The sequence below is a fragment of the Micrococcus sp. 140720015-1 genome (assembly GCF_053627595.1).
The window spans coordinates 227,718-280,794 of record NZ_JBSEYC010000003.1; the positions used below are offsets into that span (position 1 = coordinate 227,718).

Genomic DNA, 53,077 nt, shown 5'->3' on the forward strand with positions numbered 1-53,077 from the left:
GGCCCAGCGCGTCCCAGGCCACCCAGCCACCCTCGGCGAGGGTGAACTCCACGACGTTCTCGCCTGCGGCCAGCGCCCCGGTCGGCAGGGTGAACTCGTGGTACGAGCGCAGCAGCGTGGACCCGGGCAGCGTCGCGTCGCCCTCGCGGGAGCCGCGCGTCGCCCCCTTCGCCAGCTCCACGGACTGCACGTCCCGCCCGTTCACCGCCACGTCGAGACGCCCGCCCAGGCGCGTGGTGTCCACGAACCACAGCGCCAGGTCCACGTCCCGCTGCGGGGCGGCGTCGAGGGTCACCGTCCAGCGGGCGCGGTAGGCCTTCCGACCGGCCCAGGCGTCGCCCGGACCCGGCAGCAGGTACGGCCAGGCCTCGGCGGGGGTGTCCACGCCCTGGACGTAGTCGATCACGGCCGTGGGGTGGGCCTTCGGGATCTGCCCGTACTGGGCGGGGGAGAAGCGCAGCTCGAGGGACTTCCCGTCGAACTCGCCGATCCGCGCCAGCTCACGGCCGGTCGCGGTCACGGACGCCTGGGATCCGCCCACCACCGCCGAGGACGGACGGCCGCGCCGGCCCGCGTCGGACACCGCGACGACGACGTACCGGAAGTCCTCCCCGGCGGGGTCGAGGCCGTGGTGCACGAAGCGCGGATACACGGTCTTGCCCACCAGGTGCGTCTCGTCGGGCGTCGCGCCCCCGCCGGACGTCGGCAGGGCGTACACGCGATAGTGGTCGATCAGCGGCTCCCACGGCAGGGGCGTCCAGGTCAGCTCGACGCGGGAGATGGCGCCGGTGGCGGCCACGCCGGTGACGGTCTGCGGGTTCTTGCTCATCGGTGCTCTCCTCAGGCCTCGATCAGGCGGCTGCTGCCGGCGGGGGTGGTGAAGCGGGCGCTGAGCTCCTTGGGCGCGGTGTCGTCCGACTCCACCCAGGGCACGACCCAGAACGAGGACGTCAGCTGCGCCGGAGTGAACCGCAGGTGCAGGTAGCCGCGCCGCCCGTCGTAGTGGCGCACGTAGTCGTGCCGCACCCAGTCCGGCGTGTACTTGTCCGTCTTCGCGCCGTCACCGTCGGAGGCCGCGGACGTCGTCACCAGTTCGACGCCGGCCGCCCCGGCCGGCAGGCCCGCCGACTCGCCGCGGAGCTCGGCGGCCACGTGCTTGTGGATGTCGCCGGTGAGCATCACGGCGTTGCCCGCGCGCTTCATCTCCGTCAGCAGGCGACGGCGGGCGGCCGGGTAGCCGTCCCACTGGTCGCTGCGGTCGTCGGAGATCGGCGCGAGCACGACGCCGCCGGCCAGCACGTTCCACTGACTCTGCGACGTGCGCAGCCGCTCGGTGACCCACCGCTCCTGCGCCGCGCCCAGCATGGTGCGGTCCTCGCGCTCGCGGTCGGCGGCGTCGGCCGGCGGGGCGTCTCGGAACTGGCGGGTGTCCAGCAGGGAGATGCGGGCCAGCGCGCCGACGTCGAGCCCCGCCACGATGTCCGACTCCGGCCCCTCCGGCAGGGCGTCGATGTCCACGGGCAGGTTCTCGTAGAAGGCCCGGTAGGCGACGGCGATGCGGTGCGCGAACAGCTCCTCGGGGATGCCGGTGGAGGAGGCGGCGCCCACGTAGTTGTTCTGCACTTCGTGGTCGTCCCAGATGGCGACGGCGGCCGCTCGGGCGTGCAGCGCCTGCAGATGCGGGTCCGACTTCGTCAGGGCGTACCGCAGCCGGTACTGCTCGAGGGTCTCGATCTCCACGGCGTGCGCGGGCGTGACCTCGGCCCCCTGACGCCACAGGTTCGCGGCGGTGATGCCGTATTCGTAGATGTAGTCGCCGAGGAAGACGGTGAGGTCCAGGTCCTCTTCCTGCGCCAGGTGACGGTGAGCGGCGAAATGGCCGTGGTACCAGGCCTGGCAGGAGATCAGCCCCACGGTGAAGTCGTCCGCGGTGGAGCCGGCGGCCGGCAGGGTGACGAAACGGCCGACGGGGCTCGTCTGCGGGCCCACCACGAAGCGGTAGAAGTGCTCCGTGCCGGGCGCCAGGCCCTCGACGCGCGGGTGGACGGAGTGCGCGAGCTCCGGCTGGGCCAGCGCGGTGCCGCGGGCCACGATGCGGCGGAAGTCGGCGGTGCGGGCCACCTCCCACTTCACGGGCACCGAGCGCAGAGGCATGCCGCCGTGCCCGTCCTCCGCCAACGGCTCCGGGGCGAGCCGGGTCCACAGGACCGCGCCGTCCGGCCGGGGGTAGCCGCTGGCCACCCCGAGTCCGAACAGGCCGTCCCGCTGGGGCAGCGGCTCGGCGTGCGCCGCGGCGGGGGCGTTCACCCCGAGGGCGAGGACGGCGGCGCTCGCTCCGCTGAGGCCGAGCAGGCGGCGGCGGCTGAGGGTCGGGGAGGGGGAGGACATCGTGGCCTTTCGTGCATGGGTCGGGTCCGGTCCAGGGGGACCGGCGTGTCGCACCGTAGGGGCGCGGTGTGAACGGCGAGCGAGCGTGCGGTGGCCGCCCGGGAAAGGGACGGGTGCGCTACCGTCCGCGGTGATGACCCCGCGTGCGCCCCTTCCGAGACCCCGACCTCACGCTGATCCGCCCGGTCCTGAGCAACGCCGGTTGAGTTATCACGGGTCTTCGCGCCCAGGACCCGCGATAAGTCAACCAGCGTTGCCTCGGGCGGCAGATCCGGGGCCGCCAGCTGCTCTGGTGAATCCGCGTCCGGCGCCCCGGCAGAATGACCCCATGGCATCCCCGCAGCCCCCCGCCTTCGGCCTCGTCCTCCACCACCGCGCCCACGGCATGGCCCCCGGCGACGCCATCTCCCCGCCGCTGGTGCATGCCTCCGCGTTCCACCTGCCCGGGTCCGGTCCCGACGGCGCCCCCGTCGCCCCCGGTGCGGACGTCGCCTTCCAGTACGCCCGCTGGGGCACGCCCACCTGGGCCGCGCTCGAGGCCGCCCTCGGCGTGCTCGAGGACGCGGACGTCGCCGTCGTCCCCTCCGGCATGGCGGCCATCGCCGCCGCCCTGCTGCCCGTGCTCCGCCCCGGCGACCGCGCCCTGCTGCCCTCGGACGGCTACGGCGCCACCCGCGCCCTCGCCGCCGAGCACCTCGTGCCCGCCGGCGTCCACGTGGACTTCGTGTCCACGCCGGGCCTCGCGGACGCCGACCTCTCCGCCTACGACCTCGTGTTCGTCGAGACCCCCTCCAACCCCGGGCTGCGCGTCGCGGACCTGGCCGACGTCACCGCCCGCGCCCACGCGAACGGGCGGCGGGACGGGAAGGGGGCGCTCGTCGTCGTGGACAACACTTCCCTGACCCCGCTGGGGCAGCGGCCGCTGGACCTGGGGGCGGACGTCGTCGTCGCTTCGGACACGAAGGCACTCAACGGGCACACCGACGCCCTCGGCGGGCACGTCGCGTCCCGCGCCCCCGAGCTGATGACGCGCGTGCGCGGCTGGCGCACCCTGGCCGGCGGGATCCTCGGCACCCACGAGGCCTGGCTGATCCACCGCGGTCTGGAGACCCTCGAGGTCCGCTTCGCCCGCATGTGCGCGTCGGCGCTCGCGGTCGCCGAGCTCGGGACCGGACACCCGGCCGTGCGCGCGGTGGCCTACCCGGGGCTGCCGGACCACCCGGACGCGGAGATCGTCGCGCGCCAGATGACGGCGGCAGGCGGCGTCGTGGGGCTGGAGTTCGCGGACGCGGCCGCGGCGGAGCGGTTCATCGGGGCGGCCGCGTACGTGGTGGCGCAGACGAGCTTCGGCGGCACCCACACCGCGGCGGAGCGCCGCGCCCGCTGGGGCGACGACGTCCCGGCCGGCTTCGTGCGCCTGTCCGTGGGCGTCGAGCCGACGGCGGAGCTGCTCGCCGACCTGGCCCGGGCCATGGACGCGGCGGCCGGGCCCGCCTGAGCCCGGCCCTGCCCGGTTGAGCCGGGCCCGGCTACGCTCGCGAACCAGTCCCCGCCGACCCGCCCCAGGAGACCCGCCCCATGCAGCTCGACCTGATCGTGGAGAACGCCCGCCTCATCACCGGCGACCCCGCCCGCCCGTCGGCCTCGCGGCTGGGGGTGTGGCGGGGCGTCGTCGTCGGGGTGGACGAGGAGCTGGACGGCCTCGCGACGCGCGAACGCCTCGATGCGCGGGGGCGCACCGTCCTCGCCGGGTTCAACGACGCCCACGCGCACAGCGTCTGGTTCGGCCAGTCCCGGCTGGACGTGGACCTCGAGGGCGCGCGCACCGCGGAGGAGGTCCACCACCGGGTCCGCACCCGCGCCGCCGAGCTCGACCCCGGCGCCTGGGTGACGTGCACCGGCTTCGACCCCGGCCACCTCACCGGCCCCCAGCCGGACCGCGACAGCCTCGACGCCGCCGCCTCCGGGCGCCCCGTGCTCATCCGCCACAACACGGGCCACGCCGTCACGGTGTCCGGGGCGGTGCTGGTCCTGGCCGGCGTGGGGGAACAGGTGCTGCAGCAGCCCGAGGGCGGGCGGATCCTCACGGACGCCGCCGGCCGCCCCACCGGCCTGTTGGAGGAGACCGCGATGAGCCTGGTGACCCGGCTGCTGCAGCCGGAGTCCCACGAGCACATCGGCGCGTGCCTGGCGCGGGCGTCGCAGGAGTACGCGGCCGAGGGCATCACCTCGGTGACGGATGCGGGGGTGGCCGGCGGGTGGATCGGGCACAGCCCGCTCGAGTTCGGCGCGTATCAGCGCGCCCGGGACGCGGGGCTGCTGCGCACCCGCTTCCAGACGATGGTCACCCTGGACGCGCTGCGCCCGGTGGACGGCCATCCCGACGACGGCACGCACCTCACCCTCGACGCCGGCGTGCGCACGGGGGTGGGCGACGAGTGGCTGCAGATCGGGCCGGCGAAGGTGTTCACGGACGGGTCGATGCTCGGGCAGACCGCCGCGATGACCGAGGACTACTGCGGGCACGGCCACGGCCGCGGCTACCTGCAGCAGGACGCGGGGGAGATGCGCCGGGCGTGCCTCGGTGCGGCGGCTGCCGGTTGGGCGCTGGCCCTGCACGCGATCGGCGACGCCGCCCTCGACTTCGCCCTCGACGTGATCGCCGAGGCGCGGGGCCGGTTCGGGCGCCCCGTGATGCCGCACCGCGTGGAGCACGGCGGGGTGGTCCGCGACGATCAGGTGGCCCGCATGGCCGAGCTGGAGGTCGTGATGGCCACCCAGCCGAACTTCATCAGCGCGTTCGGCGGGTCGGTGCGGGAGCGGATCGGGCCGGAGCGGGCCGCGCTCTCGTACCCGGCCGGGCGGCTGTTGCGCGCGGGCCTCGTGCTGCCCGGCAGCTCGGACCGTCCCGTGGCCGGCGGCCGACCGCTGGAGGTCATCCAGGACTTCGTGCTGCGCCGCACCGAGACCGGTGAGCAGTACGGCCCGGACGCGGAGCGGCTCACGGTGGCCGAGGCCCTGCACGCCTACACGGTCGGCTCCGCGGAGGCGACCGGCTGGGACGGCCGCAAGGGACGGCTCGTCGCAGGCCAGCTCGCGGACTTCACGGTGCTCAGCGAGGACCCGCGCGCGGTGCCGAGCGACCAGATCGCGGCGATCGACGTCGTCGCCACCGCCGTGGGCGGGGAGTTCGTGCACGGCGGGCTGTGACGCCCGGCACCGGCACCCCGCGACGAGCCCTGCGATATGGCCCCTAAACCACGCGTTTGGGGGCCATATCGCAGGGCTCGTCATCCAGGGGAGCGGCCGGGGCACGTCCGGTGACCCGGGGATCAGCCGTGGCGCCGCCGGGGGGCTGCTCCCTACGCTCGGAGGACGGCGCGCAGACCGCGCGTCGCCCCGAGACCGTGAGGAGCACCCCGTGGCGCACGACGACGCGAACACCACCACCACCGACCAGCTCACCCTGCAGGACCCCACGAAGCGCTACCCCGTGATCAGCCCGCCGGAGCAGTCGCTGCCCGGCACCGGCCTGGACGCGGAGATGACGCCGAAGGCCGACCTGGGTGAGAAGTCCTACCGCGGCACCGGCCGTCTCGAGGGCCGCAAGGCGCTCATCACCGGCGGCGACTCCGGCATCGGCGCGGCCACCGCAATCGCGTTCGCGCGCGAGGGCGCCGACGTCGTGATCAGCTACCTGCCCGAGGAGGAGAAGGACGCCCAGCACGTCCTCGAGGTCCTGCAGGCGGAGGGGCGCACCGCCGTCGGGATCCCCGGCGACCTGCGCGACAAGACGTTCTGCGCCGACCTCGTGGCCCAGGCGGCCGAGAAGCTCGGCGGGCTGGACGTGCTGGTGAACAACGGCGGCAAGCAGGTGGCGCAGGACTCGATCGAGGACATCGACGACGAGCAGCTCGAGGCTACCTTCGACATCAACATCCTGGCCCAGTTCCGCCTGGTCAAGGCCGCCCTGCCGCACCTGAAGCCGGGTTCCACGATCATCAACACCACCTCCGTGGTCGCCTACATGGCCCCGGAGCAGCTGGTGGACTACTCCTCCACCAAGGCCGCCATCAACACCTTCACGAAGGCCCTGGGCCAGCAGCTGGCCCCGAAGGGCATCCGCGTGAACGCCGTGGCACCCGGTCCGATCTGGACCCCGCTGCAGCCCTCCGGCGGCCAGAAGTCGGAGGACCTGCCGGAGTTCGGCCAGTCCACCCCGCTGGGCCGCGCCGGCCAGCCCACCGAGCTGGCCCCGGCGTACGTGTTCCTGGCCTCGCCGGAGTCCTCCTATGTGGTGGGCGCGACCATCCCGGTGACCGGCGGCATGCCCACCCCGTGACCGGAGCCGGGCGTTCCTGTCCCTGGGCGGTCACACCACCAGGGACAGGAACGCGCCGAGCGCGAAGCCGACCACGGTGAGCAGCCCGGCCTTCTCCCCGCCCTTCTCGCGGGCCTCGGGGATCATCGTGTCGATCAGCATGACCAGCAGGGCGCCGGCCGCGAAGCCCTGGATGCCGCCGGTCAGGGCGGGGGAGGCGACGTCGGCGATCAGCCCGCCGCCCCACGTCGCCAGGGCGCAGACCACCGCCACGAGCGACCACTGGATCAGCAGGTGGCGGCGCGTCTTGCCGCCGTCGAGGGAGTCGGCCGTGGCGGCGATGGACTCGGGCAGGTTGGACATGAAGATCGCCACGAGGAGCGCGAGGGACACGCCCTCGCCCGCGGCCAGCCCGATGCCCAGCACGAGCTGTTCCGGGATGCCGTCCAGCAGCGCGCCCACGGTCAGCGCCGCACCCGAGGACGAGCCGCCGGACCTCGCGGCGGAGCGCTCCACCGCACGGTCGCCGAGGAAGTAGGCGGCCGCGCCGAGCGTCAGCCCGATGCCGACGGCGGCGGGCCCGGCCGCCTGCACGCCCGCCTCCGCGAGCTCGAAGGACACGGACGCGATCAGGGCGCCGGCGCCGAAGGCGAGCACGAGTCCGATCGTGCCCATGTGCCAGCGGCGCAGGGTGGCCAGGACGGCGCCCACGAGCAGGGAGGACGCGGCGACGGCGCCCCACATCAGGGTCATCACGGCAGCCAGGCTACGCCCTGACCCTCGCGAAGTGAGGTCTGGAGCGAGGGGCATGGTGCTGGCAGGATCGCCCCCATGCCCGCACCCTCCTCCGATCATCCCCGCCCCGGCGGACTCGTCGAGCCCCGCGACGACGCCGACGTGCCCCGCTGGATCGCCGACCTCGGCGTCCCCGGCCTCGTGGACCTCCACGTGCACTTCATGCCCGAGTCGGTGCAGCGCAAGGTGTGGGGCTACTTCGACGCCCTGCCCGTGCACGGCCACCCCGCCTGGCCCGTCACCTACCGGCACGACGACGAGGAGCGCGTCCGCGTCCTGCGTTCCCTGGGGGTGAGGGCCTACACCACGCTCAACTACGCGCACCGGCCCGGCATGGCCGACTGGCTGAACGCCTACTCGGCGACCTTCGCCGCCGCCCACGACGACGCCGTCCCCTCCGCCACGTTCTTCCCCGAGCCGGGTGTGGAGGACACGGTGGCCCAGGCCCTGCGGTCGGGCGTGACGGTGTTCAAGGTGCACATCCAGGTCGGCGCGTTCACGGCGCTCGACCCGCTGCTGGACGGGGTGTGGCCGATGATCGCGCAGGTGGGGGCCGCCGTCGTGATCCACTGCGGGAACGGGCCGCACCCCGGCGAGTTCACGGGTGTCGAGCCGATCCGCGAGCTGGTGCGGCGCCACCCGGACCTGGTGCTCGTGATCGCGCACGCGGGCCTGCCCGACTACCGCGCGTTCGCGGACCTCGCCGCGGCCAATCCGAACGTTCACCTGGACACCACGATGGTCGGCACGGACTACATGGAGCGCATCGCCCCGCTGCCCGCCGACTGGCCGGCGATCCTCGCGGACCTGCCCGGGAAGGTCGTGCTCGGCACCGACTTCCCGACCATCCCGTACGCCTACAGCCACCAGCTCGCCGTCCTCCAGCGGTGGGGCATGGGCGAGGACTGGCTGCGCGACGTCGTCTGGAACACCCCGCGGCGGCTGCTCGGGCTATGAGCGGTGGCTAGGGTGGGAGGATGATCCTCCTGGGCCTCGTCCTCGCCGGACTCGCGGCGCTGGTGCACGTGTTCATCTTCTGGATGGAGTCCCTCGCGTGGACCTCCGAGCGCGCCCGCCGCACCTTCGGCACGGGCACCGTGCAGGAGGCCGAGGCGACCCGCGAGCTCGCCTTCAACCAGGGCTTCTACAACCTGTTCCTGGCCATCGCCGTGGTCCTGGGCATCGCGCTCTACGCCGCGGGCCACCACGCCGTCGGCGCGACCCTCGTGTTCACCGGCGCCGGCTCCATGGCCGCCGCCGCCCTCGTCCTGCTCCTCTCCAGCCCGGACAAGCGCGGCGCCGCCCTCAAGCAGGGCGTCGCCCCGACGCTCGGCGTGGCAGCGCTCGCGGTCGGGCTGCTGGTCTGAGGGTCGGGGCTCACCCCAGCCCCGGCTCCTCGACGCCGCCGGGGCCGCCGCCTCAGCTCACCGCACGACCTCGTCCGCCTCGCCCGTGAGACCGAGCTTCTCGGCCACGTAGTCCACGTCCTTGTCCCCGCGGCAGGACCCCCACGAGCGCTCGTGGGGGTCCTGCCGCGGGGTGCGTCGCTCAGATGTCGAGGATGCAGAACTCGTTGCCCTCGGGGTCGGCCATCACGGCCCAGCCGAGGTCGCCGCGGCGGTCGTCCACCATGACGGCGCCGATCCGCAGGGCGCGCTCGACCTCCTCGTCCCGCGTGCCGTCCTCGACGGCCAGGTCCATGTGGGCGCGGTTCTTGACGCGCTTGGCGTCCGGCACCTTGTAGAAGAGGACCGTGTACCCGTGCGGGGTGACGAGGCAGCACTCGTCCGAGCCGGGCTCGTAGGAGTCGGGCTCGCTGACGTCCCAGCCCATCAGCTCGCGCCAGAACTCGGCGACGGCGTACGGGTCCAGGGCGTCCCAGGTGGTGTGTGACAGGCGCAGGCTCATGAGCCCATCGAACCACCGGCGCGCCGGTGACGGGAGGCATACGATCCCGTCATGCCCCACGAGCTGCACCTGACCCACGACTCTGTCTGCCTGCGCCCCCTGACCCCCGACGACGCCCCGGCGCTGCGCGCGATCGTCGACGCGGCTGCCTGGGCGGGCTTGAGCACGCCCCTGCCCGAGACCGACGAGGCCATGGCCGAGCACCTGCGCACCCTCCTGGCGGTGCCGGGGATGCAGGCCTTCGCCGTGGAGCGGCACGGCGAGCTCGTGGGTCGCACCGCGTTCTACGAGCACGTGCCGCGGGTGCGGGTCGACGTCGGCCACACGATTTACGCGCGCCCGTACTGGGGGACCGAGGTGAACCCGGCGTGCAAGCTGCTCCTGCTGGGGCATGCGTTCGAGGACCTGGGGGTGGCCCGCGTGGGGCTGCGGTGCGACCACCGCAACACCCGCTCCCACCAGGCGATCCTGCGCCTGGGCGCCACCTTCGAGGGGACGCTGCGGGCGTTCCGGAAGGCGGCGGACGGGACCATCGCGGATGCGGACTACTTCAGCGTCACCGCCCCCGAGTGGCCGGCCGTCCGCGCCGGGCTCGAGGCGCGCCTGACGGGGGCCGACGCGGGCTGAGGGGCGCGGCGAGTGAACGGCGAGGAACCGGATCGTCTCACAGGGCGGACGTATACCTCACCATGTGGATGCGCGTCGTGACTCGGTGAACCCCGGTTCACTCTTGTGTGCATGACGATCACCGCCGCCGAGACCCAGTCCCTCACCGCCGAGGCCACCGCCGTGCTGGCCGCCATGCCCGGCGTCTCCTACGCGCAGTTCCTCGCCGAGGCTCCCGAGGTCCCCGGCATCGTCGCCGTCGTCGCGGCCGAGTCCGCCCGCGCCCGGCTCGGCGTCGAGGCCGAGGAGACCGGCCTGCTCGCCGTCGCCGTGGCCCCCCACGGCCTGCGCGCCCGTGACGTCCGCGCCGCCTTCCAGTCCGGCCGCACCGCCGTCTCCCCGCTGCGCCAGGCGCTCGCCGCGCTGCTCGAGGACGAGCTGGACCTCGAGGTCGAGCGCACCAGCCCCGGCGCCGCAGGCACCGGCTTCACCCTGACCCCGGAGTCCGAGGACGAGCTGACCGCCTGGATGCGCGCCCACCTCACCCTCCGTGCCTGGGCCACGCAGGACGCCACCGTCCTGGCCGACGTCGCCGCCCAGGTGAACGCGGACCTCGCCCCGGCCCTGGCCCTGGACGGCGTCGCCTCCCCCTCCGCGCACCTGCGCGCGCCTCGCGGCCATGGCCGCGGCCGCCCGCCGGTCCGCCACGATCTGAGGGGCGGCCGGGCGCTCGGGGCGTAGCGTCCCGCGCATGACTTCAGTGCTCTTCGTGGTCTCCGCGGCCGACGCGTGGACCCTCAAGGACGGAACCACCCACCCCACCGGCTTCTGGGCGGAGGAGCTGGCCACGCCGCACCGCCTGTTCCGGGAGGCCGGCTGGGACGTCGTGATCGCGACGCCGGGCGGTGTGCCGCCCACCGTGGACCAGGTCAGCCTCGGCGAGGCCGCCGGCCCCGAGGAGGACCGGCGGCGGCTGAAGGACTACCTCGAGTCCATCTGTGCCGAGTTGGACGCCCCGCTGCGCCTCGAGGACGTGGACGACCGCGAGTTCGACGCCGTCTTCTACCCCGGCGGCCACGGCCCCATGGAGGACCTCGCCCAGGACCCGGTCTCCGGGGCGCTGCTGGCCCGCCGCGTCACCGCCGAGGCGCCCGTGGCGCTGCTGTGCCACGCGCCCGCCGCGGTGCTCGCCGCGAAGGACGCCGACGGCGCCAACGTGTTCGCCGGGCGGCGGATGACCGCGTTCTCCGACGCCGAGGAGCGGGCCGGCGGCCTCGCGGACCAGGCGAAGTGGCTGCTGGAGACCGAGCTGAAGGAGGCCGGCGTCGTCTACGAGAAGGCGGACGAGCCGATGGCCCCGAAGGTCGTCGTCGACGGCGCCGTCTACACGGGCCAGAACCCGGCGTCCTCCGCGGAGCTGGCGCAGCGGCTCATCGCCGACCTCGGCTGAGCGGGCCTCGCCCGCCCGGCCGGGCTGACGAGGCCGGATGCGGGGTTGTCGGCGCGGACGCGGTAGAACTGTCGGGTGCCCTCCACCTCTCCGGCCCCGTTGCCCCCGCACGCCCGCCCCGGGCGGCGCGCGCCGGCGTCGGTCCCCTTCGGCCTCGCGCTGGCCGCCGTCCTGCTGCTCGCCACGAACCTGCGCCCGGGCGCCACCACGCTGGGCCCGGTGATGCAGGAGGTGTCCGCGGCGCTGGGGCTCAGCGGCGGGCTGGCGGGCCTGCTGGCGGCGCTGCCGGGGATCGTGTTCGGCGCGGTCGGCTTCGTGGCGGTGCGCGTCGGCGGTCGGCTGGGCATGTCCGCCACGCTGGCGCTGGGCGCTGGCCTGGCCGCGGCGGGCCTGGCGGGGCGCGCCGTCGTCGACGACGTCACCCCGTTCCTGCTGCTCACCGTGCTGGCGCTGTCCGGCATGGCGCTGGGCAACGTGCTGATCCCGGCGTGGGTGAAGCTGCACGCGGCCTCCCGCACCACCGTGCTCATGACGGTCTACAGCGCGTCCCTCACCCTCGGCGGGTCGACGGCGGCGCTCGTCACGGCGCCGATCGCGGCGGCCGCCGGGGCGGACGGGTGGCGCTGGGCGCTCGGCGCGTGGGGGCTGGCGGCGCTCGCGCCGCTGGCCGTGTGGGCGGCGGTGGCGTGGCGCACCGGCCACGACTTCCCGCGGATCCTCACCCCGGAGGGCGGCGGGGTGAGCCTGCTGCGCTCGCCGACCGCCCTCGCGCTCACCCTGCTGTTCGGCGTGCAGTCCACGAACGCGTACGTGCAGTTCGGGTGGGTGCCGCAGATGCTGCGCGACGCCGGCCTGTCCGCGGGCGCGGCCGGGACGTCGCTCGGGGTGACGGCGGGGCTCGGCGTGGTGGGCTCCCTGATGATGCCGACGGTGATCAGCCGCTCCCGGAACCTGAAGGCGTGGATGGTGCTGTTCGGCGCCATGACGACGCTCGGGTACGTGGGGATGCTGGCCGCCCCGGTGGCGGGGGTGTGGCTGTGGGCGGCGGTGCTCGGCCTGGGCGGGTTCGCGTTCCCCACGGTGATCACGCTGCTGGCGGCGCGCACCCGGGACCCGCACGTGACGGCCCGCCTGTCCGGGTTCGCCCAGCCGGTGGGCTACGTGCTCGCGGCGATCGGCCCGTTCGCGGTGGGCCTGCTGCACGACCCCACGGGCGGCTGGACCCTCGTGCTCGTGCTGCTCGCGGCGTCCGGTGTGGTGATGGCGGCGGCGGGCCTGCGCGCCTCCGAGCCGGTCTACGTCGACGACGAGCTGGCCGCACGCGCCTAGGCCCCCGACCCCCTCGGCGCCGCCGCCCCGGCCGTTCCCGCCCGCCGGCCCCCGGCGGGTCACCCCGTCGTCTCCGTCTCCCACGCCGGGGCCTCTGTCCTTGTCCAGCGGGGGAGTGGTCTCAGCGGAAAGTGCAATCGAAAACCGCGGAGAAAAGATTGCAGTCGTCCCGACGACGTTTTCCCCCGCCTCTCATCGTGCGCCCTCAGCAGGCCACCCTCATCGGGGTCCCATGCCGGCGCATCCCTCGGCGGCGGGGCTGCCACCGCCGTGCTCGCGGAGCCAGGCCCGGTCCCGGTGGGTCCGCACGGCGGCCGCGGCGCGACAGCGGTCCGAGCAGAACCGGCGACGTCGGCCGCGGTCCCTCTCGTCCACGAACGCCGCGCGGCACCCGGGCAGGCCGCACAGGCCGAGCCGGTCGCCCTCACCGTCCACGACGAGCCAGGCCAGCGCCCCCGCCGTCGTCGCCTGGACCTGTCCCAGGACGTCGTCCAGCGAGCCCGAGCCGTCCGCGCTCGCCGCGGTGAACCGCCAGACGGGCGAGGTCTCGGGGCCGGCCGACGCGCTCAGGAGGGCGCGGATCGGCACCCCCTCCAGGAGGGCGGCCGCGGCGTCGGCGCGGTCGCGGGGGCCGTCCGCCGCGAAGACCGGACGCAGGCGCCCCGCCCATCGGCTCAGCCGACCGGCGAGCGCGAGGCGCTCGCGCACGGGGAGCGCATCCGGTCCGCCGAGCCCGTGCTCCTCCAGCAGTGCGGTGTGGTCCTGGGCGTCGCCGTGGCGCCGCGCCACCCGGATCAGGCCGGCCGCGAGTCGGGCACCGGCCAGGGTCTCTCCACGCACGCTCACGGCACCGTTGCACACCCGGGGCCGGACGGGGCCCGCGGTCGTCCACAGCCCCTGCGACCACCGAGTCCGGCACTGCCCCGCCCGCCGGGAGGCCGCCCCCCTCAGCGCCGGGTGCGGGAGACGAGCAGGTCCGCCGTCGTCGCCGCGACCACGCCGAGGGCGTAGAGGGCCAGGTCGCTCGCCACGAAGGACGTCCCGAGCACCAGCCGTGCCGGCCCGAACGCCTCCGCCCACGCCAGGGGCAGGCCGGTGAGCTGGAACAGCTCGATCGCCGTGCACAGCGCCAGGGCGATCGCGCCCACCGCCCACGCCGACCGCCGCGGCAACAGGAACGCGACCCCCAGGTACACGAGCACCGCGTAGAGGGCGTCGCCCACGGGTCCGGTCCACGCCCCCGTCAGGAGCAGGCGCACCCCCAGCCCCGTCAGCAGCACTACGACGGCGGCCCCGGCCACCAGTGCCCGACGTCGGCGCGGGCGTGCGGCAGGGCGCGCAGCAGGGGCCGAGGACGCAGGGCCCGGGGACGCGGGGCGCGGGCCGGGGTCCGAGGTCGACGTGCTCACGAGGGTCCTTCCGCGGGATCGGGGCGCCGGCACGCGGCGGTGCGGGGCGGGGAGGGCGCCGCCCGCCCAGTCTGCCCCAGCCCCCGGCGCCGGTGACACAGTGGGCGCATGAGCGAGAACACCGCCGACACGCCCCGCCCCGACCCGTTCCACGTCCTGCGCACGAGCGAGGTGGCCGCCGCCGACCTGGCCGACTGGCGCCTGCTTGCCGGCCGGCTCAAGGCCCGGTTCGTGCCGGAGGACTACGCCGCCGGCCTCGAGTTCGTGGCCGCGGTGGGGGCGGCCGCCCAGGCCGCCGACCACCACCCGGACCTCACGCTGACCTACGGGGACGTGGTCGTCGCCCTCTCCAGCCACGACGTCCACGGCGTCACCGTCCGGGACGTGCGGATGGCCCGCCGGATCAGCGACCTCGCCCGGGAGCACGGGCTGCGCTCGGAGCCGACCGGGCTGTCCGTCGTCGAGATCGGCCTGGACACCGCCCGGGACGAGGAGCACGGCCGGTTCTACGCGGCCCTGCTGGGCGCCGAGACGGTGCCCGGCGGCAGCGTGGAGCACCCGGGCGGGCAGACCCCCGCGCTGTGGTGGCAGGGCCCCGAACCGGGCGGCTCCGCGGGGGACACGGCCCTGCCCGAGCCGGAGGTGGAGCAGCGCTGGCACCTGGACGTGTGGGTCGCCCCCGAGGAGGCGCAGCCCCGGCTGCAGGCCGTGCTCGACGCCGGCGGGCGGCTCCTCAGCGACGCCTCGGCGCCGGCGTTCTGGGTGGTCGAGGACGTGGAGGGCAACCGCTCCTGCATCTGCACGGCGCTGCGCCCCGACCATGAGGACCAGGAGTGAGCGCGGGCCCGCGCCGCTGAGGGGTCAGCGGCCCGGCTTCTCCGCCCACGCGGTGGCCAGCGCGCGCTGGAACACCTCGAGGGGCTGGGCGCCGGAGATGGCGTACTTGCCGTCCACCACGAAGAACGGGACGCCGTGGATGCCCAGGCGTCGGGCGGTCTCCACGTCCTCGTCCACGTCCTGCGCGTGGGCGTCCGAGGCGAGGGCGGCGAGCGCGGCGTCCCGGTCCAGGCCGGCCTCCGCGGCGAGGTCGGCGAGCACCTCGTGGTCGGCCACGTTGCGGCCCTCGGTGAAGTAGGCCTCGAAGAGGCGGCGGATCACCGCGTGCTGGAGGCCGTGCTCGGCCGCGAGGTGGGAGAGCCGGTGCGCGTCCCGCGTGTTCACGGCCTGCGCGATATCCTGGCGGAACGTCACGCCCACCTCACCGCCCCGGGCGGTGATCTGCGCGTCCATAGCCTCGGCCTGCTCGCGGGTGATGCCCTTGGTGGCCACGAGCATGTCCAGGACGGGCTGCGGGCGGTCCGCCGGCAGGTCCGGCTGGAGCTGGAACGAGTGGTACCGGATGTCCACGGGGTGCTCGGCGGCGTCCGCGGCCTGGTCCAGCAGCGTGTCCCCGATCAGGCAGAACGGGCACATCACGTCGCTCCACACGTCCACGGTGACGCGGTCCTCGGCGGTCTCGAAGGGGCTCATGCGCACACCCCGTCCACGCCGCACACCGGGGCGTCGTCCTCGCCGTCGGCGGCGAGGAGGGTGAAGGCGGGCAGGGCGGCGTCGGGCTGGTCGGCGTCGGCCGGGGCGGCGACGTCGGCCCGCGCGTCGTCCGCGGGGCGGGGCGGGGTGGGCTGGTCGGGGGTCTGCATGCCCTCACCCTAGGTGTAGGAGGGTGGGAGGATGATCCTCCTGGGCCTCGTCCTCGCCGGACTCGCGGCAACATGCCTGCATACGTCACCCTTGACTCCAGCATCCACGGCGAGCCCTGTCTCCTTCCCGCTCCCTGCCCACTGACGGAGATGACCGATGAACCTCAATGCAAGTCTCGGACGAGTGGTCAAGTGGGATCGCGATGGCGGCTGGGGCGTGATCGACAGCGAGGCGACGCCCGGGGGTGCTGGGTCCATTTCAGTCACCTACCCATGCTCGACTCCGTCCCGTCCAGCCTCATGGTCGGCGAGGAGGTGGAGTTCGTGTTCGAGGCACTGGAGGCCCACAACGGTCAGGACGGGTTTCTCTACCGAGCCATTGCCGTGCATCCCCCGCATGGGGGACTGGCGCGCTGACCGGGCACGCCGCCGGGGCCGCCGCCTCAGCTCACCGCACGACCTCGTCCGCCTCGCCCGTGAGACCGAGCTTCTCGGCCACGTAGTCCACGTCCTTGTCCCCGCGGCCGGAGAGGTTGACGAGGATCCGCGCGTCCCGGCCCATCTGCGGGGCGAGGCGGATCGCGTGCGCCACGGCGTGCGCGGACTCGAGCGCGGGGATGACGCCCTCGAGCCTCGTGAGCCGCTGGAACGCGTCGAGCACGGCCGCGTCGTCCTCGGCCACGTACCGGACACGGCCCAGGCGCGCGAAGTGGGCGTGCTGCGGGCCGACGCCCGGGTAGTCCAGGCCCGAGGCGATCGAGTGCACGGGGTCCGGGGTGCCGTCGTCGTCGGCGAGGACGAGGGTGGCCATGCCGTGGAGGACGCCCTCGCGGCCCTGGGTCATGGTCATCGCGTGCTCGCCCTTGGCCGAGGAGCGGCCGCCGGGCTCGACGCCCACGAGCGCGACGTCGGCGTCGTCGAGGAACGCGGTGAACGCGCCCATCGCGTTGGAGCCGCCGCCCACCGCGGCGACGACGGCGCTCGGCAGCGCCCCGAACCGCTCCTGGAACTGAGCGCGGGCCTCGCGGCCGACCACGGACTGGAAGTCGCGGATCATCGTGGGGAACGGGTGCGGGCCCACCACGGAGCCGATCGCGAACAGGTACCTCTCCGGGTCCGCCGCGTACACCTCGAACGCCGAGTCCACGGCCTCCTTCAGGGAGCGGCCCTCGCGCTCCACCGAGACCACCTTCGTGCCGAGCAGACGCATGCGCACCACGTTGGGGTGCTGCTTGGCCACGTCGATCGCGCCCATGTGGATCTCGCAGTCGAGGCCGACCATCGCGGCCGCCGTCGCCAGGGCCACGCCGTGCTGGCCGGCGCCGGTCTCCGCGATCAGGCTGCGCTTGCCCATGCGCTTGGCGAGCAGCGCCTCGCCGATCGTGTGGTTGATCTTGTGGGCGCCCGTGTGGTTCAGGTCCTCGCGCTTGAGCACGATCCGTGCGCCGCCGAGCTCGTCGGAGAGGCGGTCCAGCGGGGTCAGGGGGGAGGGGCGCCCGACGGCGTCGCGCAGCAGGCGTCGGTATTCGGCGTAGAACTCGGGGTCGGTGCGCGCCTCGGCGTACGCGCGGGCGACCTCGGCCATGGGGCCGGCCAGCTGCGGGGGCAGATGGGCGCCGCCGTACTTGCCGAACATGCCGTCCGCGGAGACGTCCAGGTCCGGGGTGGTGACGAGGTCGCAGGCCTCGGCGAGGGTGCGGGGCTCGGCGGCGCCTCTCAGGGCGTTGTCCTCGGGGTTGCGGTGGGTCATCGGGGTCCTCCTGGGATGGGGCCCGCCGAACCGCTCATGACCGAGCCGCCCGGCAGGCGAGCGGCTCGTCGTGTCAGATGCGCATGACCGGGGCCGCCCTCAGGCGGTCCACCACTGCTGCGCGTGCATCTGCATGGGGCCAGCGTACTGCACGTCGGGGCAGGCGTGAGTCTCACCATGTGGCTGTAAATCTCAGAATGTGGACAATGCTCCTCGTCTCGGTGAATCACGATTCACCCTGGATCCATGACCATCACCGCCGTCGACACCCAGTCCCCGACCGCCGAAGCCGCCGCTGTGCTCGCCGCCACTCCGGGCATGCGGTACGCCGAGTTCCTCACCGCCGCCCCCGCAGTGCCCGGCATCGTGGCCGTGGTGGCCGAGGAGTCGGCCCGTGCCGCCCTGGGCCTCACCCCCGCCGCCGGTGACGTCCTCGCCGTCGACGTGGCCGACGAGAGCCTGCAGTGCCGCGAGGTGCGCGCCGCCTTCCAGTCCGGTCGTACCGGCGTCTCACCGCTGCGCCAGGCGTTCGCCGCCCTGCTGGCGGGCGAGCTCGGCCTCGATGTGGAGCGCACCAGCCCGGGTGCTGCGGGGGAGGGCTTCGCCCTGACTCCGGAGTCCGAGGAGATGCTCACGGCGTGGATGCGGGAGCACCTGACGCTGCGCGCCTGGGTCGCCCAGGACGCCTCCACCCTCGAGGGGGTCGCCCGAGAGGTGGCCGCCGATTTCGCCCCGGCCCTGCAGCCGGGCGCTCTGGAGGCCCCCGTGGCGCAGCGGGTCGCGGCCATGCGGGCCTCCGCCCGACGTTCCGCCACGCTCTGAGCCGACCGGGCGCCGGAGGCGACGCCCTCGTCCGTGGCGCTCGGTCTCGTCGCGCCGGGAGATCACCCCGAGTCCGCTGACAGGATGGGCGCATGAAGCACGAGATCGTCCTCACCCGCGGGGACCTCACCCTGCGCCCCCTCGCCCCCGCCGACGGCCCCGCCCTGCGCGAGCTCGTCGACGCGGCCATGTGGGCGGGGAACAGCGCGCCCCTGCCGGTGGACGGTGCGGCCATGTCCGAGCACCTCGCCGAGCTGATCGAGCGGGAGGGCACCTTCGCCTTCGCCGTCGAGCAGGGCGGGGAACTGGTGGGGCGCACGAGCCTCTATGACCTGGTGCCCGGGCTGCGGGTGGAGGTGGGGCACACGGTCTATGCCCGTCGGGTGTGGGGCACCTCCGTGAACCCCGGCTGCAAGCTGCTGCTGTTCGGGCACGCGTTCGAGGAATGGGAGCTGGAGCGGGTGGCCCTGCGCTGCGACCACCGCAACGCCCGTTCACACGCCGCCATCGCCCGCCTGGGGGCGACGTTCGAGGGCACTCTGCGCCGCTTCCGTCCGGCGGCGGACGGCACGGTCGCCGACGTCGACTACTTCAGCGTGGTGCGCGAGGAGTGGCCCGCGGTGTGCGCCGGGCTCGAGGCGCGCCTGGCCGCCTAGGGGTGTAGAACGGGGGGATGCCACCCGAATCCCCTGCCCCGTCCGCCGAGCGCGGGCCCTCCCGCCCCCGCCCGGCCGCCGTCGCCGCCCGCCCGGAGGCGCCTTCCCCGCGGGCGACCGCCCTGCTATTCACGCTCGCGGTGGCCGCCGGCTCCGTGATGCCGCTGCAGGGCCGCATCAACTCCCGCCTCGCCCACCTGACCGGCGACCCCGTCCTCGCCGCCCTGTGCTCCTTCGCGGCGGGCCTGGTCGTCATGGTGCTCGTGAGCGTGCTGACGCCGCGGGGCCGCCGGGGCCTGGCCCGCATCCGCCCGGCCCTCGCCGCGGGGTCCGTGCGCCCGTGGTACGCGGTGGCGGGCGTGATCGGCGGGCTCCTGGTGCTCACCCAGTCCGCGACGATCGGTCCCCTCGGCGTGGCCGTGTTCACGGTCGCCGTGGTCACCGGGCAGGTGGTCGGCGGGATGGTCGTGGACCGGCTCGGGCTCAGCCCCGCCGGGGTGCAGCGCCTGACGCCGCGGCGCCTCACGGGGGCGGCGCTCGCCCTGGCCGCGGTCGCCCTCGTGGTGTGGCCCTCGCTCGGCGAGGCCGGCGGCGGGCCCGGCTGGGCGCTGCTGGCCCTGCTGCCCCTGCTGGCCGGCCTGGCCACCGCCGGACAGCAGGTGTTCAACGCCCGTCAGACCACGGCCTACGGCACCGCCATCCCGGCGACCCTGGTCAACTTCACCGCCGGCGTCCTCTTCCTCGGGATCGTGTGGGGCGGGATCGCCCTGGCCTCCGGCCACGGCCTGCCCGCGCTGCCGCACGACTGGCGGCTCTACCTCGGCGGCCCGCTGGGGTGCGTGTTCATCGGGGTGGGCGCCATGGTCGTCCCGCGCCTGGGCGTCTTCGCCGCCACCCTCGGCCTGGTCTCGGGCAACCTCCTGGGCTCCCTCGTGGTGGACCTGGTGGCCCCCACCGACGGATCCACGGTCACCACGACGACGGTGCTGGGCACCCTGGGCGCCCTCGCCGCCGTCACGCTCGCGTCGTGGCCGGCGCGGCGCCGGTAGCGTCGCCCGCGGCGGCAGGCCGCCGTCACCGCGCGGGACTCAGGCGCGGGCCACGGCCCCCCGCCGCCCGTGCCGGCGTCCGTGCATCACGAAGTAGTACCCGGCGGCGATCACGAGCACACCCGCCAGGGCCGCGTACATGACGCCGTAGCCGGCCGAGGCCACGAGCCCGCCGAGGAGCACGGGGCCCAGGCCCAGCCCCACGTCCGCGAACAGCATGAGGGTGGAGATGCCGGCGCCGAGCTGGTGGGAGGGCACCGCGTTCACGGCGATCGCCTGGGCCGCGGGCATGAGCGTGCCGTAGCCGAGGCCGCTCAGCGCCCCGGCCAGCACCACGTGCCAGTCGCGCGTGGCGAAGGCCAGCACCAGGAGCGCGGCCGTGAAGCAGAGGAGGGCGGGGTAGACGACGGCGTCGTCCCCCCGGCGGTCCTGCAGGGTGCCCAGGGTGAGGCGCATGAGGAGCATCGCCGCGGCGTAGGCCAGGAAGAAGAGGCCGGCGCCGGCTGTGAGCCCGCGCTCCACCGAGTAGGCGTTCAGGTAGGTGAGGATCCCGGCGTAGCTCAGGCCCACCAGCAGCATGAAGCCGCCGATCGGCAGCACCGCCGGGTGCAGCACGGAGCGCAGGCGGAAGCCCACCGCGGGGGCGGGGTGCTCCAGGGGGACCTCGCCGGCGGCGCGCTCGCCGTCGACGCCCGCCGCGGCGGGCGCCTCGCGCACCAGCAGGCCCAGCACGAGGCTGACCATCGTGATCCCCAGAGTCGCCCGGAACAGCCACGGGTAGCCGATGGAGCCGGCGAGGAACAGCCCCAGGGCGGGGCCGATCGCGGTGGCCAGGGTGGTGCCCAGCGCGAGGTGGCCGGTGGCCTCGGCGCGTCGCCCGTCGGGGATGGCCGCCTGGGCCAGGGCCATGACGGCGGTGCTGGCGAAGGCGTAGCTGGCGCCGTGGAGCATGCGCACCGCCACGAGGGCCGGCAGCGAGGAGGCGACGAGGTAGAGCGTGCAGGACAGCGCGACGGCGACCAGGGCCACCACCAGGACGCGGCGCTTGCCGAAGCGGTCCACCACGTGGCCGGTGACCACGCGGCTGAGGGTGGCGCCGATGACGAAGGCGCTCGAGGCCAGTCCCGCCCCGGCGTCCGAGGCGGCGAACTGCCGGACCGCGTACACGGCCATGGTGGTGACGAGGGCGTAGAACGCGAGGAACTGGAGGAAGGAGACCACCCAGGCGAGGACGAAGGTGGGGGAGGCGATGCGTTCCTGCTCGGCGATTTGCATGATGCAAAAGGTAGCATCGTTTGCATGATGCAATCACCTGAGGGGGCGTGGGCCGACCCGGTCCGCGGGATCATGTACGAGCACATGCTCCTGCTGCGGGTGGCCACGCAGGGGGTGGCCCCCTACGGCCGGTCGAGCGCGCTGGAGCGCAGCGCCACCGTGCTGCTCGCCCGCCTGGAGGCGGGCGGGGCCATGAGCGTCGCCGAGCTGGCCGAGGCCTTCGACCTCGACGTCTCCACCGTCCACCGGCAGGTGGCCGCCGCCATGAAGGCCGGCCTCGTCGAGCGGGTGGCGGACCCCGACGGCGGCTCCGCCCGGCTGCACCGTCCCACGGAGGAGGGACGTGCCCGCCTCGCCGCGGAGCTGAGCTCCCGCGCGGACAACGTGGCGCAGATCGTCTCCTCCTGGCCCGCCGAGGACGTCGTCGAGTTCAGCAGGCTCCTGCGGCGTTTCAACGAGGGGGCGGAGGAGCGCCGGGGCCACCCGTGGCCCCGGCCGCAGACGGGCCCCGGTGCGGAGGCCCCCCGGCCCTGAGCACCGCGCCCGCCCTCAGGCGCGACGGATGCGGGCGGCCAGCGCGGCCGACTCCGCCGGGTCCAGCACGGCCGCCGGATGCGGCCCCGCCGCGGCGAGGCGCTCCGTGCAGCCGGCCTCTCCCAGCGGCGCCCCCGCGGCCAGCACGACGTTGCCCCAGTCCAGGCGCTCCAGCATCCCCTGGTCCGCGAGCGTCCACGGGCCGGGCACCCCGGCCTCGGCAGCCGCCTCCTCGAGGGCGCCCAGCTCGGCGCCCAGGAACCGCAGGCCGGCGTCGTCGCCGATGTTCACCAGCAGTACCCCGCCCGCCGTCAGCAGCTCGAGCAGCTCCCCGTAGAACACGGCGCCGCGCAGGTGCTCAGCGCCCTCCTCGCCGGTGCCGATGTCCAGCACGACGGCGTCGAACCGCTCCCCGTCCATCGCGAGGTCGACGGCGGCCAGGCGCGCGTCCGCGACCACGGAGACGAGGTCCGTGCCGGCCGGCAGGGGCAGCTCGGCGAGCACGTAGGACACGAGCTCCCGGTCCAGGTCGACCACCGTCTGCTCCGAGCCGGGCCGGGTCGCCTGGAGGTAGCGCGGCAGGGTCAGCGCGCCCGCGCCGAGGTGCAGGACCCGCACCGGCGCGCCCGTCGGGGAGGCTGCGTCGAGCACATTGGCCATGCGGCGCAGGTACTCGTAGCGGATGAGAGCGGGGTCGGCCAGGTCCACGTGGGACTGGACGGCCCCGCCGATCTCCAGGACGAACCCGCCGAACTCGTCGGGGGCGATGCGGGCGTCCACGCCCGACGTGGACAGGTGGACAGTGTGGCCGGAGGGGGAGTGCTGGTCGGGCATGCCCCCAGCATCCCACCCCTCAGTACGCCGGCCGGATCAGTCAGGCCGCCCCCGCTCTCGGCGGGTGCGCACCGGGGTCTACGCTCTCCCCATGGAGCACATCGACGAGACCGCCCTGCCCGCCCCCGAGGACCGCGTCGTGTCCGCGACCCGCCACATCGACGCGCCGGCCGGCGTCGTCTTCGAGCTGATCGCGGACCCCTCCCGCCAGCCCGAGTGGGACGGCAACGCCAACTTGGGCGAGGCCGCCCCCGGGCAGCGGGTGACCGCCGTCGGGGACGTGTTCGTCATGACCCTGCAGAAGGGCGTGGACCGCGCGAACCACGTGGTCGAGTTCGAGGAGGGCCGCCGCATCGCCTGGAAGCCCTCCGAGGTCGGCGGGGAGCCGTTCGGCCAGCTGTGGCGGTGGGAGGTCGAGGGCGACGACGAGGGCGGCTGCCGCGTCACCCACACCTATGACTGGACGCGGCTCACCGACCCGAAGCGCATCCAGAAGGCGCGGCGGACCGGCGAAGAGCAGCTCCGCGCGTCGATCGACCGGCTCGCGGACCTCGCCGAGCGCCAGGGCTGAGGGCAGGCGACGCCCGCCGCCGTCGCGCGCCCGGCCGAGGGGAATCCGTTGCGGTTCTGACCCTTCTGGCGGTCGAACGAGCAGCCAGAAGGGTCAGATCCGCAGAAGATCCGGCCCGAACGCGGGGCGGTGCCGGCGTGGTCTGCCACGTCGCGCGCCGCTTCACGGCAGCGCCAGCCGGAACGCCGCCGTCAGCGGTTGAGTCGCTCGCCGGTCTCGGCGTGGAACAGGTGCACGCGCTCCGGCTCCGGGACCACGTGCACCACGGCCCCCTTCGCCGGCGCCGTGTAGCCCACCGTCCGCAGGGTGATGAGCCGCTCCTCGCCGCCGATCGTCGCGTGACCGTACACGTACGCGTCCGCGCCGAGCTCCTCCACCGTGTCCACCTCCACGGGCAGGCCGGCGGGGTCGTCGCTGACCACCAGGTTCTCGGGGCGCACGCCGAGGTCCACCGCCGTGCCGGCGTCGGCCAGATCCTCCCGGGGCACGGGGATGACCGTCTCGCCCCAGTGCACGCCCTCGTGCGTGGCGGGCATGCGGAAGATGTTCATGGCGGGGGAGCCGATGAACCCGGCGACGAACACGTTCGTCGGGCGCTCGTAGAGGTTGCGCGGCGTGTCCACCTGCTGCAGGCGGCCCTCCTTGAGAACCGCCACCCGGTCGCCCATGGTCATGGCCTCGGTCTGGTCATGGGTCACGTACACGGTGGTGGTGCCCAGGCGACGGGTCAGGTTGGCGATCTGGGCGCGGGTCTGCACGCGCAGCTTCGCGTCCAGGTTGGAGAGCGGCTCGTCCATGAGGAACACCTGCGGGTCGCGCACGATCGCCCGGCCCATGGCCACGCGCTGACGCTGGCCCCCGGAGAGGGCCTTCGGCTTGCGGTCCAGGTACTCGGTCAGGTCCAGCAGCTTCGCGGCGTCCTCGACGCGGCGGCGCCGCTCGTCTGCGGGGACGCCGGCGATCTTCAGGGCGAAGCCCATGTTGTCCGCCACGGTCATGTGCGGGTAGAGGGCGTAGTTCTGGAACACCATCGCGATGTCCCGGTCCTTGGGGTCCACGTCGGTGACGTCCCGGTCGCCGATCAGGATGCTGCCGTGGGAGAGCTCCTCGAGGCCGGCGAGCATGCGCAGGGAGGTGGACTTGCCGCAGCCGGAGGGGCCCACGAGCACGAGGAACTCGCCGTCGGCGATCTCCAGGTCGAGGGAGTCGACGGCGGGGCGGGGGGAGCCGGGGTACTGGCGGCTGGCGGAGCGGAAGGTCACGGAGGCCATGGTGGGGTTCCTTTCACGGGCAGGTACGTGCCCGACGATCCAAGGTGAAGGAGAGGGGTGGGTGAGGGTCGGGGCTGACGGTCTACGGCGGCGCGGTGCTCGCTCTCGGCCGCAGGGCCAGGTGGTGCATGATCCGGTGGGGATGGGCGGCGCCGTCGAGGGTGCCGAGCGCCAGGCGGACGGCGCGGCGGCCCTGCTCGAGCGGGTTCTGGTCCACGGTGCTGATGCCAAGGCGGGCAGCCTCGGGGTGGCCGTCCAGGCCCATCACGGACACGTCCTCGGGCACGCGCAGCCCCAGGGAGTGGGCTGCCATCCAGGTGCCCATGGCCATCTCGTCCGAGATGCACATGACCGCCGTCGGCCGACGCCGCGGGTCGGCGAGGAGGGCGCGCGCCTGGTGGTAGGTGCCGCCGACGGTGAAGTCCGCGGGCACCATCCAGTCGGCCGGCGTGCGCACCCCGGTGGCGGCGAGGGCGTGCAGGAACCCGCGGGTGCGTTCGGTGCTGACCTGGAACTCGATGTCCTCGTCCACGCGGCCCACGTAGGCGATGTCCCGGTGTCCGAGCTCCAGCAGGTGCTCGGTGGCCATGCGTGCGGCGCGGGCGTGGTCCACCTGGACGGCGGTGAACCAGTCCGGCAGGGTCTCGCCCGCCGGCAGGCGGCCACCGATGGCGATCACGGGCAGGCCGAGGCGTTCGAGTCCGGCGAGCTCGAACATGCTCAGCCGGAACGAGAGGGTGATCAGGGCGTCCAGCCGTCGTCGGGGCAGCAGGTCGGAGATGACCGTGGATCGACGCTCCGGGTCCTGGCCGACGTCGTAGAGCGTGAGGTCGTACCCGTGCCGCACGAGCTCGTCCGCGGCGCCCTCGAGCACGGCGGCGAAGAACCACCGGTGGACGGAGGGGGTCACCAGCCCGATGTTGCGGGTGCGGCCCGAGGCGAGCGAAGAAGCGGCGGAGTCCGCCACGTAGCCGAGCGTGGCGACGGCCTCCTGGACTCGGGTGCGCGTGGCGGCCGCCACGGGGCCGGAGCCGGTGAGGGCGCGGGAGGCGGTGGCAGTGGAGACCCCGGCCATGCGGGCGACGTCCTTGATGCCGGCCATCGGCGGTCCTCCTCCCGGTTCGTGGGGTTCTGCGGCGGGCGGGTGCACGACGGCGGCGGGCCGGGGGTCGATGCGTGGCACCAGAGTATGGCACGGCAGGCCCGGTGGTGGAAGCGCTTCCATTCCAGTTTCAGCCGGTCCTGACCTCCGCCCCCACTCCCGCATGCCCGTGTTCATGCGAGAGCTCACCTCTGTGTGGCACATCACAGTGGAAGCGTTTACACTCCTGGGGACTGACTCCTTCAGCCGCCGGGGGCAGGCGCCGTCTCACCGCGGGGCCCACGTCGGCGACGCAACGGCCGGCGCATGCCGCGGGCCGCTACCCTCGTGAAAGGCACATCATGCAGTCGACGACGACCGGCGGTCTCTTCCGCCACCCGCTCAGCCTGACCCTCACCGCGGCGTTCTCCGCCCTCGCGCTCACCGCGTGCGGCGGCGGCTCCTCCGCCCCGGCGTCCTCGTCCCCGGCCGGCGCCACCGAGCAGGGCACGGCCGCCGCGTCCCCGAGCCAGGACCTCTCCGAGGCCGGCGCCACCACCATCACCATGTGGGTGGACCAGAACCGCCAGGAGCCGCTGCAGGCCGTGGCGGAGGACTTCAAGGAGGACACCGGGATCACGGTGGAGCTCGTGGTCAAGGACAACTCCACGATGAAGGACGACTTCATCACCCAGAACCCCACGGGCGAGGGCCCGGACGTGATCGTCGGCGCCCACGACTGGATCGGCTCGCTCGTGCAGAACGGCACCATCGAGCCCCTTGAGCTGGGCGAGAGAGCAGGCGACTTCGTGGAGTCCTCCGTGCAGGCCGTCACCTATGAGGGTCAGACCTGGGGCGTGCCGTACTCCGTGGAGAACATCGCCATCCTGCGCAACACCGAGCTCGCCGAGTCCACCCCGGCCTCCTTCGACGAGATGATCGCGGAGGGCCGGAAGGCCGTCGACGCCGGCGAGGCCGAGTACCCGTTCGTGGTGGGCCTGGACGCCGTCAACGGCGACCCGTACCACTTGTACCCGTTCCAGACCTCCATGGGCGCCCCCGTGTTCACGCAGGCCGAGGACGGCTCGTACGACACCGGCTCGCTGGCCATGGGCGGGCCGGAGGGTGAGGCCTTCGCCGAGAAGCTGGCCGAGTACGGCGAGTCCGGGGTGCTGAACCCGAACATGACCGCGGACATCGCCAAGGAGCAGTTCAACTCCGGCAACGCGGCCTACTTCATCACCGGCCCGTGGAACGTCGAGGAGGCCGAGGCGGCCGGCGTCGACTTCGAGGTCGAGGCCATCCCGTCCATGGGCGACCAGCCGGCGCAGCCGTTCGTGGGCGTCAACGCTTTCTTCGTCTCCTCAGAGTCCGCGAACCAGCTGGCCGCGAATGAGTTCGTGGTCAACTACCTCTCCACCGAGGCGGCCCAGGACGCGCTCTACGCCGAGGGCAAGCGTCCCCCGGCGCTGACCGCCTCCTTCGACAAGGCGGCCTCGGACGAGACCGTCAAGGCGTTCGGCGAGATCGGCGAGAACGGCGTCCCCATGCCGGCGGCCCCCGAGATGGGCGCGGTGTTCGAGTTCTGGGGCGGCGCCGAGATGAGCATCATCAAGGGCGAGGGCGACCCGGTCCAGACCTGGCGGAAGATGATCTCCGACATCGAGGGCCGCATCGGCCAGTGATCCGGCGCGGTCCGCCTCCGGCGTCCCCGCGGGGACGCCGGAGGCGGGCCGTGGCCCTGCGCCCTCGGGGCGCGCACCCCCCCCCTTCCACGGCAGGCCCTCGGGCCGGATGAGGAACCATGAGCCCGTCTTCCACCGCGTCGGACCGGTCCGATGCCGCCACCGCCGCCCTCGACGACGCCGCGCGCCGCACCGGCCCGGACCGCCGTCGTCGTGCGGACGCCCGGGGTACCGACGGCCTCGGTGGCACGCTGGCCAAGATCGTCCTGCTGGGCCTCGTGGACGCCTTCGCCGCGTTCCTGCTGTTCCAGCTCGCGGCCGCGGGGGACTGGGTGGTGTTCGCGCTGACCCTGGCGGTCACGATCGGCATCAACTGGATCTACCTGCGCCGCGGCGGCCTGCCGGCCAAGTACCTTGCCCCCGGCCTGGTCTTCCTGATGCTGTTCCAGGTGTTCGTGGTGGTCTACTCCTCCTACGTCGCCTTCACGAACTACGGCGCCGGGCACAACTCGGACAAGGCCGCGGCGATCGAGATCATCCAGCGCTCCTCCTCCGTCCGCGTGCCGGACTCCCCGGTGTACGACATCACGGTGCTGGAGGAGGGCGGCGACCTCTACCTGCTGACCCTGCGGGACGGGGAGCCCGTCCTCGGCGGCGCGGACCAGGAGCTGGAGCCGGTCGAGGCCCAGATGCAGGACGGGGAGCCGGTGGGGGTGGAGGGGTACACCACCCTGCGGTTCGGCGACCTGCTGCAGCGTCAGGACCAGGTCACCCGCCTGAAGGTCCCGCTGAGCGACGACGCCGCCGACGGCACCCTGGAGACGCGCGACGGCTCCCGCGGGTACGTGTACGCGCCGCGTCTGGAGTACGACGAGGCCCGGGACACCTTCACGGACCTCGAGAGCGGCGTGGAGTACCGGGACAACAGTGAGGGCCAGTTCCAGGCGGACGACGGCAGCACGCTGCAGACCGGCTGGCGGGTGTTCGTAGGCCTGGACAACTTCACGCGCGCGTTCACCGATCCCGAGCTGCGCGACCCGCTCGTGCGGGTCACCGTGTGGACCTTCGCCTTCGCGTTCCTGAGCGTGGCGACGACGTTCGCCGTCGGGCTGCTGCTGGCGATCGCCTTCAACCGCTCGGACATGCGCGGCAAGAAGGTCTACCGGGTGATGATGATCCTGCCGTACGCGTTCCCGGCGTTCCTGTCCGGCCTCGTGTGGGCCGGCCTGCTCAACCCGGAGTTCGGCTTCGTCAACACCGTGTTCTTCGGCGGCGCGGACATCCCGTGGCTCACCGACCCGTGGCTGGCCCGGCTGTCGGTGCTCGTGGTGAACCTGTGGCTGGGCTTCCCCTACATGTTCCTGGTGACCACGGGCGCCCTGCAGTCCCTGCCCGAGGACGTGGACGAGGCCGCCCGCATGGACGGCGCCGGCCCGTGGCGCATCTTCCGCTCCATCAAGCTGCCCCTGCTGCTGGTGTCGGTGGCGCCGCTGCTGATCTCCTCGTTCGCGTTCAACTTCAACAACTTCAACATCATCTACATGCTGACCGGCGGCGGACCGCGGTTCCCCGACGCGGGCTCGAACATCGGCGCCACGGACCTGCTGATCACGGTCGTCTACAAGACGGCGTTCAGCGGGGTGGGGCGCGACTACGGTTTGGCCTCCGCCCTGTCCATCGTGATCTTCCTGATCGTGGCGACCATCTCGGCGATCAGCTTCCGGCAGACCAAGGCGCTCGAGGAGATCGACAAGTGAGCATCCCCCAGGATTCCGGACGGCCCCGGCCGGACGCCCCCGAGGCGGGCGTCCCGACCTCGCCCCTTGCCGCCGCCCTGGCGCAGCAGGAGACGGACCCGCTGCGCTGGGAGGAGGACCCGGCCCCGCCACGACGCCGCCGCTCGTTCGGCCGTTGGATGCGGGAGCTGGGCTGGCGCCACGCGGTGGGCGTGCTGGCCAGCGCGTTCGCACTGTTCCCGCTGCTGTACGTGCTGTCCGCGTCGCTCGACCCGACTGGCACGATGGCAAGCTCGAACCGGCTGTTCTCCTCGTTGAGCGGGCAGAACTACGTGGACCTGTTCAGCGATCCGAACCGGCCCTTCGGCCGCTGGTTCCTCAACACGATGGTGATCGGCGTCATCACGTCCGTGATGACGGTGTTCCTCGGCGCCCTGGCCGCCTACGCGTTCTCCCGGATGCGGTTCACGGGCCGCCGCGTGGGGCTGCTGACGCTGCTGCTGGTGCAGATGTTCCCGCAGCTGCTCGCGGTGGTGGCGATCTTCCTGCTGCTGACCTACATCGGCAACCTGGTACCCGTCCTGGGCATCGGCTCGCAGCTCGGCCTCATCCTCGTGTACCTGGGCGGCGCGCTCGGGGTGAACACGTACCTGATGTATGGGTTCTTCAACACCATCCCGCCGTCGCTGGACGAGGCCGCCAAGCTCGACGGCGCCTCGCACGCGCGGATCTTCTTCTCGATCATCCTGCGCCTGGTGACCCCCATCCTCGCGGTGGTGGCCCTGCTGTCCTTCATCACCACGGTCTCGGAGTTCGTGATCGCCTCCGTGGTGCTCACGGACCCGTCCACGCAGACGCTCGCGGTGGGCCTCTACGGCTACGTCTCGGAGACCCGCTCTGAGAACTGGGGCGTGTTCGCGGCCGGTGCCGTGCTGGCGGCCCTGCCCGTGATGGCGCTGTTCCTGTTCCTGCAGCGGTACATCGTCTCCGGCCTCACGGCCGGCGGTGTGAAGGGCTGAGCCGACGACGGCGGTGGGAGGGGCGCCCGCCCCTCCCACCGCCGTCGTCGTGCTCCCGGCGGACGCGGAGGCCGACGTCCGGGACCGGCTCGTCCGGGCCGGGCTGGTCGTGGAGGGCGACGACGAGCTCGTCTCCGTCCTCGACGCCTCCGGGGACCGGGGTCGGCGCGACCGGCTGCTCAAGCTGATCGGGGACGTGCCCGCCGTCGTCGGCCCTGCCGTGGACTGGCGCCTCGTGCCCCACTCGTACCGGGTGGCCCACACACTGGCGGGGCAGGAGGCGGCTGCCGTCGGGACGCCCGTGTTCGCTGAGGACCACCTGGCCCGCGTGGCGCTGGGCGCCGAACCGCGCGTGGTGGAGGAACTGGCCGCACGCGTGCTGGCCCCGCTCGCGGCCCTGAGCGAGGCCAAGCGGGCGGTGCTGGAGGAGACGCTGCTGTCCTGGCTGCTGCACTGGGGTCAGCGCGCCCGCATCGCGGCGGAGCTCGGCGTGCACCCTCAGACGGTCGGGTACCGGGTGGGCCGGCTGCGGGGGCTGTTCGGGGACGCCCTCGAAGACCCCGACGCGCGGTTCGATCTCGAGATCGCGCTGCGCGCGCGGCGGGAAGGTGTGGTCGCAGCGGAGTGAGGCGCGGGCGGGCAGGCCTGGTCTTGGTGCGGCACACGGCCCCACGCTGGGCTGTACGTGCGGCGGGGATCGGCCCCGTCCGGACTCCGCCCGAGAGGACGACATGACCCATCACGAGAACCACGACCGCCAGGCGCTGGCCGCCGGTGAGACCTATCTGATCCATGTGCTGGAGACCTCGGACCCGCCCGGCAACCCGGACCACTACCGGATCACGGACGCGGTGGAGGCCCACCACGAGTCCACTGGTTCGTACGACATCGAGGCCGCCGGCATCGACGTCGCCCGGGACCTGCTCGCCCGTCACGCGAAGTGACCGCGCGGACGGCGTGCCGTCTTCCCGCCGGGGGAGGCGGCACGCCGTGGGTCGGCGGAGGCGCATCGCTCCAGGTCAGCGGCAGAGTCAGCGGCGCCGGCCACTGGACATCCAGGGTCCGGTCATGGTTTTCTCAGCCTCGTCTGCCACGTCACATCCCCCTGTGGTGCGTTCCATCCTCCCCTTGAGAGAACGAGGTCTGCCATGAAGAAGATCGTCACCGGCGCCACCCTGACCGCCGCCCTGGGCCTGTCCCTGTTCGCCGCCGCCCCCGCCACGGCCGTCGAGGCGCCGTTCGCGAACTGCACGGCTGCGTATGAGGAGGGGTACTCGCACATCCCGTCCACGCATCCCCGGTTCCAGCCGAAGCTGGACCGGAGCGTTCCCCGTGACGGGATCGGCTGCGAGGCACCGGAGAGCGCCGGGTACTACAACACCCAGCGCCTCGACGGCGGTGCCGACTGGGCCCCGCCCGTGCCCGAGGCGGAGTCCGGCCTCCCGGACCACGTGACCCAGCCCGACTGGATCGACGAGCAGTACACCTACCCGGACTGCAAGGACGCGTTCGCCGCTGGCGTCTACAACATCCCGTCCGACTCCGAGTACTACCACGAGGACCTCGACGCGGACCTCGACGGCGTCGGCTGCGAGTACAACGTCGAGTACGGCGTGATCGTCGAGGGTCGCGAGCAGGCCGCCGCCGCCGAGATCGAGGCCATCAAGACCGGGGCCGTCGCGGAGACCGAGGACGAGTCCCAGGTGTCCGTGGTCCCGGTCGGCGCCGCCGAGACCGGTGTGGCTCCCGCCGCCGACCCCGCCGCCGCGTTCGCGGTGGGTGCCCTCGGCCTGGCCGGCGTCGCCGGTGCGGCCGTGCTGGTCCGCCGTCGCGCCCAGGCCTGAACCCGGCCCGGATCCCCTCCGCTTCACGCATGATCCGGATCCGACCCGCCCGCCGCGGACGCCTTGTGGCGTCCGCGGCGGCGCTCTGCCTGCTGCTCACCGGGTGCGCCGGCCAGGCCGCCTCGACCCCGGATCCCGCCGCGTCCGCCTCAGCCGCCCAGGCGCAGCGCTCCCGCGAGGCCCGCGCCGCCGAAGCCTCTGCCTCCCGGGCCGCCGCGTCGTCGTCGGCCGAGGCGGTCCGGGCGAGCGCGGCCGCGGAGAAGTCGGCCGCCGCAGAGGCGTCCGCGGAGGCCTCCCGTGCCGCGGCGTCGGCTGCGGCGGAGGAGGCGGCTGCCGAGGAGGCCACCCGTGCCCAGGCGGAGGCCGAGGCCGCTGCGGCCCAGGCGGCCGCCGCGGAGGAGGCCGCTCGCGTCGCCGAAGAGGAACGTCTGGCGCAGGAGGCCGTCGTCGCCGAGGGCCTGGACGACTCCCCGCCGGTGTCCTTCACGATCCCCTCGATCGGGGCGGGCTCCGACCTGATGCGCCTGCTCCTGCGGGACGACGGCTCGCTCGCCGTCCCGCCCGCCGAGCCCGGCTCGCCCGCCGCCTGGTACGCGAACTCGCCCAGCCCGGGGCAGCTGGGCCCGGCGGTGCTGCTCGGCCACGTCAACGCCACGGACGGCTCCGCGGGCGTCTTCGCCCACCTGACCGACCTCGCGCCGGGGGACACGATCGAGGTGGAGCGCGAGGACGGCGCCGTGGCCGTGTTCGCGGTGGACCGCGGCGTCACGTACGGCAAGGACGAGTTCCCCACGGATGAGGTCTACGGGGACACCGACGTCCCCGAGCTGCGCCTGATCACGTGCGACGGCTACAACGCCTTCACGCGCGAGTTCGAGGAGAACCACATCGTCTACGCGACCCTCGTGGACGTCTACTGACCGGCTTCGGCACCGGGCAGCGCCCGCTCAGGCGTCCCCGTCCGTCTGCAGCTCGCCGCGCAGGTCCCCGCTCACCTCGGACCACGCCGCCCCGGCGGCCACGAGCTCCCGGCCGCGCGCCGCGTCGTCGTCCGCGTTGTAGGTGAGCACGCCGACCAGGCGGTCCTCCTCGTCCGTGTACCAGACCGTGAAGGAGCCGGGGCGCTCGACGAGGCGGGCCGTGGCGTGGCCGTCGCCCCAGGCGCTGTGCTTGAGGAGGTGCTCGCCGATGGCGCTCCAGAACCCGGGCACCTGGTCCCAGCTGCGCAGCGCGCCCTCGTCGGCGTCGGCCTCGTGCGCGAGCGCCGAGCTCTGACCGGCCGCGGCCTCCGGGACGGGCACCGTCGTGACCGCGGCGTTCGCGCCGGCCACCTCGCCCATCGCCAGGGCGTCGCCCCAGTGCTCGACGACGATCGGCCGGCCCGCCACCGCGTGCCGGGCCCGGGAGGCGTCCCCGGCCACCCACACGCCCGGAGCCGCGGCCAGATGCTCGTCCGCCACGATCCGTCCCTCGTGAACGGTCAGCTCCGTGCCCTCGAGCAGGCCGCCGCCGGGCTCGATGCCCACCGCGGCGAGGATGAGGTCCGGGGCGAGAGTGACGCCGTCGTCCAGGTGGATGGTCCGGGGGGCCTCGATGCCGCTCACCCGCACGCCCGTGCGCAACGTGACGCCCGCGCCCGTCAGCCACTCGGCGATCCGCTCACCGGCGGCGCGGCCCAGCCGCCTCTGCTGCGGCACCCCGTCCGGGGTGACCAGCGTGGTGTCCACCCCGCGCAGCGCCAGCGAGGCCGCCGCCTCGCAGCCGATGAACCCGGACCCCACCACGACGGCGGAGCGCGCGTGCCCGGCCGACGTCACCAGGCGGCGGGCGTCGGCGAAGGAGCGCAGCAGGTGCACCTCGGCGTCGGCCTCGACATCCGGCAGGGGGATCGGGCGGGCGCCCAGGGCCAGGATGAGCCGCTCGAAGCGGATCGGCTCCTCGGCGGCCCACAGCGTCCGCGCCCCCAGGTCCGCGCGGGTGACGGTCACGCCCCGGCGCAGCTCGACGGCGTCCGGCAGCTCGTCCAGCACCGTCGGCTCGGGTTCGGCGGTGCCGCGCAGCAGCTCCTTGGACAGCGGCGGGCGCTCGTAGGGGTGGTCCACGTCCGAGGTGAGCATGAGGACGGGGCCGGGTCCCCCGGCGTCGACGTAGGCGCGGGCGGCGCTGACGCCGGCGGGGCCGCTGCCCACGATCACGAGCGGGAACGGGGTGGAGCTGTGCTGGGCCATGCGGCCAGCATGCGCACCCGTCACGGGCGGGCGCCAGGGCCGACGGACACCCCGGCTCCGGCATACTGCCCACATGGACCCCACCCTGGTGTGGCTGCCGGCCGTCGTCGCGCTGGCCGCGATCACCGTGGGCGGCACGCTCCAGCGGGTGAGCGGAATGGGCGTCGGCATGATCGCCGCACCCACGCTGTCCCTGCTCCTGGGCCCGGTGGCGGGGGTGACGCTGTCCAACGTGGCCGCCTCGGTGTCTGCGGTGCTGCTGTTCGCGGTGCTCCACAGGCACGTGGACTGGCCACGCTTCGTCCGCCTCGCGCCCCTGCTCGTGGCCGGCTCGTTCGCGGGGGCGTGGGCCGTGCGGGTCCTGGACGCCCACGCCCTCGAGATCCTCCTGGGGTCCTCCGTGCTGGTGGCCGTGGCCGCCGTCCTGGGCCTGCAGCAGCGCTTCACCGCCCAGGGGAACGGGGCCGTGTTCGCCTCCGGCGCCGTGGCCGGGTTCATGAACACCACCGCGGGGATCGCCGGGCCGGCGCTCGCGGTCTACGCGGTGGCGAGCCGGTGGGACCAGCGTTCGTGGGCGGCCACCCTCCAGCCCGTGTTCCTGCTGGCCAATCTCACCTCGCTGGTCACCAAGTCGCTGTTCGGCGCGGCCGTGCCCGCGGGGCTGCACGTGCCGTGGCCGGTGTGGGTCGCCGTGGTGGCGGGCGGCCCGCTGGGTGTGCTGCTCGGTTCGGTGGTGGCCCGCCGGGTGGACCCCGCGAAGGCGCGCGTCCTCGCGATCTGCCTGGCCGGCGTCGGGGGCACGGTGGCGCTGGTGCGCGGTGTGGCCGGCACCCTGGGCTGAGGCCGGGCCGGCGCGCGGGCGTCAGGGCAGGAGGGAGCGCACGGCCGCGGCCAGCGTGTCCCGCACGTCGTCCACCGTCAGGTCCTCCGGGGCCAGGTGCCGCTCGACCGTCAGCGTGTGCACGAGCATCAGGAGCATGGCCGCGGTGTGCGTGACCTGCGCGTCTGGGACGTCGGCCAGCACGCGGTGCTCGCGCAGCAGGCCGGCCAGGAAGTCCCGCCGCTGGACGGTGAGCGTCCGGTAGGCTCTCCCTACGGCGGGCTCGCGCAGGCCCACGGCCTGGAACTCGTGGAGGAGCAGGGGCCAGGAGCCCGTGGTCTCGAGCACGACGTCGGCCAGGGCCTCCGCCACGCGGGCCACCAGGTCCTCGCGCGGCAGGTCGGGGTCGTCCAGGGCGTCGGCGACGCCGTCCATGGCTCGGGTGGTCGCCCGCTCGAACTGGACGGTGCAGGCGGCTGCGAAGAGGTCCGGCTTCCCCGCGAAGCCGGAATAGACGGCACCCTTCGTGTAGCCGGCCTCCGCCGCGATGCGGGTGAGGGAGGACCGCGCGTAACCCTCCCGTCCGAACACCCGGGCCGCGTGGTCGAGGATCGCCGCGCGGACATCCTCGCGGCGGGGTCGGGTGGCCATGTTGCCCTCTCGATGCCGATGGTATTGAATACCGATGGTATTGAATCCGCCTCGACTCGGCAAAGAGGGCCTATGTCTTCCACTCCCACCGACGCCGATCACCATGGCCCCGGGCCCGCCCCCGTCCCGGCGCACCTCGACGACCTCCCGCCCGCCACCCTCGTGGCGCGCGGTCTGACCCTGCGCGGCGGTCGTGGGCCGGTGTTCGGCCCCCTCGACCTCGTGCTGCCCCCGCAGACCCACCTGGCCGTGCTCGGAACCCAGGGCTCGGGCCGCTCGGCCCTGCTGCTCGCCCTCACGGGGCGCCTGCAGGGCGTGCGGGGCGAGCTCGTGCTCACCGCCGGCCCCGTGGACGTCGCCCTGGACGGGCGGGAGCGGCCCGCCGCCCGCGCGTACCGGCCCCTGATCGACGCCACGCGCCACCCGTACGCCCTGCGCGCTCGCACCGCCATCGCCCACACCACCGACGTCGTGGAGCTCGAGCCGGCGCTGACCGCGGCCGAGGTCGTGGACGAGCGCTGCCTCGCCGACGGCGTGCGCCGCCGCGCCGGCCGCGCGCGCTTCGCCCTCCTCGCGGACGCGGTGAGGCTGACCGTGGCGCCGGAGGCCGTCGTCGGGGAGCTGCCCGCGCCCGATCGCGCGCTGCTGGCCGCCGTCGTCGCCTGCCTGCGCCCGGCCCGCCTCGTCACCTTCGACGACGTGGACGCCACCCTGACCCTCGATGAGCTGGTCGCGCTCCACGCGGCCCTGGACGTCCTCAAGGACCACGGCCACCCGTTCGCGGTGAGCGCCGTGGCCTCCGCGCCCGTGCCGCGCGACGCCGTCGTCCTCACCCTGCCCCCCGTCCGGGAGAACTGATGCTGTTCCGCTACGAGCTGCGACGCTTCCGCCGTGGCCTGCCCCTGCTCGCCCTGCTGTTCATCTTCCTCGTCCCCGCCATCTACGGCGCCCTGTACCTGTCCGCGAACTGGGACCCCTACGGGGCCATGGACCGTCTGCCGGTGGCGATCGTCAACGAGGACGAGCCCGTCCAGCGCGGCGACACCACGCTGCGCACCGGCGCGGACATGACCGAACGCCTCAAGGAGGACCACGCCTTCGACTGGCGCGAGACCACGCGCGAGGAGGCCGAGGAGGGCCTGCGGGAGGGCCGGTACTACCTCGTCCTGGAGATCCCCGCCGAGCTCAGCCGTGACCTCGTCAGCCCCGAGGGCGGCGGGACACCGCAGCAGGCGCAGATCACCCTGCGCCGGGACGACGCCAACGGCTTCGTGATCGGCTCCGTCACGAACTCGAGCCAGGCCAAGGTCGAGGCCGCCGTGAACCGGTCCGCGATCGAGGCGTACTTCGAGTCCGTCTTCTCCAGCCTCGGCGAGCTGCGGTCGGGCATGGTCGACGCCGCCGACGGTGCCGCACAGCTGGCCGACGGCACGGCCTCCGCGGAGGACGGGGCGAGCCAGCTGGAGGACGGGATCGTCCAGGCCCATGACGGCTCCGGCCGGCTGGCCGAGGGCGCGGGCGAGCTCGCCACGGGTGCGGGTGACCTCGCGGACGGCGCCGCCCAGGCCGACGACGGCGCCCAGCGACTCGCCGAGGGCGCCGCGTCCGCGCAGGACGGGGCCGGCCGCCTGGCCGACGGGCTCGACCAGGCGCGCGAGGGCTCCCAGGCCCTCGCCGACGGCGCCGGGCAGCTCGCCGAGAACGCCCCCGCCCTGCGCCAGGGCGCCACGGACCTCTCCGACGGGCTGGCCCAGCTGCAGACCGGATCGGCCGAGCTCACCGACGGCGCCACGCAGGTGGCCGACGGCACCCAGCAGCTCTACGACACGGTGGTCCCCGGCCTGGACCAGGTGATCGAGCGGCAGGACGCGGTGGCCGCCGACGTCGCCGCGGTGGACGAGGACGTCCAGCGGGTCGCCGAGGTGGCCGGCACGGCCGAGGACGGCGCGGGCGCCCGCATCGCCGACGCGCAGGCCGCCCTGGCCGCGCTCGCCGAAGAGGACCCGACGCTCGCCGAGTCCGAGCAGTACGCCGCGCTCCAGGAGGCGCTCACCGGCGCGGACGAGCGGGTGAGCGCCGTCGCCGGCCGCGCCGAGGAGGCCGCCGAGACCTCCGCGGCCGCCAACGAGCGCGTCCAGGGCTTCGTCGAGGACGACGTCGCCGCCTCCGCCAAGGCGGATCTGACGGACCTCAACGACGGCGCCCACGCCGTGGCCGCGGGCGCCGAGAAGCTGCAGGGCGGGATCGGCGAGGCGAAGGACGGGGCCGACTCCCTCGCCGACGGCGCCGGGAAGTTCGCGGACGGCCTGGAGCAGCTGGGCTCCGGCGCGACCGAGCTCGACGGCGGCCTGGCCCAGCTCCAGGACGGCGCCGGGGAGCTGCAGTCCGGCCTCGGCGAGCTGACGGACGGGGCGACCACCCTCGCCGAGGGCAACGCCGCGCTCCACGACGGCGCGCTGACGTTGCAGGACGGTGCGGGGCAGCTGGAGTCCGGCGCCACCGAGCTCGACGACGGCCTGGCCCAGCTCCAGGACGGCGCCGGGGAGCTGCACACCGGCCTCGGCACCCTCGACGACGGCGCCCACGAGCTCGCCTCCGGGCTCTCCGACGGCGTCGACCGCGTCCCCGCCCTGACCGAGGACGAGCGGGACGAGGCCGCCCTGGTGATGTCCCGGCCCGTGGAGGCCGTGATGCAGGTGGACAACTCCGCGGAGGTCTACGGCCGCGGCATGGCGCCGATGTTCTTCTCCATCGCGCTGTGGGTGTTCGGCATCGCCGCGTTCAACATCATGCGGCCCATCAGCGGGCGGCTGCTGGCCGGGCGCCGCAACCCGGTGGCGATCGCCCTGGCCGCGTGGCTGCCCGTGGGCATCGTGGCCGTGGGCGGCGGCCTGCTCATGCTCGCCGCCACGCTGCCGCTGGGCCTGGCCCCCGTGCACCCGGTGCGGGCCGTGGCCCTGACGGTGCTCGTGGCCGTGGTGTTCTCCCTCATCGCGCACCTGGTGCAGACGGCGCTCGGCACCCCCGGCTCGGCGCTGCTGCTGGTCCTGCTGATCCTGCAGCTGGCCTCCACCGGCGGGACCTACCCGGCCGCGGTGCTGCCCGGCTTCTTCCGGGCACTGCACCCGTTCATGCCGATGAGCTACTCCATCGAGGCGTTCCGCAACGCGATCTCCGGCGGCCTGGACCAGCACTTCTGGGTGCCGGTGGTCGTGCTGATGGGCATCGGGGCGGCGGCGCTCGCCCTGGACGTGCTCGTGGTGCGGCGCCGGCGCCGGTTCCGCATGAAGGACCTGCACCCCGCGCTGCAGGCCTGAGCGGAGGCGGCCGCGCGGGGGGCCGGGCGGGAGAACGCCCGGTCACCCCGCGACGCGCGCCGCCCCGCGGCCCTGCCGCGGCGGTACCGTCCGGGGATGACCTCCGCACCCCGCGCCGCCGTCGTCCGTCCGGCCCGCCCCGAGGACGCGCCCGCGATCGCCGCGATCGCCGCGGCCACCTTCCCGGACGCCTCCCCGGCCTCGCTGCCGCGGGCCGCGGTGGAGGCGCACATCGCGCTGCACCTGAGCGAGGCCGCCGTGGCCGCGTGGATCGCGGACCCGGAGCGGATCGTGCTCGTGGGCGCCGCGGCCGACGCCCCGGAGGCCCTGCTCGGCTACGCCATGTACGAGACCGCCGCGACCCCCGAGGCGCCCGTCACGGAGCGGCTCGGCGACGTGCCGGCCGGCCACCTCTCGAAGCTGTACGTGCTCGCCGAGGGGCGCGGCACCGGGCTGGCCGAGGCCCTCGTGCACGACGGCGTGGAGCGGCTGCGGCGGCTGGGGTTCCGGCACGTGTGGCTCGGCACGAACGCGCAGAACGCGCGGGCCAACCGGTTCTACGAGCGCCTCGGCTTCGAGACGGTCGGGGCGCGGCAGTTCGTGGTCGGCGGAGAGCGGGTCGAGGACGACTGGGTGCGGCTGAAGAGCCTGGGCTGACGGGCGGGGCCGCCGGCGGCGACCGCCGCGGACTGCCCGAAAGTGGTCACGACACGCCGCGTCGCTCTCCGGGAGACGGCGTGTCGTGACCACTCTGTGGCGCCCCGACCGTCTGCACCGCCGGGTGCGGCCGGTCGCCGCCCCTCAGCAGGCCTCCGGGCCGTCGGGGTCGTCGTCGGGATCGATCCACGCCGACGGGTGGTAGTGCACCGCGGCCAGCCCGTCGTCGTCGGCCAGGTGGGTCTGCGCCTCGGGCACGGAATCCGTGTTCTGCCCGGCCACCGCCTCCCACGCCCCGGCCTCGGTGCGGCGCACCACGAGCAGCAGGACGCCGGTGCGCTCGCCGGCCTCGTCGCCGTCGGGCGCGGTCTGCCCCGTCATGGTCCACGGCGCGTGCACCACCGCCACGTCCCCGAGCTCGCGCACGCGCACCTGCCCGAGCATGAGCCGGGAGGCCGGGAACATCCAGCGGAAGCCGAGCGCGTGGTTCACCCGGATCTGCCGCCGCCGCGTCCACCACACACCCACCACGTTCACGAAGTCCGCGTCCTCGGCGAACAGGTCGGCGAGCGCGTCGGCGTCGGCGGCGTTCCAGGCTGCCGCGAAGGCCTCGGCCACCGCGGCGGGGCCGGTCGGCCGGGCCGCGGCGTCGGCGGTGGGGTCCGCGGGGGCCATGGCTGCTCCTGGATCGGGGAAGGACGGGTTCAGCGGGCGGGCCCGTAGGCCAGCATCAGCACGACGGCGGCGAACAGCACCGCCATCACGGCCAGGACCGTGAGCACGGCGCGCAGGGCCGCACGCATGCGCGGGTCGGCCGGGGGCGGCGCATCCGGACGTCGGGTCACGCTCGCCAGTGTGGCATGCGGCACGGCGCGAGGGGCGCGTGCGTCGGTGCGCGTCGAAGGCGCCTCCCAGTCGGCGCTCAGTCGACGCTGAAGCTGCGGATGTGGTTGCTGAACACGAAGCGGTCGAACACGGTCCGCGCCGAGCTCGGGTCGTCCGCAGCGCCCAGGGTGAGCAGCAGCGGCACGAAGTGGTCCGCCGTCGGGTGGGCGATCAGCGCGCCGGGCGCCTTGTCCAGGTACCCGATCAGGGAGTCGACGTCGCCGGCGTGGGTCATCTCGGCGGCCCACTTGTCGAAGGCGTCGACGTGGCCGAACAGGCGGGGGTCGCGCATGGCGGCGAACGAGTGCGTCATGAACCCGGAGCCGATCACGAGCACGCCCTCCTCCCGCAGGGCACGCAGCCGGGTGCCGAGCCGCAGCAGCGCGGCCGGATCCTGGGAGGGCATGGACACCTGGACCACGGGGACGTCCGCGTCCGGGTACATGGCCATGAGCGGGATGTAGGCGCCGTGGTCGAGCCCGCGGCCGGTCTGGTGGACGGTGCCGGGCCGGCCCTGGCCGAGGACGCCGGCCACGCGGGCGGCGAGGTCCGTGGCGTCCGGGGTGGCGTACGTCAGCTCGTAGTAGCGCGGGTGGAAGCCGCCGAAGTCGTAGACCAGCGGCGTGCCGGCGGCCGCGGACGAGATGGCCACGGGGGCGTCCTCCCAGTGCGCGGACACGATCACGATCGCGCGCGGCTTCGGCATGCTCTGAGCCCAGGAGAACAGGTCCTGCAGCCACTGCGGATCGTCCAGGGTGGGCGGGGCGCCGTGGCTGACGAACAGGGCCGGCAGGGGTCCGTCGGACGGCTCCCAGCGGCGCTGGGCGCGGGTGAGGGGCAGCGCGCGCACGAGCAGGTCGTCGTACGCGCCGGCGGGGGTGGGCTGCGCCCACGGGTCCTGGATGGTGGCGGTCATGGTGTCCTCCTGGCTCACGACAGCGTCTGTTGACTTCACGCGTGAAGTAAAAGATACGGCGGTTCAGTTCACGGTGCAACTGAATCACGCGGTGTCTTCGGGTAGGGTGGCGGCCATGGACCACGACGCCGCCCCCTGGCTGGACGCGGAGGAGCGCCGCGCGTTCCTCGCCCTGATGAGCATGGCCATGCGCCTGGAGCCGACCCTGGACGCCCAGCTGCGCCGCGACGTCGGCCTCACCCACTTCGAGTACTCCGTGCTGGCCAACCTCTCCGAGGCCGACGGCGGCACGCGCCGGATGAGCGAGCTCGCCTGGCTCTCGGCGGGCTCCCTGCCGCGGCTGTCCCAGGTGGTGACCCGCCTGGAGAAGCGGGGGCTCGTGCGGCGGGAGCCGGACCCGGACGACGGCCGCTACACCCGCGCGGTCCTGACCGTGGCGGGCCGGGCGGCCGTCGAGGAGGCCGCCCCCGGGCACGTGGCCGAGGTGCGCCGCGTGGTCCTGGACCCGCTCACGCGGGCGCAGGTCCGGCAGCTGGCGGCGATCGGCCGGCGGGTCATGGGGGCGATCGACCCCGAGGACCGCTGCCTGGAGGGCTGAGTCCCCACCGGGTGCGCGCGGCCACGCCGTCCCCACCGCCCGCCCGTCCGTCGGCCCGCCTCCCGCAGAGTGGTCGCGACACGCCGCATGGCCGACGGCGAGACGGCGTGTCGTGACCACTCTGGGCCGTCTGCAGCGGATCGAGTCCCGCCGCCGGCCGGCCTCCCATGCCCGGCCGGTTCCCACCTCCGCCCGCCCGGCAGGGGTGGTCCCGGGCCGGGCGGCCTTGGGATGATGGGTGCCCCCGGAGAAAGGTGCCCGATGCCCCCGCCCACCCGTCGACAGATGCTCCTGGCCGGTTCCGCCCTGCTCGGATCGGGACTGCTGGCCGCCTGCGGGCAGGACGGGGAGGATGCGCCGTCGTCGTCGTCCGAGCCCGCCTCGTCCGCGCCCACCTCCGCCGCCCCCGCTGGACCGCCGCCCGCCGGCGACCCGGTGGCCTGGCCGGACGTGGCCCGGGTGCCGCACCTGTTCTTCCACTCCCTCGTGGTGGACCCGGCCCGCGCCTTCGACGGCGACGACAAGGCCGGCGGCTACCTGGACTTCATGGTCACGGTGGACGAGTTCGACGCCGTCATCCGGCAGGTCTACGAGCGCGGCTACGTGCTGGTCTCCCCGCACGAGCTGTACGAGGTGGGCGAGGACGACGTCGTCCGCCCGAAGACCCTCATGGTCCCCGAGGGCCGCACCCCGCTGATCCTCTCCCTGGACGACTGCTCGTACTACCTCTACATGGACGGCGACGGCTTCGCGGACCGCCTGATCGTGGCCGAGGACGGCCGCGTCCGCAACGAGTACACGGACGCCGAGGGCACCACGCACGTCGGGGCGTTCGACGTCGTCCCGCGCCTGGACGACTTCCTCGCCGAGCACCCGGACTTCAGCCTCAACGGCGCCCGCGGCGTGCTGGCCATGACCGGCTACGACGGCGTGTTCGGCTACCGCACCTCGGCCCGCGAGTTCGGGGACAGCCCCACGTTCGACGCCGACGTCGCGGCCGCCACGGAGGTCGCCGAGGCGCTCAAGGACAGCGGCTGGGAGTTCGCCTCCCACACGTGGGGCCACCGGACGGTGCCGAAGCTGACCATGGAGGAGCTCGAGTTCGACATGGGGCACTGGCATCAGGAGGTCGAGCCGATCCTCGGACCCACGGACATGCTCATCTACCCGTTCGGTGCGGACGTCACCGGCCCCGGCAAGTACACGGAGGACAACGAGCGGTACCGCTACTTCCGCGAGCTCGGCTACCGCTCCTTCTTCCTCGTGGACGGCACCTCCAAGGCATGGGGGCAGCTCGAGCCCGGCTACTACCGCGGCTCGCGCATCAACGTGGACGGCATCAGCCTCGCTGCGGCCGTCTCGGGCGAGCGGCCCGTGCTGGAGGAGTTCTTCGACCCCCGGTCCGTCCTGGACCCGGCCCGCCCCGAGTCCATCCGCGGCCCGAAGAAGCCGAGCCCGGCGCCGTCGTCGTCCGCCGCAGCCCCGAGCACCCCGAGACCCTGAGGAGAGCACCATGTCCATCCCCGCCACCGAGGTCGAGGCCCGCTGGAACGCGGCCGCCGAGCCGTTCACCGCCGTCGTCCGTGAGGTGCGGGACTGGGACGCCGCCACCCCGTGCGAGGGCTGGGACGCGCTGGACCTGCTGGACCACGTGATCGCCGGCCAGCGCGACTTCGCCGCCCGCCAGGGCCGGGAGGTGCCCCTCTTCGACGGCTCCCGCCAGCAGATGGCCGCCCAGTGGGCCAAGCACGCCGCCGCCATGTCCGCCCTCGCCGGTGACGAGGAGTTCATCATGCGGCCGATGGACACCGCGCTGGGGGAGATGACCGTGGGCGAGGCGCTGATCCGCTTCCACGCGTTCGACCTGATCGTGCACCGTTGGGACCTGGCCCGCTCACAGGGCGTGGACGCGCGGTTCACGGACGTGGAGATGGACTGCGTGGAGGAGTCGCTGGAACTGTTCGGCGACGCCGCCTATACTCCCGGCATCCTGGGCGAGCCCGTCCCCGTGGCCGATGACGCCGACCGGCAGACCCGCCTGCTCGGCCGCCTGGGCCGTCGGGGCTGAGCCGGGCCCGGGTCGCCGGCCGGCCAGTCCCGCACGTCAGCCCGCGGGCAGGAGCTGCGCGATCAGCGCCTCGACGCGGGCCCGGATCTCGTCCCGGATGCCGCGCACCGTGGCCACGTCGCGGCCGGCGGGATCCGCCACCGCCCAGTCCTCGTAGCGTGTGCCCGGGAACACGGGGCACGCGTCCCCGCAGCCCATCGTGATCACCACGTCCGCGCCCCGCACCGCGTCCGGGGTGAGCACCTTCGGGGTGTTCGCCGCGAGGTCGACCCCCACCTCGGCCATCACCGCGACGGCCGCCGGGTTCACCTCGTCCTTCGGTGCTGACCCCGCGGAGCGGACGTCGATGCGTCCGCCCGCGAGATGCTCGAGCCAGCCGGCGGCCATCTGGGAGCGGCCTGCGTTGTGTACGCAGACGAAGAGGACGGTGGGGCGGGGTGCGGTCATCGGGGGCTCCTGACGGGGGCGGGCGACGTCGTCGCCGGGGTGGGGACCGTGGGGTCCTGCGGGAAGAGGCGGGGGCCGAGCCACCGGGCCACGGACACGAGCCCGACGAGCACCGGCACCTCGATGAGCGGGCCGACGACGCCGGCCAGCGCCTGCCCGGACTGCACCCCGAACGTCGCGATCGCCACGGCGATGGCCAGCTCGAAGTTGTTGCCCGAGGCCGTGAACGCCACGGTGGCGGACCGGGCGTAGTCGAGCCCGACGGCGCGGGAGGCGAACAGCCCCACCAGGAACATGACCGTGAAGTACGCCAGCAGCGGCAGCGCGATCCGGGCCACGTCCCACGGGCGCGAGGTGATCGCGTCCCCCTGCAGCGCGAACAGCAGGACCACCGTGAACAGCAGCCCGTACAGCGCCCACGGGCCGAGGCGCGGCAGGAACCGCTCCTCATACCAGGCGCGGCCGCGCGCGCGCTCGCCGAGCACGCGGGTCAGCGCCCCGGCCACGAGCGGCACGCCCAGGAAGACGAGCACGGAGGCCACGATCGCGGTGGCTGAGAACTCGGCCGACGTCGTCGGGAGCCCCAGCCAGCCCGGCAGCACCTGCAGGTAGAACCAGCCCAGCGCACCGAAGGCGAGCACCTGGAACACCGAGTTCACGGCCACGAGCACGGCGGCGGCCTCGCGGTCGCCGCACGCCAGGTCGTTCCAGATCAGCACCATGGCGATGCAGCGGGCCAGGCCCACGATGACCAGCCCGGTCCGGTACTCCGGCAGGTCCGGCAGGAGCAGCCACGCGAGTGCGAACATCAGGGCCGGGCCCACGAGCCAGTTCAGGACGAGCGAGAGCCCCAGGAGCCGGCGGTCGGCGGCGATGCGGCGGGTCTCGTCGTACCGGACCTTCGCCAGCACGGGGTACATCATCACGAGCAGGCCGAGCGCGATCGGGAGGGAGACGCCCCCGACCTGGAGGGCGTGGAGGGTGGTGTCGAGGCCGGGGACGAGGCGGCCCAGGGCCAGGCCGGCCGCCATGGCCAGGAGGATCCACGCCGGCAGCCACCGGTCCAGGACGGACAGGGTGCCCATGACGGGGCGGGTGGGGGCCGGCGACGGCGGCGCGACGGCGGGCGTGGTGGACATGCGGGCCTCGTTCGGGTGGGCGGCGGGCGGCGGGACGGCGGCGCCGCCACGAGATCGGATCGACGTGCGTCGATGTGAACGCTAGACCAACGCATTGATGAACGTCAATGCGTGCGACTAGAGTGGGCCCGTGACCTCCTGCACCCCCGTGACCCGCCCCGCCTCACCGGCTGCCGACGGCTGCTGCTCGCTCGCGGACGGTCCCCTCGGGGCGGCGGAGGCAGCCGACGTCGCGGTCCTGCTCAAGGCCCTCGCGGACCCGATGCGTCTGCGCCTGCTCTCCCACGTGGCCGCCCGCGGCTGTGCCGACGTCTGCGCGTGCGACCTCACCGCCGAGCTGGGGATCGCGCAGCCCACGGTCAGCCACCACATGAAGCGGCTCGTCGACGCCGGCCTGGTCACCCGCGAGCAGCGCGGCCGGTGGGCGCACTACACGGTGGTACCGGAGGCCTTCGCGCGGCTGCGCCGCATCCTCGACCTCGGCTGAGCCGGGCCTGGCCCCTCCTGCGGTGCGGGAGGAGTGCGGGAGGATGGACGCGGGCCTGCGACGCCGTCGCCCCGGCCCGTCCCCGCACCCCAGGAGGCACCGTGAGCGAGTCCACCGGTTTCAGCGCCGCGGAGCAGGCCGCGATCGCCGAGCGCGCGCAGGAGCTGCGCGCCCAGCGCGGCGGCAGGAAGAAGGCCGACGCCCTGCAGGACCTGCTGGCGAAGATCGAGGAGATGCCCGAGCAGGACCGCGCCATGGCGGTGGGGGTGCACCGGATCGTCACGGAGGTGGCCCCGGAGCTCGAACCCCGCACCTGGTACGGCATGCCCGCCTACGCGCGCGGCACGGACGTGCTCGTGTTCCTGCAGGTCAGCAGCAAGTTCGGCGTGCGGTACACGACCCTCGGCTTCAACGAGGGGGCGAGGCTCGACGACGGCGTCATGTGGCCGACGTCGTTCGCCCTGACCGCCCTCGACGACGACGTCCGGGCCCGGATCGCCGATCTGGTGCGCCGCGCCGTCGGCTGACGTCCGGCGCAGAGTGGTCACGACACGCCGCGTCGCGCACGGGGAGACGGCGTGTCGTGACCACTCTGCGGGCTCTCCGGCCCCTCCGCGGACCGGGCCGCCCGTCGCCAGTGGCGCACCGCCCACAGGGTCAGACCGCCCACGGTGAGCCAGCCCACCCCGAGCAGCACGCCGTTCACGACGCCCGGGCGCACCGCGAACGCCCCCATCGCCACGAGGGAGAGCTGTCCGGGGATCACGCCGACCGCGGTGGAACCGGCGAAGATCCCCAGTGGCACGGCGAGCGCGCCCGCCCCGTAGTTCACGGGCCAGTACGGCAGCCCCGGGGCGACGCGCAGGGTCAGCAGGGCGAGGAACCCGGTGTCCTCGAGCCGCCGCTCCACGGTCTCGGCGTGGCGGCCGAGCCAGCGCAGGACCACCTCGCGCCCGACCGCGCGCGCGATGCCGTACGCCCCGAGCGAGCCCAGCAGGGCTCCGACCACGGACAGCACCGTCCCCTCGATCGCGCCGAAGAGCACACCGGCGGTGACCGCCATGATCGTCACGGGGATGGGGGTGAGCGCCACGGCCGCGTACAGCACGGTGAACGCCAGCCAGCTCCACCAGCCGAAGCCGTCGAGCTGGGTGCGCAGCTCGTCCACGCCGGGCAGGCGCACGGTGAGTGCGAGCCACACGAACGCCGCCACCACGAGGACGAGGGCGGCGGTGCGCAGGATCGACACCCCGCGGTGCCCGGTGCGGGCGGGCAGGGTGGAGGCGGCGCCGGAGTCGCGCGGCGGCACGGCGGTGGAGGGCATCGGCTCAGGCTACCGGGAGTCGCCCCGCCCCGTTCCGTCCGCATGTCCTCCCTGGTCTGCGGCCACACCCTGCTCGGCGTCGGTGGATCACACGCGTGTGACTCATCCACACCTGTGGACAACTCTGTGGAGAACCCTGTGCACGCGGCCCGCCGGGTGTGGACGGAGGGGCTCAGACGGTGGACGCGCCGGGCGCGTCGTCACCCGGCCGCGCCTCGCCCGGCCCCGCCGCCGGCTCGTCCTCGAAGGCGGGACCGCCGTCGTCCTCCCAGGCCGCGGCGGCGTCGTCGTCCCTGTCGGTCTCCTGCACCTGGTCGTGCAGGCGCTCCATGCGGGTGTCCAGGTCCGCGGCCACGCGGGCGGCGGCCACGAGCTCGGTCGCGATGTCCGGGGGCACGCCGCCGTCGAACTTGTAGTTGATCTTGTGCTCGAGCGTGGCCCAGAAGTCCATGGCGCTCGTGCGGAACTGCATCTCCACGGTCACCGGGATCGTGCCGGTGGACAGGTGGATCGGCACCTGCACGAGGCAGTGCAGGCTGCGGTAGCCCGAGGGCTTGGGCCGGGAGATGTAGTCCTCCACCTCGAGCACCCGGATGTCCGGCTGCTGCGTGAACTGGCGGAACACGCGGTACACGTCCCGGGCGAAGCTGACGATCACGCGCGCCCCGGCGATGTCCGTGACGTTGGTGCGCAGCGCGTCCAGGTCCAGGGACAGCCCGCGGGCGGAGGCCTTGCGCAGGATCGACTCCGGCGACTTCACCCGCGTGACGATGTGCTCGATGGGGTTGTAGTCGTGCAGGTGCGTGAACTCGTCCCGCAGCACCTCGAGCCGCGCCTCCACCTGGAGCAGGGCCGAGCGGTACTCGAGGTCGAAACGCTCGACGTCCTTGCGCAGCCGATCCAACGCCACGGACATCACGGGGGAGAGCTGCGTCAACTCGGACACGGGGGTGCCGCGCAGCGCCTCGACGTCCGCCGAGGGCACGGGCGCGTCCGGGGAAGGGTCCTGCTCCATGGCCTCAGAGCCTACGGCGGGATCCTGCGAGACGGCTGGCCGTCCACAGGGTGCAGGCGGCCGGGGCCGGGCCCGCGGACGGGCTGCGGGCGTCAGATCATGGGCGCGGACGCATGCGCAGCCCGTGCAGCTCGAAGGCGCGCACCAGGTCCGGGGTGTCACGGGTGAGCGCATGCTCCGCCGTGCCGGTGAGGTGCGGACTGATCTCCCCGTCACCCGGGCGCTCGAACACCGCCCAGAGGGGGAGGTCGTCCCCGTGTCGGGAGAGGAATTCGACCCCGTCGCAGAGGTCCGCCCCGTCCTTCTGGCGCATCTCCCACAGGTGTTGGGAGACGGCTTGGGTGAGCAGTCGTGGACGGGCGTCCTTGAGGGCGGCCGCGTCGAAGTCGGCAAGTCCGTGCACGCCCGTCGCGATGCCGGCGAATCGGGGGCGGAGTGCCGCGATGGTCTCGAAGGCCGTCACCACGCAGAATCGCCCGGTGAGGTGTGCCGAGCCCGCGCGCCGGCGTGCCGTCCAGTCGTCGACGTCGATGACGCCCGGCTCCTCGGTCGGGGCCTGTGCTGCGTCCTCGGGCTCGACGGTGATCTCGCCCAGACGCTCAGCCAGCACGGGGTCCGGCCGAAGCGGCGCGAGCAGCTCCACCAGGCATGCGAAGAGCGAACCGCCGACGTAGAGGGTGCGGTACAACCCGCCGTCCAACGCGTCCCAGCGTCCTTGGAAGCGTCCCTCTGGGGCCGCCCATTTCCAGTCGGCCCACTGCCACGGGTCGGGCGGATATCCCACGCGCCAGACCTCGCGCGATGTGTGCTGGATCTTCATCCGACGCGGGCGAAGGCACGGGCCGCCGCGAGCACCTGAGGACTCGCCGCCGTGGGGTCCTCTTCCACGAGCGTGCGCGCGGGAGAGCGATCCTCGAGCTGTGGGTTCGCTCCCTGGAACCATGCCTGGACGATGGCCGGCGAGTTGCCCGGTTCCCGCAGGATGCCGCATACCTGGTAGGCCAGGCGGAGGCGGTGGACCACGGCGTCCGAGGGGCGGCGCACTCCCTCAGCCCACTGCCGCACCGCGCGCGTCTCCTTCACGCCGCCGAGGTACGCCACCAGCCGTGCCCCGAGGAGGTCCCGCAGGCCGGAGGTCAGGGCGGGGACGTCGAAGGTGACGGAGTTGCGGTAGGAGTCCAGGCCGGGCGACGTCGTGGAGAGGGTCATGGGGCTATCCTAGGCTCACAGAGCGGATCACACCAGAGATCCCACGCTGGATCCCACTCTCCATGACAGCATCGATGGCCTCCGCGACGGCGGTCCCCGCGGCTCGGCGGGCCCGCGCGACGACGGCGGCACGCAGCCCGGCGGGCCCGCCCGGTCGGCGTCACCCCCCGGTCAGGTGGCGTCGGCCTCGGCGGGGATCAGGACCCGCTCGAGCGTGGCCCGCTCGTCCTCGGCCAGCGCCACCGACCGCCCGGTCGCCGGGTCCACCTGCACGAACACGGCGTCGCACAGCACGCAGCGCCGCCCGTCCTGCCACAGCTCGTGGCGCAGCGTGAAGGACGTCCGGCCGATCCGCAGGATCCACACCCGCGCCGTCACCTCGGGCCCGGCGTAGACCACGGGCGCCTCGTACTGGACCTCCATGGACCGCACGACGCGCTGGACGTCCCCGGACGCCGTCGTCGTGGCCCACGCGGCCAGGGCGCGCACGCGCGCCTCCTCGGTGAGGGTGAGCAGTCGGGCGTTGTTGACGTGGCCGTAGCGGTCCTCGTCGGACCAGCGCAGCTGCAGCCCGACCTCGAACGGGGTCGGCGTGCCGGCGTCGGCGGGGGTCTCGGGGGTGGTCGGCTGCGTCACGGGGTGAACACCTTTCCTGGGTTGAGGATGCCGTGCGGGTCGAACACGGCCTTGATGCGCTGCTGGAGGTCGTGCTGGGCGTCGCCGAGCTCGTCCCGCAGGAACGCGCGCTTGAGCAGGCCCACGCCGTGTTCGCCGGTGAGCGTGCCGCCGAGTTCCAGGCCCGCGCGGAATAGCTCGCCGGCGGCCTCCCACACGTCCGCCGGGATCGACGCGGCGTCCTCGGCCTTGCCACCCACCTGCGCCGCCTCGCCGAACAGCAGGATCGGGTGCAGGTTGCCGTCCCCGGCGTGGGCCGTGGTGGGAATGGCGACGCCGGTGCGTGCCTCGATCTCACGGATCCGCGCGAACATCTCGGCCATGCGGCTGCGGGGGACGGCCACGTCCTCCACGAGCGGGGTGCCGAGGCGCTCGAGCGCGGGGAACGCGGTGCGGCGCAGGGCCATGAGGGCCTCCCCCTCGGCGGGGTCCACGGTCACGGTGACGTCCCCGCCGTGGGCGCGCATGAGGGCGGCCATGGCCTCCCCGTCCGCCTCGGCGCCGGCGCCGTCGGCCTGCACCAGCAGGAACGCGCCGGACTCGGGCAGGGCGGCCCCGCGTTCGGCCCCCGCGTGCGCGCGCACCGCGGCGAGCGTCGCCTCGTCCATCAGCTCCATCAGGGCGGGCACGTGACCGGCCCCGGTGATCGCCTCGGCCGCGGCGGCGCCCGCGACGACGTCCGGGAAGAACCCGCCGAGCGTCACCGGCACGCCGCGCACGGCCGGCCGCAGCGCCAGCGTCGCACCCACGATCACGCCGAGCGTGCCCTCCGAGCCGATCATCAGCGCGACCAGGTCGTAGCCGGTCACCCCCTTGACGGTGCGGTGGCCCAGCCGCAGCAGGGTGCCGTCCGCGAGCACCACGTCCAGGCCCAGCACCGCCTCGCGCGTGACGCCGTACTTGGCGCACAGCAGCCCGCCGGCGTTCATCGCGATGTTGCCGCCCACCGTGGAGATGTCCTTCGACGCGGGGTCCGGGGCCCACCACAGCCCGTGCTCGGCGAGCGCGGCGTTCAGCGCCCCGTTGAGGATCCCCGGCTCGACGACGGCCACGCGGTCCGCGGGGGAGACCTCCAGGATCCGGTCCATCGCGGTCATGTCCAGGACGATCTCGCCCGCCCCCGCGACGGCGCCGCCGGCCAGCCCCGTGCCCGCTCCGCGGGTGACCAGCGGGGTGCGGGTGGCGTGCGCGATCCGGCACGCGGCCTGCACGTCCTCCACCGTCCGCGCGCGGACCACGGCCAGCGGCGCGGTAGGGGAGCGGTGTCCCGAGCGGTCCGCCCGGGCGGCCTCGAGTGCGGCGAGGGAGACGTCCACGCGGCCGGGCAGCTCCGCCTGCAGGCGGGCGACGACGTCGGCGGGCGGGGCGTCCGCGGCAGGCGGGGCGGCAGGGGTCGGGTCGAGGGGTGCGGAGGAGTCCATGTCCACCAGTGTCGCCGATCACACGGGGTGGAACGTGCGTCGGCCGGTCTGATGACGCGCCCGGCCCCGTCCCTAGACTGGCGGCCATGACCTCCCCGGACCCCGCTGCGCCGCGCCCCCGCGTCCACGTGCTCACCCTGCGCCCGGGTGGAGCCCGCGAGGACGCCGCCCGCCGCGTGGGCGCCGTCCTCGCCGAGGCCTTCGCCACGGACCCGTACACGCTCGGGCTCGTGCCCGAGGACCGGCGCGAGGCCCGCCTCGAGCGCAAGTTCACCGCCGCCGTGCGCCACGGGCTGCGCGCGGGTGCCGACGGCGCCCCGCTCGGCGCCGTGGACGTCGCCGTGGACGCCGACGACGGCACGCTGCTCGGCGCCGCCGTGTGGACCTCCCCCGCCGCACCCCGCGGGGTCGACGTGCCGGGCCTGCTGGCGGGGCTGCCCACCGCCGTCGCCGTCCACGGCCGCCACGCCCTGACCCTGAAGCGCATCCAGGCCGCCTGCGAGCGGGCCCGCCCGGCGGGCCGGCACTGGTACCTCGAGGAGGTCGGCACCGTCCCGTCCGCCCGCGGACGCGGGGCGGCGAGCGCGCTGGTGCGCCACGGCCAGCGCCGCGCGGCGGGCCTGCCCGTGCACCTCGAGGCGTCCGTGCCCGCCACCGTCCCGTTCTATGAGCGGCTCGGCTTCCGCGCCACCGGCCACGTGCCCGTGCCCGGGGGCGAGCCCCTGACCTGCCTGCGCTGGGAGGCCTGAGATGAGACACCCGATCCCCGACTACCTCGCGAGCCTGATCACCGAGCTCGGTGCCGAGAACCCGGGCGAGACGGCCCCGTACATCCCCGTGCTCGCGGAGGCGGACCCGGACCGCTTCGGCATCGCGCTGGCCACCCCCACCGGGCGGTTGCACTGCGCGGGGGACGCGGACGTGGAGTTCACCATCCAGTCCGCGTCCAAGCCGTTCACGTACGCGGCCGCGCTCGTGGACCGGGGCTTCGCCGCCGTGGACCGGCAGGTGGGGCTGAACCCCTCGGGCGAGGCCTTCAACGAGCTCTCCCTCGAGGTGGAGTCGCACCGCCCGGACAACGCCATGATCAACGCCGGCGCGCTCGCGGTGCACCAGCTGCTGGTGGGACCGGAGGCGAGCCGGCAGGAGCGGCTGGACCGGGCCGTGGAGATCATGTCCCTGCTCGC

The 53,077-nt window shown here is 74.2% G+C and carries 60 protein-coding genes (2 of these 60 only partly in view); 34 read left to right on the plus strand and 26 right to left on the minus strand.

Translation table 11 applies throughout. The features are described 5' to 3' along the window. Positions 1 to 829, minus strand: the 5' portion of a protein-coding gene (locus ACUXPL_RS06550; RefSeq protein WP_454182687.1) for a polysaccharide lyase family protein. 20 nt of this gene lie to the left of the window's left edge; 829 of the gene's 849 nt are visible here — the first part of the coding sequence; it begins with the start codon at positions 827 to 829; the stop codon falls past the left edge of the window. Positions 830 to 840: 11 nt separating this feature from the next. Continuing rightward, positions 841 to 2,388, minus strand: coding sequence for an alkaline phosphatase D family protein (locus ACUXPL_RS06555; RefSeq protein WP_454182689.1), 1,548 nt, complete (start codon positions 2,386 to 2,388; stop codon positions 841 to 843). A 328-nt stretch (positions 2,389 to 2,716) separates the two neighbouring features. On the opposite strand from ACUXPL_RS06555, the gene ACUXPL_RS06560 reads away from it, so the two are divergent. The 3 genes from ACUXPL_RS06560 to ACUXPL_RS06570 all read left to right on the plus strand — a co-directional run bounded on the left by ACUXPL_RS06560 (position 2,717) and on the right by ACUXPL_RS06570 (position 6,730). Beyond that, positions 2,717 to 3,886 carry a cystathionine gamma-lyase gene (locus ACUXPL_RS06560; RefSeq protein WP_454182691.1) on the plus strand — a complete coding sequence of 390 codons (1,170 nt, stop codon included), beginning with the start codon at positions 2,717 to 2,719 and terminating at the stop codon, positions 3,884 to 3,886. 80 nt (positions 3,887 to 3,966) lie between these two features. Continuing rightward, positions 3,967 to 5,598 carry an amidohydrolase gene (locus tag ACUXPL_RS06565; RefSeq protein WP_454182693.1) on the plus strand — a complete coding sequence of 544 codons (1,632 nt, stop codon included), beginning with the start codon at positions 3,967 to 3,969 and terminating at the stop codon, positions 5,596 to 5,598. A 211-nt stretch (positions 5,599 to 5,809) separates the two neighbouring features. Beyond that, complete coding sequence (locus ACUXPL_RS06570; RefSeq protein ID WP_454182694.1) at positions 5,810 to 6,730, plus strand: SDR family oxidoreductase; 921 nt, start codon at positions 5,810 to 5,812, stop codon at positions 6,728 to 6,730. 30 nt (positions 6,731 to 6,760) lie between these two features. Here ACUXPL_RS06570 and ACUXPL_RS06575 read toward each other — a convergent pair whose 3' ends face one another. Beyond that, complete coding sequence (locus tag ACUXPL_RS06575; protein WP_166437806.1) at positions 6,761 to 7,462, minus strand: ZIP family metal transporter; 702 nt, start codon at positions 7,460 to 7,462, stop codon at positions 6,761 to 6,763. 78 nt (positions 7,463 to 7,540) lie between these two features. Here ACUXPL_RS06575 and ACUXPL_RS06580 point away from each other — a divergent pair, with 78 nt between their 5' ends. After that, the gene (locus ACUXPL_RS06580; RefSeq protein ID WP_454182696.1) at positions 7,541 to 8,461 is read left to right on the plus strand and encodes an amidohydrolase family protein; all 921 of its coding nucleotides are present in this window, start codon (positions 7,541 to 7,543) and stop codon (positions 8,459 to 8,461) included. A gap of 20 nt (positions 8,462 to 8,481) precedes the next feature. Further along, positions 8,482 to 8,871: a DUF1304 domain-containing protein gene (locus tag ACUXPL_RS06585; RefSeq protein ID WP_454182698.1), complete on the plus strand. Its 390-nt coding sequence runs from the start codon at positions 8,482 to 8,484 to the stop codon at positions 8,869 to 8,871. Positions 8,872 to 9,052: 181 nt separating this feature from the next. Here the strand turns inward: ACUXPL_RS06585 and ACUXPL_RS06590 are convergent, their stop codons facing one another. Continuing rightward, positions 9,053 to 9,412 (minus strand): VOC family protein, encoded by a 360-nt coding sequence (locus ACUXPL_RS06590; protein WP_180536493.1) that lies wholly within the window; start codon positions 9,410 to 9,412, stop codon positions 9,053 to 9,055. A 51-nt stretch (positions 9,413 to 9,463) separates the two neighbouring features. On the opposite strand from ACUXPL_RS06590, the gene ACUXPL_RS06595 reads away from it, so the two are divergent. From ACUXPL_RS06595 to ACUXPL_RS06610, 4 genes are all read left to right on the plus strand, one after another. Further along, positions 9,464 to 10,039, plus strand: a complete 576-nt coding sequence (locus ACUXPL_RS06595; RefSeq protein ID WP_454182701.1) for a GNAT family N-acetyltransferase — start codon at positions 9,464 to 9,466, stop codon at positions 10,037 to 10,039. Between the two features lie 111 nt (positions 10,040 to 10,150). Further along, positions 10,151 to 10,759, plus strand: coding sequence for a hypothetical protein (locus ACUXPL_RS06600; protein WP_257643161.1), 609 nt, complete (start codon positions 10,151 to 10,153; stop codon positions 10,757 to 10,759). Positions 10,760 to 10,769: 10 nt separating this feature from the next. Further along, positions 10,770 to 11,468 carry a type 1 glutamine amidotransferase domain-containing protein gene (locus ACUXPL_RS06605; RefSeq protein WP_180536490.1) on the plus strand — a complete coding sequence of 233 codons (699 nt, stop codon included), beginning with the start codon at positions 10,770 to 10,772 and terminating at the stop codon, positions 11,466 to 11,468. Positions 11,469 to 11,543: 75 nt separating this feature from the next. Beyond that, positions 11,544 to 12,797, plus strand: a complete 1,254-nt coding sequence (locus tag ACUXPL_RS06610; RefSeq protein WP_454182704.1) for an MFS transporter — start codon at positions 11,544 to 11,546, stop codon at positions 12,795 to 12,797. A 219-nt stretch (positions 12,798 to 13,016) separates the two neighbouring features. Here the strand turns inward: ACUXPL_RS06610 and ACUXPL_RS06615 are convergent, their stop codons facing one another. Continuing rightward, the gene (locus ACUXPL_RS06615; protein WP_454182706.1) at positions 13,017 to 13,643 is read right to left on the minus strand and encodes a CGNR zinc finger domain-containing protein; all 627 of its coding nucleotides are present in this window, start codon (positions 13,641 to 13,643) and stop codon (positions 13,017 to 13,019) included. A 101-nt stretch (positions 13,644 to 13,744) separates the two neighbouring features. Continuing rightward, complete coding sequence (locus tag ACUXPL_RS06620; protein WP_454182708.1) at positions 13,745 to 14,206, minus strand: ribosomal maturation YjgA family protein; 462 nt, start codon at positions 14,204 to 14,206, stop codon at positions 13,745 to 13,747. A gap of 108 nt (positions 14,207 to 14,314) precedes the next feature. Between ACUXPL_RS06620 and ACUXPL_RS06625 the strand changes: the two genes are divergently transcribed. Then, the gene (locus tag ACUXPL_RS06625) at positions 14,315 to 15,043 is read left to right on the plus strand and encodes a 4a-hydroxytetrahydrobiopterin dehydratase (protein WP_454182710.1); all 729 of its coding nucleotides are present in this window, start codon (positions 14,315 to 14,317) and stop codon (positions 15,041 to 15,043) included. 24 nt (positions 15,044 to 15,067) lie between these two features. On the opposite strand, the gene ACUXPL_RS06630 is transcribed toward ACUXPL_RS06625, so the two are convergent. Both ACUXPL_RS06630 and ACUXPL_RS06635 read right to left on the minus strand, forming a co-directional pair. Next, entirely contained in the window at positions 15,068 to 15,736 is a 669-nt protein-coding gene (locus tag ACUXPL_RS06630) for a DsbA family oxidoreductase (RefSeq protein WP_454182712.1), read from the minus strand. Next, positions 15,733 to 15,906 (minus strand): hypothetical protein, encoded by a 174-nt coding sequence (locus ACUXPL_RS06635; RefSeq protein WP_180536478.1) that lies wholly within the window; start codon positions 15,904 to 15,906, stop codon positions 15,733 to 15,735. The genes ACUXPL_RS06630 and ACUXPL_RS06635 overlap by 4 nt, the downstream gene beginning before the upstream one ends. A 273-nt stretch (positions 15,907 to 16,179) precedes the next feature. Between ACUXPL_RS06635 and ACUXPL_RS06640 the strand changes: the two genes are divergently transcribed. Then, on the plus strand, positions 16,180 to 16,323 hold the full coding sequence (locus ACUXPL_RS06640) for a hypothetical protein (RefSeq protein ID WP_454182714.1): 144 nt from the start codon (positions 16,180 to 16,182) through the stop codon (positions 16,321 to 16,323). Between the two features lie 31 nt (positions 16,324 to 16,354). On the opposite strand, the gene trpB is transcribed toward ACUXPL_RS06640, so the two are convergent. Then, positions 16,355 to 17,656, minus strand: coding sequence for a tryptophan synthase subunit beta (gene trpB / locus ACUXPL_RS06645; protein ID WP_454182716.1), 1,302 nt, complete (start codon positions 17,654 to 17,656; stop codon positions 16,355 to 16,357). A gap of 246 nt (positions 17,657 to 17,902) precedes the next feature. On the opposite strand from trpB, the gene ACUXPL_RS06650 reads away from it, so the two are divergent. The 3 genes from ACUXPL_RS06650 (at position 17,903) to ACUXPL_RS06660 (ending at position 20,183) form a co-directional block, all read left to right on the plus strand. Beyond that, complete coding sequence (locus ACUXPL_RS06650) at positions 17,903 to 18,478, plus strand: hypothetical protein (protein ID WP_454182718.1); 576 nt, start codon at positions 17,903 to 17,905, stop codon at positions 18,476 to 18,478. A 92-nt stretch (positions 18,479 to 18,570) separates the two neighbouring features. Next, positions 18,571 to 19,134 carry a GNAT family N-acetyltransferase gene (locus tag ACUXPL_RS06655; protein WP_454182720.1) on the plus strand — a complete coding sequence of 188 codons (564 nt, stop codon included), beginning with the start codon at positions 18,571 to 18,573 and terminating at the stop codon, positions 19,132 to 19,134. A gap of 17 nt (positions 19,135 to 19,151) precedes the next feature. Then, the gene (locus ACUXPL_RS06660) at positions 19,152 to 20,183 is read left to right on the plus strand and encodes a DMT family transporter (protein ID WP_454182722.1); all 1,032 of its coding nucleotides are present in this window, start codon (positions 19,152 to 19,154) and stop codon (positions 20,181 to 20,183) included. A gap of 39 nt (positions 20,184 to 20,222) precedes the next feature. Here the strand turns inward: ACUXPL_RS06660 and ACUXPL_RS06665 are convergent, their stop codons facing one another. Beyond that, positions 20,223 to 21,458: an MFS transporter gene (locus ACUXPL_RS06665; RefSeq protein ID WP_454182724.1), complete on the minus strand. Its 1,236-nt coding sequence runs from the start codon at positions 21,456 to 21,458 to the stop codon at positions 20,223 to 20,225. Between the two features lie 24 nt (positions 21,459 to 21,482). On the opposite strand from ACUXPL_RS06665, the gene ACUXPL_RS06670 reads away from it, so the two are divergent. Next, positions 21,483 to 21,992 carry a MarR family winged helix-turn-helix transcriptional regulator gene (locus ACUXPL_RS06670; protein ID WP_454182726.1) on the plus strand — a complete coding sequence of 170 codons (510 nt, stop codon included), beginning with the start codon at positions 21,483 to 21,485 and terminating at the stop codon, positions 21,990 to 21,992. A gap of 15 nt (positions 21,993 to 22,007) precedes the next feature. Here the strand turns inward: ACUXPL_RS06670 and ACUXPL_RS06675 are convergent, their stop codons facing one another. Beyond that, positions 22,008 to 22,826, minus strand: coding sequence for a spermidine synthase (locus ACUXPL_RS06675; protein ID WP_454182728.1), 819 nt, complete (start codon positions 22,824 to 22,826; stop codon positions 22,008 to 22,010). A gap of 91 nt (positions 22,827 to 22,917) precedes the next feature. Here ACUXPL_RS06675 and ACUXPL_RS06680 point away from each other — a divergent pair, with 91 nt between their 5' ends. Then, positions 22,918 to 23,397, plus strand: coding sequence for an SRPBCC family protein (locus tag ACUXPL_RS06680; protein WP_454182730.1), 480 nt, complete (start codon positions 22,918 to 22,920; stop codon positions 23,395 to 23,397). Positions 23,398 to 23,588: 191 nt separating this feature from the next. On the opposite strand, the gene ACUXPL_RS06685 is transcribed toward ACUXPL_RS06680, so the two are convergent. Then, positions 23,589 to 24,668 carry an ABC transporter ATP-binding protein gene (locus ACUXPL_RS06685; RefSeq protein WP_454182732.1) on the minus strand — a complete coding sequence of 360 codons (1,080 nt, stop codon included), beginning with the start codon at positions 24,666 to 24,668 and terminating at the stop codon, positions 23,589 to 23,591. An 82-nt stretch (positions 24,669 to 24,750) separates the two neighbouring features. Continuing rightward, positions 24,751 to 25,770, minus strand: a complete 1,020-nt coding sequence (locus ACUXPL_RS06690; protein WP_454182734.1) for a LacI family DNA-binding transcriptional regulator — start codon at positions 25,768 to 25,770, stop codon at positions 24,751 to 24,753. A gap of 341 nt (positions 25,771 to 26,111) precedes the next feature. Between ACUXPL_RS06690 and ACUXPL_RS06695 the strand changes: the two genes are divergently transcribed. From ACUXPL_RS06695 to ACUXPL_RS06725, 7 genes are all read left to right on the plus strand, one after another. Then, positions 26,112 to 27,434 carry a sugar ABC transporter substrate-binding protein gene (locus ACUXPL_RS06695; RefSeq protein WP_454182736.1) on the plus strand — a complete coding sequence of 441 codons (1,323 nt, stop codon included), beginning with the start codon at positions 26,112 to 26,114 and terminating at the stop codon, positions 27,432 to 27,434. 119 nt (positions 27,435 to 27,553) lie between these two features. Then, on the plus strand, positions 27,554 to 29,191 hold the full coding sequence (locus tag ACUXPL_RS06700) for an ABC transporter permease subunit (RefSeq protein WP_454182738.1): 1,638 nt from the start codon (positions 27,554 to 27,556) through the stop codon (positions 29,189 to 29,191). Between the two features lie 77 nt (positions 29,192 to 29,268). Further along, entirely contained in the window at positions 29,269 to 30,189 is a 921-nt protein-coding gene (locus ACUXPL_RS06705; protein WP_420826609.1) for a sugar ABC transporter permease, read from the plus strand. 13 nt (positions 30,190 to 30,202) lie between these two features. Continuing rightward, entirely contained in the window at positions 30,203 to 30,817 is a 615-nt protein-coding gene (locus tag ACUXPL_RS06710; RefSeq protein WP_454182740.1) for a helix-turn-helix domain-containing protein, read from the plus strand. A gap of 103 nt (positions 30,818 to 30,920) precedes the next feature. After that, positions 30,921 to 31,133 carry a hypothetical protein gene (locus ACUXPL_RS06715; RefSeq protein WP_454182742.1) on the plus strand — a complete coding sequence of 71 codons (213 nt, stop codon included), beginning with the start codon at positions 30,921 to 30,923 and terminating at the stop codon, positions 31,131 to 31,133. 204 nt (positions 31,134 to 31,337) lie between these two features. After that, a complete protein-coding gene (locus tag ACUXPL_RS06720) occupies positions 31,338 to 32,033 on the plus strand; it encodes an excalibur calcium-binding domain-containing protein (protein WP_454182744.1) in 696 nt (231 codons plus the stop codon). A 29-nt stretch (positions 32,034 to 32,062) separates the two neighbouring features. After that, entirely contained in the window at positions 32,063 to 32,953 is an 891-nt protein-coding gene (locus ACUXPL_RS06725) for a class F sortase (protein ID WP_454182746.1), read from the plus strand. Positions 32,954 to 32,980: 27 nt separating this feature from the next. Here ACUXPL_RS06725 and ACUXPL_RS06730 read toward each other — a convergent pair whose 3' ends face one another. Further along, positions 32,981 to 34,261, minus strand: coding sequence for an NAD(P)/FAD-dependent oxidoreductase (locus ACUXPL_RS06730; protein ID WP_454182748.1), 1,281 nt, complete (start codon positions 34,259 to 34,261; stop codon positions 32,981 to 32,983). A gap of 73 nt (positions 34,262 to 34,334) precedes the next feature. On the opposite strand from ACUXPL_RS06730, the gene ACUXPL_RS06735 reads away from it, so the two are divergent. Further along, positions 34,335 to 35,102 (plus strand): sulfite exporter TauE/SafE family protein, encoded by a 768-nt coding sequence (locus ACUXPL_RS06735; protein WP_454182750.1) that lies wholly within the window; start codon positions 34,335 to 34,337, stop codon positions 35,100 to 35,102. A 21-nt stretch (positions 35,103 to 35,123) separates the two neighbouring features. Here ACUXPL_RS06735 and ACUXPL_RS06740 read toward each other — a convergent pair whose 3' ends face one another. Next, positions 35,124 to 35,732 carry a TetR/AcrR family transcriptional regulator gene (locus ACUXPL_RS06740; RefSeq protein WP_454182752.1) on the minus strand — a complete coding sequence of 203 codons (609 nt, stop codon included), beginning with the start codon at positions 35,730 to 35,732 and terminating at the stop codon, positions 35,124 to 35,126. Positions 35,733 to 35,804: 72 nt separating this feature from the next. Here ACUXPL_RS06740 and ACUXPL_RS06745 point away from each other — a divergent pair, with 72 nt between their 5' ends. The 3 genes from ACUXPL_RS06745 (at position 35,805) to ACUXPL_RS06755 (ending at position 39,706) form a co-directional block, all read left to right on the plus strand. Continuing rightward, a complete protein-coding gene (locus ACUXPL_RS06745; protein WP_454182754.1) occupies positions 35,805 to 36,590 on the plus strand; it encodes an ATP-binding cassette domain-containing protein in 786 nt (261 codons plus the stop codon). After that, positions 36,590 to 39,049 carry a YhgE/Pip family protein gene (locus ACUXPL_RS06750; RefSeq protein ID WP_454182756.1) on the plus strand — a complete coding sequence of 820 codons (2,460 nt, stop codon included), beginning with the start codon at positions 36,590 to 36,592 and terminating at the stop codon, positions 39,047 to 39,049. The genes ACUXPL_RS06745 and ACUXPL_RS06750 overlap by 1 nt, the downstream gene beginning before the upstream one ends. A gap of 96 nt (positions 39,050 to 39,145) precedes the next feature. After that, on the plus strand, positions 39,146 to 39,706 hold the full coding sequence (locus tag ACUXPL_RS06755; RefSeq protein WP_454182758.1) for a GNAT family N-acetyltransferase: 561 nt from the start codon (positions 39,146 to 39,148) through the stop codon (positions 39,704 to 39,706). A gap of 144 nt (positions 39,707 to 39,850) precedes the next feature. Here the strand turns inward: ACUXPL_RS06755 and ACUXPL_RS06760 are convergent, their stop codons facing one another. The 3 genes from ACUXPL_RS06760 to ACUXPL_RS06770 form a co-directional block, all read right to left on the minus strand. Next, positions 39,851 to 40,381, minus strand: coding sequence for an SgcJ/EcaC family oxidoreductase (locus ACUXPL_RS06760; protein ID WP_454182760.1), 531 nt, complete (start codon positions 40,379 to 40,381; stop codon positions 39,851 to 39,853). A gap of 29 nt (positions 40,382 to 40,410) precedes the next feature. Further along, positions 40,411 to 40,551: a hypothetical protein gene (locus tag ACUXPL_RS06765; protein ID WP_179288595.1), complete on the minus strand. Its 141-nt coding sequence runs from the start codon at positions 40,549 to 40,551 to the stop codon at positions 40,411 to 40,413. A 77-nt stretch (positions 40,552 to 40,628) separates the two neighbouring features. After that, a complete protein-coding gene (locus ACUXPL_RS06770; protein WP_454182762.1) occupies positions 40,629 to 41,507 on the minus strand; it encodes a DODA-type extradiol aromatic ring-opening family dioxygenase in 879 nt (292 codons plus the stop codon). A gap of 115 nt (positions 41,508 to 41,622) precedes the next feature. Between ACUXPL_RS06770 and ACUXPL_RS06775 the strand changes: the two genes are divergently transcribed. The 3 genes from ACUXPL_RS06775 to ACUXPL_RS06785 all read left to right on the plus strand — a co-directional run bounded on the left by ACUXPL_RS06775 (position 41,623) and on the right by ACUXPL_RS06785 (position 44,173). Beyond that, positions 41,623 to 42,105 (plus strand): MarR family winged helix-turn-helix transcriptional regulator, encoded by a 483-nt coding sequence (locus ACUXPL_RS06775; protein WP_180536434.1) that lies wholly within the window; start codon positions 41,623 to 41,625, stop codon positions 42,103 to 42,105. Positions 42,106 to 42,366: 261 nt separating this feature from the next. Continuing rightward, entirely contained in the window at positions 42,367 to 43,608 is a 1,242-nt protein-coding gene (locus ACUXPL_RS06780; RefSeq protein ID WP_454182765.1) for a polysaccharide deacetylase family protein, read from the plus strand. 10 nt (positions 43,609 to 43,618) lie between these two features. Beyond that, positions 43,619 to 44,173 (plus strand): TIGR03086 family metal-binding protein, encoded by a 555-nt coding sequence (locus ACUXPL_RS06785; protein ID WP_454182767.1) that lies wholly within the window; start codon positions 43,619 to 43,621, stop codon positions 44,171 to 44,173. Positions 44,174 to 44,209: 36 nt separating this feature from the next. Here the strand turns inward: ACUXPL_RS06785 and ACUXPL_RS06790 are convergent, their stop codons facing one another. Further along, positions 44,210 to 44,620, minus strand: coding sequence for an arsenate reductase ArsC (locus ACUXPL_RS06790; RefSeq protein ID WP_180536428.1), 411 nt, complete (start codon positions 44,618 to 44,620; stop codon positions 44,210 to 44,212). Further along, positions 44,617 to 45,759: an ACR3 family arsenite efflux transporter gene (arsB, locus tag ACUXPL_RS06795; RefSeq protein ID WP_454182769.1), complete on the minus strand. Its 1,143-nt coding sequence runs from the start codon at positions 45,757 to 45,759 to the stop codon at positions 44,617 to 44,619. The genes ACUXPL_RS06790 and arsB overlap by 4 nt, the downstream gene beginning before the upstream one ends. A gap of 130 nt (positions 45,760 to 45,889) precedes the next feature. Between arsB and ACUXPL_RS06800 the strand changes: the two genes are divergently transcribed. Continuing rightward, entirely contained in the window at positions 45,890 to 46,246 is a 357-nt protein-coding gene (locus ACUXPL_RS06800; RefSeq protein ID WP_180536426.1) for an ArsR/SmtB family transcription factor, read from the plus strand. A gap of 101 nt (positions 46,247 to 46,347) precedes the next feature. Then, complete coding sequence (locus ACUXPL_RS06805) at positions 46,348 to 46,773, plus strand: iron chaperone (RefSeq protein WP_180536424.1); 426 nt, start codon at positions 46,348 to 46,350, stop codon at positions 46,771 to 46,773. 17 nt (positions 46,774 to 46,790) lie between these two features. Here ACUXPL_RS06805 and ACUXPL_RS06810 read toward each other — a convergent pair whose 3' ends face one another. From ACUXPL_RS06810 to ACUXPL_RS06835, 6 genes are all read right to left on the minus strand, one after another. Beyond that, positions 46,791 to 47,570 (minus strand): TVP38/TMEM64 family protein, encoded by a 780-nt coding sequence (locus ACUXPL_RS06810; protein WP_454182771.1) that lies wholly within the window; start codon positions 47,568 to 47,570, stop codon positions 46,791 to 46,793. A gap of 172 nt (positions 47,571 to 47,742) precedes the next feature. Next, positions 47,743 to 48,585 (minus strand): GTP pyrophosphokinase, encoded by an 843-nt coding sequence (locus ACUXPL_RS06815; RefSeq protein ID WP_180536422.1) that lies wholly within the window; start codon positions 48,583 to 48,585, stop codon positions 47,743 to 47,745. Between the two features lie 97 nt (positions 48,586 to 48,682). Further along, on the minus strand, positions 48,683 to 49,369 hold the full coding sequence (locus ACUXPL_RS06820) for a hypothetical protein (protein ID WP_454182773.1): 687 nt from the start codon (positions 49,367 to 49,369) through the stop codon (positions 48,683 to 48,685). Between the two features lie 32 nt (positions 49,370 to 49,401). Continuing rightward, positions 49,402 to 49,794 carry a hypothetical protein gene (locus tag ACUXPL_RS06825; RefSeq protein ID WP_219338310.1) on the minus strand — a complete coding sequence of 131 codons (393 nt, stop codon included), beginning with the start codon at positions 49,792 to 49,794 and terminating at the stop codon, positions 49,402 to 49,404. Positions 49,795 to 49,965: 171 nt separating this feature from the next. Next, positions 49,966 to 50,430 (minus strand): acyl-CoA thioesterase, encoded by a 465-nt coding sequence (locus ACUXPL_RS06830; protein WP_454182775.1) that lies wholly within the window; start codon positions 50,428 to 50,430, stop codon positions 49,966 to 49,968. Next, complete coding sequence (locus ACUXPL_RS06835) at positions 50,427 to 51,890, minus strand: FAD-binding oxidoreductase (protein WP_454182777.1); 1,464 nt, start codon at positions 51,888 to 51,890, stop codon at positions 50,427 to 50,429. Before ACUXPL_RS06835 ends, ACUXPL_RS06830 begins: the two co-directional genes overlap by 4 nt. A gap of 86 nt (positions 51,891 to 51,976) precedes the next feature. On the opposite strand from ACUXPL_RS06835, the gene ACUXPL_RS06840 reads away from it, so the two are divergent. Continuing rightward, the gene (locus ACUXPL_RS06840; RefSeq protein WP_454182779.1) at positions 51,977 to 52,639 is read left to right on the plus strand and encodes an N-acetyltransferase family protein; all 663 of its coding nucleotides are present in this window, start codon (positions 51,977 to 51,979) and stop codon (positions 52,637 to 52,639) included. Position 52,640: 1 nt separating this feature from the next. Continuing rightward, positions 52,641 to 53,077, plus strand: the start of a protein-coding gene (gene glsA / locus ACUXPL_RS06845; RefSeq protein WP_454182781.1) for a glutaminase A. The gene runs 934 nt beyond the window's last position; only the first 437 of its 1,371 coding nucleotides appear in the window; the start codon lies at positions 52,641 to 52,643; its stop codon lies off the right edge, out of view.

Coding starts and splice junctions, on each gene's coding strand:
- ACUXPL_RS06555 (WP_454182689.1), bottom strand. CDS start 2,388: ATGTCCTCCCCCTCCCCGACCCTCAGCCGCCGCCGCCTGCTCGGCCTC.
- ACUXPL_RS06560 (WP_454182691.1), top strand. CDS start 2,717: ATGGCATCCCCGCAGCCCCCCGCCTTCGGCCTCGTCCTCCACCACCGC.
- ACUXPL_RS06565 (WP_454182693.1), top strand. CDS start 3,967: ATGCAGCTCGACCTGATCGTGGAGAACGCCCGCCTCATCACCGGCGAC.
- ACUXPL_RS06575 (WP_166437806.1), bottom strand. CDS start 7,462: ATGACCCTGATGTGGGGCGCCGTCGCCGCGTCCTCCCTGCTCGTGGGC.
- ACUXPL_RS06580 (WP_454182696.1), top strand. CDS start 7,541: ATGCCCGCACCCTCCTCCGATCATCCCCGCCCCGGCGGACTCGTCGAG.
- ACUXPL_RS06585 (WP_454182698.1), top strand. CDS start 8,482: ATGATCCTCCTGGGCCTCGTCCTCGCCGGACTCGCGGCGCTGGTGCAC.
- ACUXPL_RS06590 (WP_180536493.1), bottom strand. CDS start 9,412: ATGAGCCTGCGCCTGTCACACACCACCTGGGACGCCCTGGACCCGTAC.
- ACUXPL_RS06595 (WP_454182701.1), top strand. CDS start 9,464: ATGCCCCACGAGCTGCACCTGACCCACGACTCTGTCTGCCTGCGCCCC.
- ACUXPL_RS06600 (WP_257643161.1), top strand. CDS start 10,151: ATGACGATCACCGCCGCCGAGACCCAGTCCCTCACCGCCGAGGCCACC.
- ACUXPL_RS06605 (WP_180536490.1), top strand. CDS start 10,770: ATGACTTCAGTGCTCTTCGTGGTCTCCGCGGCCGACGCGTGGACCCTC.
- ACUXPL_RS06625 (WP_454182710.1), top strand. CDS start 14,315: ATGAGCGAGAACACCGCCGACACGCCCCGCCCCGACCCGTTCCACGTC.
- ACUXPL_RS06630 (WP_454182712.1), bottom strand. CDS start 15,736: ATGAGCCCCTTCGAGACCGCCGAGGACCGCGTCACCGTGGACGTGTGG.
- ACUXPL_RS06635 (WP_180536478.1), bottom strand. CDS start 15,906: ATGCAGACCCCCGACCAGCCCACCCCGCCCCGCCCCGCGGACGACGCG.
- ACUXPL_RS06640 (WP_454182714.1), top strand. CDS start 16,180: ATGCTCGACTCCGTCCCGTCCAGCCTCATGGTCGGCGAGGAGGTGGAG.
- trpB (WP_454182716.1), bottom strand. CDS start 17,656: ATGACCCACCGCAACCCCGAGGACAACGCCCTGAGAGGCGCCGCCGAG.
- ACUXPL_RS06650 (WP_454182718.1), top strand. CDS start 17,903: ATGACCATCACCGCCGTCGACACCCAGTCCCCGACCGCCGAAGCCGCC.
- ACUXPL_RS06655 (WP_454182720.1), top strand. CDS start 18,571: ATGAAGCACGAGATCGTCCTCACCCGCGGGGACCTCACCCTGCGCCCC.
- ACUXPL_RS06660 (WP_454182722.1), top strand. CDS start 19,152: ATGCCACCCGAATCCCCTGCCCCGTCCGCCGAGCGCGGGCCCTCCCGC.
- ACUXPL_RS06665 (WP_454182724.1), bottom strand. CDS start 21,458: ATGCAAATCGCCGAGCAGGAACGCATCGCCTCCCCCACCTTCGTCCTC.
- ACUXPL_RS06670 (WP_454182726.1), top strand. CDS start 21,483: ATGATGCAATCACCTGAGGGGGCGTGGGCCGACCCGGTCCGCGGGATC.
- ACUXPL_RS06675 (WP_454182728.1), bottom strand. CDS start 22,826: ATGCCCGACCAGCACTCCCCCTCCGGCCACACTGTCCACCTGTCCACG.
- ACUXPL_RS06680 (WP_454182730.1), top strand. CDS start 22,918: ATGGAGCACATCGACGAGACCGCCCTGCCCGCCCCCGAGGACCGCGTC.
- ACUXPL_RS06685 (WP_454182732.1), bottom strand. CDS start 24,668: ATGGCCTCCGTGACCTTCCGCTCCGCCAGCCGCCAGTACCCCGGCTCC.
- ACUXPL_RS06690 (WP_454182734.1), bottom strand. CDS start 25,770: ATGGCCGGCATCAAGGACGTCGCCCGCATGGCCGGGGTCTCCACTGCC.
- ACUXPL_RS06695 (WP_454182736.1), top strand. CDS start 26,112: ATGCAGTCGACGACGACCGGCGGTCTCTTCCGCCACCCGCTCAGCCTG.
- ACUXPL_RS06700 (WP_454182738.1), top strand. CDS start 27,554: ATGAGCCCGTCTTCCACCGCGTCGGACCGGTCCGATGCCGCCACCGCC.
- ACUXPL_RS06715 (WP_454182742.1), top strand. CDS start 30,921: ATGACCCATCACGAGAACCACGACCGCCAGGCGCTGGCCGCCGGTGAG.
- ACUXPL_RS06720 (WP_454182744.1), top strand. CDS start 31,338: ATGAAGAAGATCGTCACCGGCGCCACCCTGACCGCCGCCCTGGGCCTG.
- ACUXPL_RS06725 (WP_454182746.1), top strand. CDS start 32,063: ATGATCCGGATCCGACCCGCCCGCCGCGGACGCCTTGTGGCGTCCGCG.
- ACUXPL_RS06730 (WP_454182748.1), bottom strand. CDS start 34,261: ATGGCCCAGCACAGCTCCACCCCGTTCCCGCTCGTGATCGTGGGCAGC.
- ACUXPL_RS06735 (WP_454182750.1), top strand. CDS start 34,335: ATGGACCCCACCCTGGTGTGGCTGCCGGCCGTCGTCGCGCTGGCCGCG.
- ACUXPL_RS06740 (WP_454182752.1), bottom strand. CDS start 35,732: ATGGCCACCCGACCCCGCCGCGAGGATGTCCGCGCGGCGATCCTCGAC.
- ACUXPL_RS06745 (WP_454182754.1), top strand. CDS start 35,805: ATGTCTTCCACTCCCACCGACGCCGATCACCATGGCCCCGGGCCCGCC.
- ACUXPL_RS06750 (WP_454182756.1), top strand. CDS start 36,590: ATGCTGTTCCGCTACGAGCTGCGACGCTTCCGCCGTGGCCTGCCCCTG.
- ACUXPL_RS06755 (WP_454182758.1), top strand. CDS start 39,146: ATGACCTCCGCACCCCGCGCCGCCGTCGTCCGTCCGGCCCGCCCCGAG.
- ACUXPL_RS06760 (WP_454182760.1), bottom strand. CDS start 40,381: ATGGCCCCCGCGGACCCCACCGCCGACGCCGCGGCCCGGCCGACCGGC.
- ACUXPL_RS06770 (WP_454182762.1), bottom strand. CDS start 41,507: ATGACCGCCACCATCCAGGACCCGTGGGCGCAGCCCACCCCCGCCGGC.
- ACUXPL_RS06775 (WP_180536434.1), top strand. CDS start 41,623: ATGGACCACGACGCCGCCCCCTGGCTGGACGCGGAGGAGCGCCGCGCG.
- ACUXPL_RS06780 (WP_454182765.1), top strand. CDS start 42,367: ATGCCCCCGCCCACCCGTCGACAGATGCTCCTGGCCGGTTCCGCCCTG.
- ACUXPL_RS06785 (WP_454182767.1), top strand. CDS start 43,619: ATGTCCATCCCCGCCACCGAGGTCGAGGCCCGCTGGAACGCGGCCGCC.
- ACUXPL_RS06790 (WP_180536428.1), bottom strand. CDS start 44,620: ATGACCGCACCCCGCCCCACCGTCCTCTTCGTCTGCGTACACAACGCA.
- arsB (WP_454182769.1), bottom strand. CDS start 45,759: ATGTCCACCACGCCCGCCGTCGCGCCGCCGTCGCCGGCCCCCACCCGC.
- ACUXPL_RS06810 (WP_454182771.1), bottom strand. CDS start 47,570: ATGCCCTCCACCGCCGTGCCGCCGCGCGACTCCGGCGCCGCCTCCACC.
- ACUXPL_RS06815 (WP_180536422.1), bottom strand. CDS start 48,585: ATGGAGCAGGACCCTTCCCCGGACGCGCCCGTGCCCTCGGCGGACGTC.
- ACUXPL_RS06825 (WP_219338310.1), bottom strand. CDS start 49,794: ATGACCCTCTCCACGACGTCGCCCGGCCTGGACTCCTACCGCAACTCC.
- ACUXPL_RS06835 (WP_454182777.1), bottom strand. CDS start 51,890: ATGGACTCCTCCGCACCCCTCGACCCGACCCCTGCCGCCCCGCCTGCC.
- ACUXPL_RS06840 (WP_454182779.1), top strand. CDS start 51,977: ATGACCTCCCCGGACCCCGCTGCGCCGCGCCCCCGCGTCCACGTGCTC.